Annotated in this window: 56 protein-coding genes, 1 tRNA gene and 3 pseudogenes (2 of these 60 cut by a window edge); 17 read left to right on the forward strand and 43 right to left on the reverse strand. The window is 69.5% G+C overall.

The annotated features are described in order from the left end of the window. Positions 1–204, forward strand: the end of a protein-coding gene (locus AB0E98_RS29260; protein ID WP_361708517.1) for a PTS transporter subunit EIIC. The gene continues 978 nt to the left of window position 1, outside the view; only the last 204 of its 1,182 coding nucleotides appear in the window; its start codon lies beyond the left edge, outside the window; the stop codon is at positions 202–204. Positions 205–282: 78 nt separating this feature from the next. On the opposite strand, the gene AB0E98_RS29265 is transcribed toward AB0E98_RS29260, so the two are convergent. From AB0E98_RS29265 to clpS, 8 genes are all read right to left on the reverse strand, one after another. Beyond that, positions 283–1,035, reverse strand: coding sequence for an MBL fold metallo-hydrolase (locus AB0E98_RS29265; protein ID WP_361708352.1), 753 nt, complete (start codon positions 1,033–1,035; stop codon positions 283–285). A 430-nt stretch (positions 1,036–1,465) separates the two neighbouring features. Beyond that, complete coding sequence (locus AB0E98_RS29270; RefSeq protein ID WP_126914323.1) at positions 1,466–1,585, reverse strand: transposase; 120 nt, start codon at positions 1,583–1,585, stop codon at positions 1,466–1,468. Positions 1,586–1,695: 110 nt separating this feature from the next. Beyond that, entirely contained in the window at positions 1,696–2,646 is a 951-nt protein-coding gene (locus tag AB0E98_RS29275) for a cysteine synthase (protein WP_361708356.1), read from the reverse strand. 16 nt (positions 2,647–2,662) lie between these two features. Further along, positions 2,663–2,944, reverse strand: a complete 282-nt coding sequence (locus tag AB0E98_RS29280; protein WP_361708358.1) for a MoaD/ThiS family protein — start codon at positions 2,942–2,944, stop codon at positions 2,663–2,665. A 126-nt stretch (positions 2,945–3,070) separates the two neighbouring features. Next, positions 3,071–3,493, reverse strand: coding sequence for a M67 family metallopeptidase (locus AB0E98_RS29285; protein WP_361708360.1), 423 nt, complete (start codon positions 3,491–3,493; stop codon positions 3,071–3,073). A gap of 80 nt (positions 3,494–3,573) precedes the next feature. Next, a complete protein-coding gene (locus AB0E98_RS29290) occupies positions 3,574–5,022 on the reverse strand; it encodes an amino acid permease (RefSeq protein ID WP_361708363.1) in 1,449 nt (482 codons plus the stop codon). Positions 5,023–5,344: 322 nt separating this feature from the next. Further along, positions 5,345–5,938, reverse strand: coding sequence for a DUF2017 domain-containing protein (locus AB0E98_RS29295; protein ID WP_361708366.1), 594 nt, complete (start codon positions 5,936–5,938; stop codon positions 5,345–5,347). Further along, complete coding sequence (gene clpS / locus AB0E98_RS29300; RefSeq protein ID WP_190111999.1) at positions 5,938–6,249, reverse strand: ATP-dependent Clp protease adapter ClpS; 312 nt, start codon at positions 6,247–6,249, stop codon at positions 5,938–5,940. Before clpS ends, AB0E98_RS29295 begins: the two co-directional genes overlap by 1 nt. Before the next feature lie 108 nt (positions 6,250–6,357). Between clpS and AB0E98_RS29305 the strand changes: the two genes are divergently transcribed. Both AB0E98_RS29305 and AB0E98_RS29310 read left to right on the forward strand, forming a co-directional pair. Then, entirely contained in the window at positions 6,358–7,686 is a 1,329-nt protein-coding gene (locus AB0E98_RS29305) for a nicotinate phosphoribosyltransferase (RefSeq protein WP_361708369.1), read from the forward strand. A 108-nt stretch (positions 7,687–7,794) separates the two neighbouring features. Beyond that, positions 7,795–8,388: an isochorismatase family protein gene (locus tag AB0E98_RS29310; protein WP_361708372.1), complete on the forward strand. Its 594-nt coding sequence runs from the start codon at positions 7,795–7,797 to the stop codon at positions 8,386–8,388. Positions 8,389–8,409: 21 nt separating this feature from the next. Here the strand turns inward: AB0E98_RS29310 and AB0E98_RS29315 are convergent, their stop codons facing one another. Continuing rightward, the gene (locus tag AB0E98_RS29315) at positions 8,410–8,745 is read right to left on the reverse strand and encodes a hypothetical protein (RefSeq protein WP_361708375.1); all 336 of its coding nucleotides are present in this window, start codon (positions 8,743–8,745) and stop codon (positions 8,410–8,412) included. A gap of 116 nt (positions 8,746–8,861) precedes the next feature. After that, the gene (locus AB0E98_RS29320; RefSeq protein ID WP_361708377.1) at positions 8,862–11,282 is read right to left on the reverse strand and encodes an immune inhibitor A domain-containing protein; all 2,421 of its coding nucleotides are present in this window, start codon (positions 11,280–11,282) and stop codon (positions 8,862–8,864) included. A 352-nt stretch (positions 11,283–11,634) separates the two neighbouring features. On the opposite strand from AB0E98_RS29320, the gene AB0E98_RS29325 reads away from it, so the two are divergent. Further along, positions 11,635–11,907 (forward strand): hypothetical protein, encoded by a 273-nt coding sequence (locus AB0E98_RS29325; protein WP_361708379.1) that lies wholly within the window; start codon positions 11,635–11,637, stop codon positions 11,905–11,907. Here the strand turns inward: AB0E98_RS29325 and AB0E98_RS29330 are convergent. Together AB0E98_RS29330 and AB0E98_RS29335 are read right to left on the reverse strand one after the other, a co-directional pair. Further along, complete coding sequence (locus AB0E98_RS29330) at positions 11,893–12,516, reverse strand: RDD family protein (RefSeq protein ID WP_361708382.1); 624 nt, start codon at positions 12,514–12,516, stop codon at positions 11,893–11,895. The two genes, AB0E98_RS29325 and AB0E98_RS29330, sit on opposite strands and share 15 nt — an antisense overlap. Positions 12,517–12,685: 169 nt before the next feature. Beyond that, positions 12,686–14,080, reverse strand: a complete 1,395-nt coding sequence (locus tag AB0E98_RS29335) for an RDD family protein (RefSeq protein WP_361708385.1) — start codon at positions 14,078–14,080, stop codon at positions 12,686–12,688. Positions 14,081–14,314: 234 nt separating this feature from the next. Between AB0E98_RS29335 and AB0E98_RS29340 the strand changes: the two genes are divergently transcribed. Further along, a complete protein-coding gene (locus tag AB0E98_RS29340) occupies positions 14,315–14,731 on the forward strand; it encodes an SsgA family sporulation/cell division regulator (protein WP_361708388.1) in 417 nt (138 codons plus the stop codon). Between the two features lie 85 nt (positions 14,732–14,816). Here AB0E98_RS29340 and AB0E98_RS29345 read toward each other — a convergent pair whose 3' ends face one another. Further along, complete coding sequence (locus AB0E98_RS29345; RefSeq protein ID WP_361708390.1) at positions 14,817–16,196, reverse strand: FAD-linked oxidase C-terminal domain-containing protein; 1,380 nt, start codon at positions 16,194–16,196, stop codon at positions 14,817–14,819. A gap of 83 nt (positions 16,197–16,279) precedes the next feature. Beyond that, the gene (gene hppD / locus AB0E98_RS29350) at positions 16,280–17,422 is read right to left on the reverse strand and encodes a 4-hydroxyphenylpyruvate dioxygenase (RefSeq protein ID WP_361708393.1); all 1,143 of its coding nucleotides are present in this window, start codon (positions 17,420–17,422) and stop codon (positions 16,280–16,282) included. Positions 17,423–17,546: 124 nt separating this feature from the next. On the opposite strand from hppD, the gene AB0E98_RS29355 reads away from it, so the two are divergent. After that, complete coding sequence (locus AB0E98_RS29355) at positions 17,547–18,011, forward strand: Lrp/AsnC family transcriptional regulator (protein ID WP_311611375.1); 465 nt, start codon at positions 17,547–17,549, stop codon at positions 18,009–18,011. Between the two features lie 17 nt (positions 18,012–18,028). Here the strand turns inward: AB0E98_RS29355 and AB0E98_RS29360 are convergent, their stop codons facing one another. Next, positions 18,029–18,823: a S16 family serine protease gene (locus AB0E98_RS29360; RefSeq protein WP_361708395.1), complete on the reverse strand. Its 795-nt coding sequence runs from the start codon at positions 18,821–18,823 to the stop codon at positions 18,029–18,031. 244 nt (positions 18,824–19,067) lie between these two features. Then, on the reverse strand, positions 19,068–19,709 hold the full coding sequence (locus AB0E98_RS29365; protein WP_361708397.1) for a helix-turn-helix domain-containing protein: 642 nt from the start codon (positions 19,707–19,709) through the stop codon (positions 19,068–19,070). A gap of 292 nt (positions 19,710–20,001) precedes the next feature. On the opposite strand from AB0E98_RS29365, the gene AB0E98_RS29370 reads away from it, so the two are divergent. Continuing rightward, on the forward strand, positions 20,002–21,000 hold the full coding sequence (locus AB0E98_RS29370; RefSeq protein ID WP_361708400.1) for an LAETG motif-containing sortase-dependent surface protein: 999 nt from the start codon (positions 20,002–20,004) through the stop codon (positions 20,998–21,000). 73 nt (positions 21,001–21,073) lie between these two features. On the opposite strand, the gene AB0E98_RS29375 is transcribed toward AB0E98_RS29370, so the two are convergent. Beyond that, positions 21,074–22,861 carry a DEAD/DEAH box helicase gene (locus AB0E98_RS29375; protein ID WP_361708403.1) on the reverse strand — a complete coding sequence of 596 codons (1,788 nt, stop codon included), beginning with the start codon at positions 22,859–22,861 and terminating at the stop codon, positions 21,074–21,076. Between the two features lie 164 nt (positions 22,862–23,025). After that, positions 23,026–24,438, reverse strand: a complete 1,413-nt coding sequence (locus tag AB0E98_RS29380; RefSeq protein ID WP_361708405.1) for an MFS transporter — start codon at positions 24,436–24,438, stop codon at positions 23,026–23,028. 279 nt (positions 24,439–24,717) lie between these two features. Here AB0E98_RS29380 and AB0E98_RS29385 point away from each other — a divergent pair, with 279 nt between their 5' ends. After that, entirely contained in the window at positions 24,718–25,302 is a 585-nt protein-coding gene (locus AB0E98_RS29385) for a hypothetical protein (RefSeq protein WP_361708408.1), read from the forward strand. Between the two features lie 58 nt (positions 25,303–25,360). Here the strand turns inward: AB0E98_RS29385 and AB0E98_RS29390 are convergent, their stop codons facing one another. The 3 genes from AB0E98_RS29390 to AB0E98_RS29400 form a co-directional block, all read right to left on the reverse strand. Continuing rightward, positions 25,361–26,425: a putative sulfate exporter family transporter gene (locus tag AB0E98_RS29390; RefSeq protein WP_361708410.1), complete on the reverse strand. Its 1,065-nt coding sequence runs from the start codon at positions 26,423–26,425 to the stop codon at positions 25,361–25,363. Then, complete coding sequence (locus AB0E98_RS29395; protein WP_361708413.1) at positions 26,425–26,997, reverse strand: cysteine dioxygenase family protein; 573 nt, start codon at positions 26,995–26,997, stop codon at positions 26,425–26,427. Before AB0E98_RS29395 ends, AB0E98_RS29390 begins: the two co-directional genes overlap by 1 nt. A gap of 110 nt (positions 26,998–27,107) precedes the next feature. After that, positions 27,108–28,013, reverse strand: coding sequence for a LysR family transcriptional regulator (locus AB0E98_RS29400; protein WP_361708416.1), 906 nt, complete (start codon positions 28,011–28,013; stop codon positions 27,108–27,110). 88 nt (positions 28,014–28,101) lie between these two features. Between AB0E98_RS29400 and AB0E98_RS29405 the strand changes: the two genes are divergently transcribed. From AB0E98_RS29405 to AB0E98_RS29415, 3 genes are all read left to right on the forward strand, one after another. Further along, positions 28,102–28,965: an alpha/beta hydrolase gene (locus AB0E98_RS29405; protein ID WP_361708419.1), complete on the forward strand. Its 864-nt coding sequence runs from the start codon at positions 28,102–28,104 to the stop codon at positions 28,963–28,965. Between the two features lie 136 nt (positions 28,966–29,101). After that, positions 29,102–29,173 (forward strand) — tRNA-Cys (locus AB0E98_RS29410). A 112-nt stretch (positions 29,174–29,285) separates the two neighbouring features. Further along, positions 29,286–29,645 carry a hypothetical protein gene (locus tag AB0E98_RS29415; protein WP_361708422.1) on the forward strand — a complete coding sequence of 120 codons (360 nt, stop codon included), beginning with the start codon at positions 29,286–29,288 and terminating at the stop codon, positions 29,643–29,645. Between the two features lie 31 nt (positions 29,646–29,676). Here the strand turns inward: AB0E98_RS29415 and AB0E98_RS29420 are convergent, their stop codons facing one another. From AB0E98_RS29420 to AB0E98_RS29440, 5 genes are all read right to left on the reverse strand, one after another. Further along, positions 29,677–30,996 carry a DUF1266 domain-containing protein gene (locus AB0E98_RS29420; RefSeq protein WP_361708424.1) on the reverse strand — a complete coding sequence of 440 codons (1,320 nt, stop codon included), beginning with the start codon at positions 30,994–30,996 and terminating at the stop codon, positions 29,677–29,679. Positions 30,997–31,071: 75 nt separating this feature from the next. Further along, a complete protein-coding gene (locus tag AB0E98_RS29425) occupies positions 31,072–31,416 on the reverse strand; it encodes a hypothetical protein (protein WP_361708426.1) in 345 nt (114 codons plus the stop codon). 84 nt (positions 31,417–31,500) lie between these two features. Beyond that, entirely contained in the window at positions 31,501–32,196 is a 696-nt protein-coding gene (locus AB0E98_RS29430; protein ID WP_361708429.1) for a rhomboid family intramembrane serine protease, read from the reverse strand. 94 nt (positions 32,197–32,290) lie between these two features. Further along, positions 32,291–32,536, reverse strand: a complete 246-nt coding sequence (locus tag AB0E98_RS29435; RefSeq protein ID WP_361708433.1) for a DUF6255 family natural product biosynthesis protein — start codon at positions 32,534–32,536, stop codon at positions 32,291–32,293. After that, a complete protein-coding gene (locus AB0E98_RS29440; protein WP_361708436.1) occupies positions 32,523–33,014 on the reverse strand; it encodes an ATP-binding protein in 492 nt (163 codons plus the stop codon). The genes AB0E98_RS29435 and AB0E98_RS29440 overlap by 14 nt, the downstream gene beginning before the upstream one ends. 282 nt (positions 33,015–33,296) lie before the next feature. Here AB0E98_RS29440 and AB0E98_RS29445 point away from each other — a divergent pair, with 282 nt between their 5' ends. From AB0E98_RS29445 to AB0E98_RS29460, 4 genes are all read left to right on the forward strand, one after another. Beyond that, positions 33,297–34,151, forward strand: a complete 855-nt coding sequence (locus AB0E98_RS29445; protein WP_361708439.1) for a helix-turn-helix transcriptional regulator — start codon at positions 33,297–33,299, stop codon at positions 34,149–34,151. Positions 34,152–34,164: 13 nt separating this feature from the next. Next, complete coding sequence (locus AB0E98_RS29450) at positions 34,165–34,362, forward strand: hypothetical protein (protein ID WP_361708442.1); 198 nt, start codon at positions 34,165–34,167, stop codon at positions 34,360–34,362. Positions 34,363–34,478: 116 nt separating this feature from the next. Then, entirely contained in the window at positions 34,479–34,964 is a 486-nt protein-coding gene (locus tag AB0E98_RS29455; protein WP_361708444.1) for a hypothetical protein, read from the forward strand. A 201-nt stretch (positions 34,965–35,165) separates the two neighbouring features. Then, on the forward strand, positions 35,166–35,528 hold the full coding sequence (locus AB0E98_RS29460) for a cupin domain-containing protein (protein ID WP_361708447.1): 363 nt from the start codon (positions 35,166–35,168) through the stop codon (positions 35,526–35,528). On the opposite strand, the gene AB0E98_RS29465 is transcribed toward AB0E98_RS29460, so the two are convergent. The 5 genes and pseudogenes from AB0E98_RS29465 to AB0E98_RS29485 form a co-directional block, all read right to left on the reverse strand. Beyond that, positions 35,525–36,076 carry a hypothetical protein gene (locus AB0E98_RS29465; RefSeq protein WP_361708450.1) on the reverse strand — a complete coding sequence of 184 codons (552 nt, stop codon included), beginning with the start codon at positions 36,074–36,076 and terminating at the stop codon, positions 35,525–35,527. The two genes, AB0E98_RS29460 and AB0E98_RS29465, sit on opposite strands and share 4 nt — an antisense overlap. A gap of 156 nt (positions 36,077–36,232) precedes the next feature. Continuing rightward, complete coding sequence (locus AB0E98_RS29470; protein WP_361708519.1) at positions 36,233–36,448, reverse strand: DUF6193 family natural product biosynthesis protein; 216 nt, start codon at positions 36,446–36,448, stop codon at positions 36,233–36,235. A gap of 2 nt (positions 36,449–36,450) precedes the next feature. Beyond that, positions 36,451–36,621, reverse strand: a pseudogene (locus tag AB0E98_RS29475) (DUF6193 family natural product biosynthesis protein); the annotation flags it as partial. A gap of 33 nt (positions 36,622–36,654) precedes the next feature. After that, complete coding sequence (locus tag AB0E98_RS29480; RefSeq protein WP_361708452.1) at positions 36,655–36,939, reverse strand: hypothetical protein; 285 nt, start codon at positions 36,937–36,939, stop codon at positions 36,655–36,657. Positions 36,940–37,041: 102 nt separating this feature from the next. Further along, positions 37,042–37,567, reverse strand: a pseudogene (locus tag AB0E98_RS29485) (ADP-ribosylglycohydrolase family protein). 51 nt (positions 37,568–37,618) lie between these two features. Between AB0E98_RS29485 and AB0E98_RS29490 the strand changes: the two are divergent. After that, a complete protein-coding gene (locus AB0E98_RS29490) occupies positions 37,619–38,980 on the forward strand; it encodes an IS256 family transposase (RefSeq protein WP_361708454.1) in 1,362 nt (453 codons plus the stop codon). An 84-nt stretch (positions 38,981–39,064) separates the two neighbouring features. On the opposite strand, the gene AB0E98_RS29495 is transcribed toward AB0E98_RS29490, so the two are convergent. The 10 genes and pseudogenes from AB0E98_RS29495 to mycP all read right to left on the reverse strand — a co-directional run bounded on the left by AB0E98_RS29495 (position 39,065) and on the right by mycP (position 50,075). Next, the gene (locus AB0E98_RS29495; protein WP_361708457.1) at positions 39,065–39,589 is read right to left on the reverse strand and encodes an IS630 family transposase; all 525 of its coding nucleotides are present in this window, start codon (positions 39,587–39,589) and stop codon (positions 39,065–39,067) included. A gap of 103 nt (positions 39,590–39,692) precedes the next feature. Continuing rightward, positions 39,693–40,049, reverse strand: a pseudogene (locus tag AB0E98_RS29500) (winged helix-turn-helix domain-containing protein); the annotation flags it as partial. Positions 40,050–40,146: 97 nt separating this feature from the next. Next, positions 40,147–40,551 (reverse strand): hypothetical protein, encoded by a 405-nt coding sequence (locus AB0E98_RS29505; RefSeq protein WP_361708459.1) that lies wholly within the window; start codon positions 40,549–40,551, stop codon positions 40,147–40,149. A gap of 32 nt (positions 40,552–40,583) precedes the next feature. Continuing rightward, complete coding sequence (locus tag AB0E98_RS29510) at positions 40,584–45,365, reverse strand: putative T7SS-secreted protein (protein ID WP_361708462.1); 4,782 nt, start codon at positions 45,363–45,365, stop codon at positions 40,584–40,586. After that, positions 45,365–45,964, reverse strand: a complete 600-nt coding sequence (locus AB0E98_RS29515) for a hypothetical protein (RefSeq protein WP_361708464.1) — start codon at positions 45,962–45,964, stop codon at positions 45,365–45,367. Before AB0E98_RS29515 ends, AB0E98_RS29510 begins: the two co-directional genes overlap by 1 nt. After that, positions 45,961–46,380: an SseB family protein gene (locus tag AB0E98_RS29520; RefSeq protein ID WP_361708467.1), complete on the reverse strand. Its 420-nt coding sequence runs from the start codon at positions 46,378–46,380 to the stop codon at positions 45,961–45,963. Before AB0E98_RS29520 ends, AB0E98_RS29515 begins: the two co-directional genes overlap by 4 nt. Positions 46,381–46,634: 254 nt before the next feature. Further along, on the reverse strand, positions 46,635–47,072 hold the full coding sequence (locus AB0E98_RS29525; RefSeq protein ID WP_361708470.1) for a hypothetical protein: 438 nt from the start codon (positions 47,070–47,072) through the stop codon (positions 46,635–46,637). Continuing rightward, entirely contained in the window at positions 47,072–48,379 is a 1,308-nt protein-coding gene (locus tag AB0E98_RS29530; protein ID WP_361708472.1) for an amidase domain-containing protein, read from the reverse strand. Before AB0E98_RS29530 ends, AB0E98_RS29525 begins: the two co-directional genes overlap by 1 nt. Before the next feature lie 4 nt (positions 48,380–48,383). Further along, positions 48,384–48,707: a type VII secretion target gene (locus tag AB0E98_RS29535; RefSeq protein WP_361708474.1), complete on the reverse strand. Its 324-nt coding sequence runs from the start codon at positions 48,705–48,707 to the stop codon at positions 48,384–48,386. A gap of 138 nt (positions 48,708–48,845) precedes the next feature. Beyond that, complete coding sequence (mycP, locus tag AB0E98_RS29540; protein WP_361708476.1) at positions 48,846–50,075, reverse strand: type VII secretion-associated serine protease mycosin; 1,230 nt, start codon at positions 50,073–50,075, stop codon at positions 48,846–48,848. A 1,191-nt stretch (positions 50,076–51,266) separates the two neighbouring features. On the opposite strand from mycP, the gene AB0E98_RS29545 reads away from it, so the two are divergent. Further along, the gene (locus tag AB0E98_RS29545; protein ID WP_361708478.1) at positions 51,267–51,389 is read left to right on the forward strand and encodes a hypothetical protein; all 123 of its coding nucleotides are present in this window, start codon (positions 51,267–51,269) and stop codon (positions 51,387–51,389) included. 322 nt (positions 51,390–51,711) lie between these two features. Here AB0E98_RS29545 and AB0E98_RS29550 read toward each other — a convergent pair whose 3' ends face one another. After that, entirely contained in the window at positions 51,712–52,170 is a 459-nt protein-coding gene (locus AB0E98_RS29550; protein ID WP_361708480.1) for a hypothetical protein, read from the reverse strand. 113 nt (positions 52,171–52,283) lie between these two features. Next, positions 52,284–54,248: the 3' portion of a molybdopterin cofactor-binding domain-containing protein gene (locus tag AB0E98_RS29555; RefSeq protein WP_361708483.1), read on the reverse strand. Its footprint extends 411 nt past the window's final position; the window shows 1,965 of its 2,376 coding nt (coding positions 412–2,376); the start codon falls outside the window, past its right edge; its stop codon occupies positions 52,284–52,286.

Below are 54,248 nucleotides of genomic sequence, written 5' to 3' on the forward strand. Positions count from 1 at the left end.
CATGACGGCTTCGGCTTCTCGGCCGGTCTCATCGACTACCTGCTCAACTGGAGCAAGGCCACGAACCCGCTGCTGATCATCCCGATCGGCCTCGGCTTCGCCGCGGTCTACTACGCGGTGTTCCGCTTCGCGATCACCAAGTTCAACCTCCCCACCCCGGGCCGTGAGCCCGAGGAGGAGCTCGAGGACGTCACCAAGGCGTAAGCCCGTACGCCCGGTATCGAAGCCCGAAGCCCCCGGAACCGTCAGGTGTTCCGGGGGCTTCGTCACGTCCGGGGGACGCTACAGCTCGTACACCGCCCCCGCGTGCGCCAGCTCCGCCGGGCCGTCGTAGACCGAGCGCGCGTCGCGGAGGTTGGTGAGGGGGTCCGTCCACGGCGGGACATGGGTGAGGACCAGCCGGCCGGCCCCGGCGGCGGCGGCCACCTCGCCCGCCTCCAGGCCGTTGAGGTGGAGGTCGGGGATGTCCTCCTTGCCATGGGTGAACGACGCCTCGCACAGCAGCAGGTCCACGCCCCGGGACAGCTCGTCCAGGGCCTCGCAGGGGCCGGTGTCGCCCGAGTACACCAGCGACGTGCCGTCGTGCTCGACCCGGAAGGCGTACGCCTCCACGGGGTGGCTCACCCGGGCCGTACGGATGGTCAGCGGGCCCAGGGTGAAGGTGCCCGGGTTGAAGGTCCGGAAGTCGAAGACCTCGCTCATGCAGGCCTCGTCGGGGACGTCGCCGTACGCGGTGAGCAGCCGCCGCTCGGTGTCGGCGGGGCCGTACACGGGGATGGCATCGGCCCGGCCGCCCTCGTGGCGGTAGTAGCGGGCGACGAAGTAGCCGCACATGTCGATGAAGTGATCGGGGTGGAGATGCGACAGGAGCACGGCGTCGAGGTCGTAGAGACCGATGTGGCGTTGCAGCTCGCCGAGGGCGCCATTGCCCATGTCGAGGAGGATCCGATAGCCGTCGGCCTCCACCAGATAGCTCGAGCAGGCCGATTCCGTGGACGGGAACGAGCCCGAGCATCCGACGACGGTGAGCTTCATGCGGGCCTGAACCTCCGTGGGCCGGTTACGGGGGGCCATCCGGTGCAGTCGAGGGTAAGGCGAGAGAACGGGCCGTGACTCCTCCGGGACGGTGCGTGTGGGCGGAATCACCAGGACGGACGTGGCCGGGGCGGGCCTCCGCGGCGCGGCCGGGACGCGCCGGAGCCCCGGTCGCGCTGCCGGTGGAGTGTGATCGGGGCCCTGCGGAACGAACGGACGGAGCGGAACGAACGGCCGGACGGCGTGCGGGGAAACACGCGGCGGGACGTGCGGCGGAACGGCGCGGCGGACGGGCTACAGCGGCGGCCGGTGGGCCTCGGCGCGGTCCAGGGTGTCCATGAAGCGCTGGAAGCGCTCGGCCGACTCCTTGCTCCCGGCCGTCACCGTGAACACGTCCGGCGTCATGAACGCCGCCAGCCGCTCACGCGTCTCAGGGGCGAGCGCATCCCAGGCCGCTCGATCCAGCCGTGACTGCGCCGCAGCTTCCGCACTGCCAGTTTCCATTGTTGAGTTGCCTCATGTCCGAAGATCCACATGCGGGACAGTTCATGTGCGTCTCCTAAGTGATGATGTCAGCCGATTCCCAACATCGGTAGTGCAAGTTCACCCGTGCACAGTTCTGTTTTTAATGGACCGGCGCGCTCGGACGGCGCGTTGGGACTACGCCCAGAGCTGGCCGTGGAGGGTCTCGACGGCTTCTTCCGTGGTGGCGGCGGTGTAGACGCCGGTGGACAGGTACTTCCAGCCGCCGTCGGCCACGATGAAGACGATGTCGGCCCGCTCCCCCGCCCGTACGGCCTTCCGGGCGACGCCCAGCGCGGCGTGAAGCACCGCGCCGGTGGAGATGCCCGCGAAGATGCCCTCCTCGGCGAGGAGTTCGCGAGTGCGGCGGACGGCGTCCTCGGAGCCCACGGAGAAGCGGGTGGTGAGGACGGAGGCGTCGTAGAGCTCGGGCACGAAGCCCTCGTCGAGGTTGCGCAGGCCGTAGACGAGGTCGTCGTAGCGCGGCTCGGCGGCGACGACCGACACGTCCGGCTTGTGCTCGCGCAGATAGCGGCCGACGCCCATCAGGGTGCCGGTGGTGCCGAGTCCGGCCACGAAGTGGGTGATCTCGGGGAGGTCGGCGAGAATCTCGGGGCCGGTGGTCGCGTAGTGGGCGCCGGCGTTGTCGGGGTTGCCGTACTGGTAGAGCATCACCCAGTCGGGGTGCTGCCCGGCCAGTTCCTTGGCGATGCGCACGGCCGTGTTGGAGCCCCCGGCGGCGGGCGACGGGATGATCTCGGCGCCCCACATGGCGAGCAGGGAGCGGCGCTCCTCGCTGGTGTTCTCCGGCATCACGCACACCATGCGATAGCCCTTGAGCCTGGCCGCCATGGCGAGGGAGATGCCGGTGTTGCCGGAGGTGGGTTCGAGGATGGTGCAGCCGGGGGTGAGCCGGCCGGCCTTCTCCGCCTGCTCGATCATGTGGAGGGCGGGGCGGTCCTTGACCGAGCCGGTGGGGTTGCGGTCCTCCAGCTTGGCCCAGACGCGGACGTCCTCGGCCGGGGACAGGCGCGGCAGGCGGACCAGCGGGGTGTTGCCCACCGCGGCCAGGGGGCTGTCGTAGCGCATGCGGGGCGCGCCGGGATCAGACCGCGCCGCCGGCCACGGCCGGGAGGATGGTCACGCTGTCGCCGTCGCCGAGCTCGGTGGTGATGCCGCCGAGGAAGCGGACGTCCTCGTCGTTGAGGTAGACGTTGACGAAGCGGCGGAGCTCGCCCTTTTCGTCGACGAGGCGCTCCCGGATGCCCGTGTGCCGGGTCTCGAGGTCCTGGAAGAGCTCTTCGATCGTGGCGCCGCTGCCCTCGACGACCTTCCGGCCGTCGGTGTGGGTGCGGAGGATGGTCGGGATGCGGACCTCGATGGCCATGGGGTGCTCCTGTCGGAGTGTGGAGAGGTGCCTGGTTCCAGAGGGAGAACGGTGGGCGCATCGTATCGATTCCCCGTGCGCCAGCCGTATGTTCGTCCCGGTATGCGGGATACGCGGTCTCAGCCCTCAGTACGCCGGGGCGACCTTCACGTCCTCCTCGGTGACCTCGCCGCCGACGATGCGGAACGAGCGGAACTGGAAGGGGCCGGAGCCGTCGGTGTCGGCGGTGGAGACGAGCACATAGTGGGCGCCGGGCTCGTTGGCGTAGGAGATGTCGGTGCGAGAGGGGTAGGCCTCGGTCGCGGTGTGCGAGTGATAGATGACAACCGGTTCCTCATCACGGTCGTCCATCTCGCGATAGAGCTTGAGCAGGTCGGTCGAGTCGAACTCGTAGAACGTGGGCGACCGGGCGGCGTTCAGCATGGGGATGAACCGCTCGGGCCGTCCGCTGCCCTCGGGTCCCGCGACCACGCCGCACGCCTCGTCGGGGTGGTCGGCGCGGGCGTGTTCGACGATCCGGTCGTACAGGGCCTGGGTGATGGTCAGCATGCGCGCCAGGATAAACGCGGAACAGGCCCCGTACCGAGGGCGGTACGGGGCCTGTTCATTCAGGATTTACGCGGCCGGGGCTAGGCGGCCGGCGTGTAGTCCTTGCGCTCGAACGCCTTGGGGTTGCGCTTCTTGAGCACGAGGTAGGACACCCACATGATCGCGGCCCAGCCGGGCGCGCAGTAGAGGGAGACCCGCGAGTCCTCGTCGATACCCATGAGCACGATCACCATGCCGATGAAGGCGAGGGCGAACAGGCTGGTCCAGGGGGCGCCCGGGGCCTTGAGCTCGGACTGGGGCAGCTCGCCGCGGTCCGCCTTGCGGCGGTAGCGGAGCTGGGCGACCAGGATCATGATCCAGGCCCACATACCGGAGATGGTCGCGAAGGAGACGACGTAGTCGAACGCCTTGCCCGGCCACTGGTAGTTGATCCAGACGCCGACGAGCATCAGGGCGGCGGAGAAGGTCGTGCCGCGGAACGGCAGGCCCTTCTTGGACAGCTGGCCGAAGAACTTCGGGCCCTGGCCGTTGAGGGACAGGTCGCGGAGCATGCGGCCGGTGGAGTACATACCGGAGTTGCAGGACGACAGCGCCGCGGTGAGCACCACGAAGTTGACGATTCCGGCGCCGGCGGGCAGGCCGATCTTGGCGAAGGCCGCCACGAACGGGCTGACGCCGGGCATGAACTCGGTCCAGGGGACGATCGACAGGATGATGATGAGCGCGCCCAGGTAGAAGACGGCGATGCGCCACGGCACGGTGTTGATGGCCTTGGGCAGGGTCTTCTTGGGGTCGGCGGCCTCGCCCGCCGTGACGCCGACGAGCTCGACGGCCATGAAGGCGAACATCACGATCTGGAGGGTCATCAGCGTGCCGCCGATGCCCTTGGGGAAGAAACCGCCGTGGTCCCACAGGAGGTTGAAGGAGGCGGTGTCACCGGCCTTGGAGAAGCCGAGGGTGATGACGCCGATGCCGATCAGGATCATGCCGATGATGGCGGTGACCTTGACCATCGAGAACCAGAACTCCAGCTCGCCGAAGAGCTTTACGGAGATCAGGTTGACGAAGTAGAGAATGACGGTGAAGACCAGCGCCGAGGCCCATTGTGGAATGCCCTTGTTCCAGTACTGGACATAGGCGGCCGCCGCGGTGACTTCGGTGATGCCGGTGACGACCCAGAAGAGCCAGTACGTCCAGCCGGTCACATAGCCCCAGAAGGGGCCGAGGAACTCTCGGGCGTAGTCCGAGAAGGAGCCCGAGACCGGGCGGTACATGAGCAGCTCACCGAGCGCTCGCATGATGAAGAAGATGACAAGGCCTGCGATGGCGTAGGCCAGGATGAGGCTGGGTCCGGCCTTGGATATGGCCTTGCCCGCGCCGAGGAACAGACCGGTGCCGATGGCGCCACCAATGGCGATCATCTGAATCTGTCGGTTACCGAGTCCCCGCTCGTAACCTTCGGAAGCTTCCTGTCCGCTTCCTTCTCCGTCCCGCACTGCGGTGCGGTCCGCGACCTGCTCAGAGGTCATGGTGGTGCGCCTTTCTCCATACCGATCCGGTTGCTCCGGATCGGGTACCGATCCCCCCGGATGGAGTCCTGCTAGGTGCCGACGGTCGGCCGGCTCAGCGCCCCCGCCGTGACAGGGGTGGCGTCACGGAGGCAGGTCGGCAAGAAGTATCACGTCTAAAGGCGAGATCAATGTGAGTGTTGTGGCGCATGACACAAATAAACCAGGACAAAAGCAAAGACGGCGGCTTAATTGCCGCCGCCACAGTGACGTGATCGTTATTCGGAATTGAGCGTTCGGTGAGCGAACGCCCTAAGGGTCCTCCGAATACCGGAAAGTAACTTCAGGAAGTGAGCGCCTCCACCAGCGTCTCCTGGAGTCCGCCGAGCCAGAGGTAGGCCATCACCATGGGCTTGCGCGGGTCGCCGTCCGGCAGCCGGTAGAGGGCGTCGCCCTCGTCCTCGTCGCCGATCTCCAGCCGGGACGCGATGGTCAGCCGGAGGTCGTTGAGCGCGCCCAGCCACTGCCGGCAGCCGTCGGGGTCCAGGCGCAGCACGGCGCCCCCCTCGCCGCCGGGGGTGAGCGAGTCCAGCGAGCGGACCACGCCGAGGGCGTCCTGGCGCTTGCGCTCGCGCAGGTCGTTCTCGGTGTAGCGGCGGAATTCGGCCGCGTGGGCGCGCTCCTGGCGGTCCTGCTCGGTGCCGGGGGTGCCGTAGGCGTCCGGGAAGAGGCGGGCCAGGGCGGGGTCGGACGGCGGCTCGCTGGGGCCCTCGGCGAAGAGCCGGGCCAGCGGGTCGGTGGCCTCGGGGCCGTCCGCGTCGCCGGGGCCGATCAGCTCCAGGAGCTGGACGGCCAGGCTGCGCAGGATGGAGATCTCGACCTCGTCCAGGGCGACGGCGGCCCCGCCGCCCGTGAGCGGCTCGAAGTGCCCCGCCATCAACGGTCCTGCGAGAGGGTCGCCCAGAGCCCGTAGCCGTGCATCGCCTGCACGTCGCGCTCCATCTCCTCACGGCTGCCGCTGGAGACCGTCGCACGGCCCTTGTGATGAACGTCGAGCATCAGCCGGTGCGCCTTGTCCTTGGGGTAGCCGAAGTACGCCTGGAACACGTACGTCACATAACTCATGAGGTTCACGGGGTCGTTATGGACCAGGGTCACCCAAGGGACGTCGGGTTCAGCGACAGCGAAGGGCGATTCGCCCGTCTCGGGCCGTTCGATCTCGACCGGTGCAACACTCACGCTTCCCATGCTGCCACCCCGGCCGCCCCGACGCACAAACGCCCCCCGTCAAACGCCCCCGTATGAACGGCCACCAGAAATCGTCACTCTGACGAGTACCGGGTAGCATCTGATCCCATGAACGCTGCGGACCTGAGGCTCCCGGTCGATGTCCCCTCGACGGCCCTCTTCACCGACCGGTACGAGCTCACGATGCTCCAAGGCGCGCTGCGGTCCGGTACGGCACACCGGCGCTCGGTCTTCGAGGTCTTCACCCGCAGGCTGCCCGAGGGGCGCCGCTACGGCGTCGTGGCGGGCACCGGGCGGGTCCTGGACGCCGTGGAGAACTTCCGTTTCGACAGCGGGGTGCTGGAGTTCCTCGCCGACCGGAAGATCGTCGACGAGGCCACGCTCGGCTGGCTGGCCGACTACCGCTTCCGGGGCGACATCTGGGGCTACCCCGAGGGCGAGGTCTACTTCCCGGGCTCCCCGGTGATGCGGGTGGAGGGCACCTTCGCCGAGGCGGTGCTGCTGGAGACCGTGATCCTGTCCATCCTCAACCACGACTCCGCGGTCGCCGCGGCGGCCTCGCGGATGTCGGTGGCGGCGGGCGAGCGGCCGCTGATCGAGATGGGCGCGCGGCGTACCCACGAGCTGGCGGCCGTGGCGGCCGCGCGCGCCGCCTTCGTGGGCGGCTTCACCTCGACCTCGGACCTCGCGGCCGGCTTCCGCTACAACATCCCGACGGTGGGCACCAGCGCCCACGCGTTCACCCTGCTGCACGACAGCGAGCGCGACGCCTTCCGGGCGCAGGTCGACTCCCTGGGCGAGGGCACGACGCTGCTGGTGGACACCTATGACGTGGCCGAGGCCGTCGCCATGGCCGTGGAGATCGCGGGGCCGGGCCTGGGGGCCGTCCGGATCGACTCCGGCGACCTGCTGCTGCTCGCCCACCGGGTGCGCCGGCAGCTGGACGAGCTGGGCGCCAAGGACACAAAGATCATCGTGACCAGCGACCTCGACGAGTACGCCATCGCCTCGCTGGCCGCCGCTCCCGTGGACGCCTACGGCGTGGGCACCCAGCTGGTGACCGGCAGCGGTCACCCGACGTGTTCGATGGTCTACAAGCTGGTCGCCCGGGCGGACGAGGACGGCGCGGACGCGCCGCTGCGGCCGGTGGCGAAGAAGTCCATGGGCGGCAAGGCGTCCGTCGGCGGCCGCAAGTGGGCCGCGCGCCGCCCCGACGCGTGCGGGGTGGCGGAGGCCGAGGTCGTGGGCACCGGCGAGGTGCCGGCGGAGCTGGTGGACCGGCAGCTGCTCGTACAGCTCGTCCGGGGCGGGCAGGTGGTCGCCCGGGAGCCGCTGAGCGCGGCGCGTGACCGTCACGCGCAGGCGCGCGCGGCGCTTCCGATGTCGGCGACGCAGCTGTCGCGCGGTGAGCCGGTGCTGCCCACGGAATACCTCTGACCGGGCGCCCGAGTGCCCCTCCCATTACGGAACAGGACTCACTACCCTCGGTCACGTAAGGCTGATCCGCACAGCCGGCCGAGGGTTCTCGACAGAAGGATCCGCACCATGACCCGTGCACTGATCATCGTCGACGTGCAGAACGACTTCTGCGAGGGCGGCAGCCTCGCGGTGGCCGGCGGCGCCGACGTGGCCGCGGCCATAACGGACCTGGTGGGCGAAGCCCCCGCCGGGTACGCGCACGTGGTCGCCTCGCGCGATATGCACATCGACCCGGGATCCCACTTCTCGGACCGCCCGGACTTCGTCGACTCCTGGCCGCGGCACTGCGTGGCCGGCACCGAGGGCAGCGGCTTCCACCCCAATCTGGCGCCCGCCCTCGCCTCGGGCGCGGTCCAGGCGGTCTTCGACAAGGGCGCCTACGAGGCGGGCTACAGCGCCTTCCAGGGCGCCGACGAGAACGGCGCGGGGCTGGCGGACTGGCTGCGGGGGCGCGGGGTCACCGAGGTGGACGTGGTCGGCATAGCCACGGACTACTGCGTACGGGCGACCGCGCTGGACGCCCGGCGGGAGGGGTTCGCCACGCGCGTGCTGCTGGATCTGACGGCGGGGGTCTCCCGGGAGACGACGGACCGCGCCCTGGAGGACTTCCAGGAGGCGGGCGTGGAGCTGAGCGGCAAGCCGGTGGTCCAGGGCGGGTAGCCGCCCCGGACCGGTGGTCCGCTAGCAGCCTGACGGGCCGGCTCCGGCCCGTACCAGCCGTGCGATCGGGTGCCAGGACTCCGTGTCGTCGTGGACGACCGGCTGCCAGACCATCCCGTCGGGGTGGTGGAGCACGGCCGTGATCTCGTCGGGGGTGGGCGGCTCCGTGTTGCCGCGCAGATAGACGGCCCGCAGCCCGAGGTTGCGGAGCCGGGTGAGCGCCCGCTGGCGGTTGACCGCGTGGACCAGCACCCGGACCCGGGTGTCCGGTGGGGCCGCGCCGCCGGGCGGGGCGGTCAGGGACAGGGCGACGACCACACTGCCGTCGGGAAGCCTGGCGTATCCACCGCCTGCCATCAGCCTCTCGTCTCCCTTGGGACCAAGGGCGTCAATAAGACCATCATGAAAGGCATTCTCAAGCCGGACGGCCGCCGTCCGCCAGGGGACGACGGCCGCCGGTGGCTACCGCGGGGTCACTTGCCGGCCGGGCCGACCTGGAGCGTCATCGAGGAGCCGTTGAGGGCCTCGGTGAGGATGCGGATCCGGGTGTTGGTGTCCGTGATCTTCACACCGCCGGTGGGGTTCGCCGGGTCGAAGTAGGTGTTCTTGTGGTCGTCGAACACCGGGACGCCCAGCTTGCCCTTGACGCGGGTGGCGACACCGTTGTTGTGGGCGGTGAAGCCGTCGGTCGGGTACCAGCTGAAGGTCGAGTCGTAGGCCTGGAAGCGGTTCTTCATCAGCGAACCGTCCGCCCACTTCTCGGCCTTGGGGTGGGCGTCGACGGGCAGGATGCGGCCGGTGCCCGGGTGGACGCCGACGTTGTTGTCCGCCTGCGAGGTGTCCCACTGCCAGATCAGCAGGCCGTTCTGGTACGGGTAGTGCTCGACCCAGCCCGGCTTGGTGTTCTTCCAGCCGAAGTTGTACGGGCCGACCTTGAGGGTGCGGTCGTACGACACGTACTGGCGGTTCTCGGCGATGTAGTACTGCGGGTAGTCCTTGCTGAAGGACGCGCCGATGCGCGAGAAGCCCTTCGACGTCCAGCCGTTGTCGCCGTTCTCGGCGCCGTCGGCGAAGACGTTCGCGCCGTCGGCGGTCAGGCTGATGGCGTCGGCGGTGAAGCCCTTGCCGGCGGTGCCGCCGTCGGTGGCGTAGCGGAAGCGCAGGTCGATCTTCTTGCCCGCGTAGGCGTCGAGCGGGAAGGACAGCTTCTTGTACGCGCCGGAGACCCCGGTCAGGGCCGGCTTGTCGCCACCGTCACGGGTGATCGTCTTGCCGTCGGCCGTGCCGTCGACGGGCGTCCAGTTGGCACCGCCGTCCGTGGACACCTCGGTGTAGAGGTAGTCGTAGTTCTCCTCGATGTCCCACCAGCCGGACAGGTCCAGGGTGGCCTTGGACTTGCCGGTGAGGTCCACCGGGCGGGAGAGGGTGTTCTTCAGGTCGTCGCCCTGGCCGCTCCACCACTGGGTGGCGCCCTCGGCGGGCTTCACCACGTCGGTGGTGACCTTCTTGTCGGGGAGGCCGACGACGAGCGCCTGCTTGTCCTTGGTGTTGTACTCGGCGACGCCCAGCTTGTGGGTCGACTTCGTCGCGGCCTTGGCCTTGTCGTAGTTGAGCCAGCCCAGCTGGAGCTTGTCCCAGGCGCTCATGTCGCCGGGCATGTCGCCGATGGTGTCCTTGCCCTCGCCGAGCCAGGAGCCCGAGGACATCAGGGACCAGTAGGCGACGGAGGACTCACCGGTGCCGGTGGTGTCGTACTCGTCGGGGAGGCCCAGGTCGTGGCCGTACTCGTGGGCGAAGACACCGAGGCCGCCGTTCTCGGGCTGCATGGTGTAGTCGCCGACCCAGATGCCGGTGTCGCCGATCTGGGTGCCGCCCGCCTTGTTGTCCGCGGGGCCGGTCTTGCCCGCGTCGGAGCCGTAGGCGTACCAACGGTGGGCCCAGATGGCGTCCTTGCCCTGCGCGCCGCCGCCCGCGGACTCGTCCTCGCCGGCGTGGACGATCTGGAAGTGGTCGATGTAACCGTCGGGCTCGTTGAAGTTGCCGTTGTGGTTGTAGTCGTTGCGGTCCCACTGGTCGTACTGGGCGAGGGTCGCCTTGATGTCGGCGTCGCTGCGACCGGCGGCCTTCTGGTCCTTGACCCACTGGTTGACGGCGTCGCGGATCAGGTCCCAGGCGCTGGGGCAGTTGGTGGAGCCGCAGTAGTTGGAACCGTAACGGGCCTCGTTCCACGGGACGCGGACCCAGTCGGTGACCTTGCCGTCGACCGAGTAACGGCCGGACGACTGCTTCTCGTAGTACTTCGCCAGGGACTCCTTGTCCTTGTCCTTCGAGAAGTACAGGTCCTGGAAGTACTGGCGGTTGTAGTCCTTCTGCCAGGCCGTGCTGTTGTCCTTCGCACGGTCCGGCTTGGCTATGGTGTTGTGCGCCGGGCCGGGCGTGCCGCCGTACTTCTTGACGGGCGGCTTGGGGCCGTCGGGCCCGTCCGGGTCGTACATGGTCGTGTCGTCGACCTTGTCGCCGAAGTCGACCAGGATCGTAAATATCTTGTCGGTCTTCTCACGGCCGAGCTCGACGTACTTGCCCTTGCCCAGCTGGACGACCTTGGAGGCGCCGCGCTGCTCCGGCTTGGCGTCACCGGCGACGACCTGCTCCACCGCCGCCTTGCGCTGGGCTTCCTGCTTCTTGCTGAACGGGCCCTTGAGGTCGTGCTCCACACCGGGCTTGACCTGCGCCGGGTCCTGGCGCTGGACATGGGTGGGGCCCTGGTCCGCGCTCGACGGGTTGGTCACGCCCGCCGCCTGCGCGACACCCGCCGCCAGGGTGCCCGTACCGAGCGCCGCGACCACGACGGCCGCCGCGGCGGATCGGACGACCCTCCGATGGCTGATCTTCACTTGTGAATGTCCTCCCCAGTAAGAACTGTGGAGGTATTTGACCTGAGTGACGCAAGAAAAGACAGATCTTGACCGTGGCGAGCAGAGCAAGTACGTTATCCGGCCTTTAAGTTGCGGATAACGGGCGTCAATGGGCGAGACCGGGCGCGCTCGACTCACTTGACGACATGCCAAACGCCCCCGTGCGCCCCTTTCGCTCCGGGCACCGTGGGTTAGGTCACGCTTACCGCCAGTTCCCCCAGGGCAGAGAGCACCGTAGAGTCGAAGTGCGGTACGTACCAACGGCACGTACCGCCAGACTCCGGCCCCCTATATCCCCCCGCATATCGATGCCTTGAGGACGGATACCGCCATGCCGCGTCCGACTCCTGCACAGATCGCCTACGGATCGGCCACCGTAGTCTTCTCCAGCGCCGCGCTCCTGCTACTGACCCCCACCGGGTCGACACTGATGCTCGGCGCACTGGCCCTTGCCGCGCTCGTCCTCGGCTGTGCCGTGGCCGTCACCGTCCCGGCCCGGTCCCGCCGGGAACGCCAAGCGGCGGGCGCCGCCGCCCGGTTGCCCGAGCAGCGCACGCCCGCGCACGCCGGTTCCGCCGTGGGGGAGCACTCACTCCACGGTTGAGACCACCACGGTCCTGGCCGCCTTGTCGTGGACGCACTGGTGGTACGGCTGGTCCCAGGTGCACCACAACACGTTCACCAGCCAGAAGACGAAGCCGCAGCACGGCACGATCTCGGGCAGGGAGTAGACCGCGGCACGCGTCCACCCCGGCCGCCCTTCCGGGATCGCGCCGTTCTCCAGCATCGCGACCCGGATCTTCATCAGCATCTTGCCCACCGTCTGACCACGCGTGGTCAGCATCAGGCCCTCGTACACGAAGTAGACGACCGCGATGATGATGGACAGGCTGGTGGACCGCGCCTGGTCGTTCCAGGGGTCGAAGTTCCGCGTCGAGAGCGAGAAGATCACGCTGATCGGGATGCTCACGATCAGCCCGTCGACGATGCGGGCGACGAGCCGCTTGAAGCGGTTCGCGAGCGGGGGCATGCCGGCGAGCGGATCGGGCGCGCCGTACGGGCTGCCGCCCGGGGGGCCGCCGTACGGGCCGCCACCCAGGCCTCCGTACGGTCCGCCACCGGGATACGGGCCGCCCGGGGGCGGACCGGGGTACGGCCCCGGGCCTCCGGGGGGCGGTTCCTGCGGCGAGGGCGGCGGCTGATCGGTGCTCATGGCCCGAGTAGAACCCAGGGGTCGGGCGACTGCATCCGCCACTGTGCCGTTCGGGGGGGAGCTTTGCCCCTGTCCCGCCCTTTCACCGTCTCCCGAGGGCTCCGCCCCCGGACCACCGGTCCTCAAACGCCGGACGGGCTGATCTCAGCCCGTCCGGCGGGGTTGGGGCCTACTCCCCCGCCGACGCCACAAACGTGCGCGCCACCTTGTCATGCCAGCACTGCCGCCACGGCCGGTCGAAGAGGCACCACGCCACGTTCAGCAATCCGACGGCCACCACGCCGAGCCCCCCGTACACCAGCCACCGCCGCACCGCCGCCCCCGTCGACGCCGTGTCGTGCGACTCGATGTCCAGCACCCGCACCCCGAACAGCTTCTTGCCCAGCGTGCGTCCCCACTTCGCGGTGGGCAGCGCTTCGTACAGCAGCCCGGCGACCAGCAGCACGCCCAGCACGATCGCCAGGTACGTGCCCGTCGTGCCGTCGAGGAGCCAGACCGTCACCGTCCGGCCGGTCTGCCGCGCCTGCTCCACCTTCCCGTCGATGTGCTCGACGGACTTCGCCCACAGCGGCACCGCGACAGCGCTGACCACTCCGCCCAGTACGGCGGAGTCCAGCAGCCGGGCGGCGAGCCTGCGGCCGAGGGCTGCGGGGCGGCCCTGCGCCTGGGCCGCGCGCAGGAACGGGTCGTCCTTGGGCGGCTTCCGCCACGCCGCGGCCGGCCCGTTCGGCTCGGCGACCGCACCGCCGGGCACGGCCTGCGGCCCCTGCTGGGCGAGCTGGTGCACCTGCTGGGCCCAGCCCACCGGCTGCTGCCGCTCCACGGGAACGGGCGCGGACTCCGGGCGCCGGGCGGGCAGGGCGGACCCCTGGGACCCGGCCGGGGCGACCGGGACCGGAGCCACGGGGGCCACCGGAGCGACCTCCCTGGCGCGCTGGGCGGGCCACGCCTGACGGGCGACCGGCGCGTCCGCCGGCAGCGGCGCGGGCGCCCCGCCGGGCGCCGCTCCATGGGGCTTGGGCCGCAGGTCCAAGGTGCCCTGGCCGGCTACGGGACGCTGCGGGGCCACCGGCTCCACCGCCGGCAGCTCGGGCAGCCGCGGGTCACGCGCCTGGGGCAGCGCGGCGGGACCGGAAGCGGCGACAGCGGCGCCACCGCCCCAGGAGACCCGCTGGTCCTGGCGGCCGTCCGCCTGCGCCTGCCATGCCCCACCGCCCACCGGCCCGGGCTCCGGCTCCTCGTCCAGGAACACCGGCCCCGTCTCGTCCGCCGGCCGCCCCGCCACCGCCCGCTGCGCGACCGGCTCGGCGGACGCTGCGGACACAGGCGAAACAGGCGAAACAGGCGTCATGGGCGTCATGGGCGGGACCGGCGCGGGAGGCCGCGCGGCGGCCGCCGACGGCGGCGGCGCGGGCATCGGCTCGCCCGCGGCGGGCGCCGGCCGGCTCGTACCGGGCACCCAGGCGGCACCGCTCCAGTAACGGATGTAGCCCGGAATTGACGGGTCCGGATAAAAGCCCTGAGGGGGGCTGCCGTCGGCGGATCCCGAGATAGGTGCGCTCATGGTCTCCGGTGTCCCGTATCTGCTCGGCCGTACGTAAGGGGTGGTCACCAGGTCTACCAGAACGCCCCTTCCTCTGTGACCGCCACGGGGCCGGTCCACTCACACGTGCGACCGAGGCATGGCCGCGCCGCCCGGCACGAAAATCTTGAAACTGTTCGCCGAAACCGCGTAATGAAACCCGTCCGGCGCACTCTCTCCGCCCGTAACCGATCCCGAGCAGAGAGGGGTGCGCCCATGCACACCGAGGTGGTACGAGACCTGGAGACCGACCTGGTGCTGTCGCCGGAACACAGTGTTCCGGTGCCGGCCCGGCTGACCTACCGGACGGAGGACCCCTACGCCGTCCAGCTCAGCTTCCACGTCACCTCGCCACGCCCCGTGACCTGGACCTTCTCCAGGGATCTACTGATCGAGGGGGTGTTCCGGACAGCCGGTGAGGGTGATGTGCGGATCTTCCCCGGCAAGGTCGGCGGACGGTCCGTGGTCTGTCTGGCGCTGTCCTCGCCGGAGGGCCGGGCTCTGGTGTCGGTGCCGGTGAAGGAGGTGTCGGGCTGGCTGGAGCGGACGTTGCGGCTCGTGGCACCGGGCCTGGAGGGCGAGTGGCTGGCCCTCGACGAGGCCCTGGAGGAGCTGCGGACGTCCGGTGCGTAGGACGGAAGGCACCGTTCGGGGAGGGCAGGGCGCGGGCGGGCTACCCGATGGAGTGACCGCCGCGCCGGCCCCCGGGCCCATGAGGTCACGCCGGCGGGTCGAGGACCTTGCCGGGGTTGAGCAGCCCGAGCGGGTCGAAGACGGCCTTGATGCCGTGCTGGAGCTCCATCGCCACCGGCCCGGCCTCCCTGGCCAGCCAGTCCTTCTTCAGCAGGCCCACTCCGTGCTCGCCGGTGATGGTGCCGCCCAGCTCCAGCCCCAGGGCCATGATGGCGTCGAAGGAGGCCCGGGCGCGGCGTGTCTCGTCGGGGTCGGCGGGGTCGAAGCAGACGACGGGGTGGGTGTTGCCGTCGCCCGCGTGGGCGACGACGCCGATGGTCAGGCCGTGTTCGCGGGCGATGGCGGTGGTGCCGTCCAGCATCTCGGCGAGCCGGGAGCGCGGTACGCACACGTCGTCGATCATCGTGGCGGGACGCAGCCGCTCGAGCGCGGGCAGGGACATCCGGCGGGCCTGCAGCAGCAGTTCGGACTCGGCGGCGTCCTCGGCGGGGACGGCCTCGGTGGCCCCGGCGGCGCGGCACAGCCCGGCGACGGCGGCCAGGTCCGCGGCGGGGTCGGGGGTGTCGAAGGCGGCGAGCAGCAGGGCCTCGGTGGTCTCCGGGAGGCCCATGCGGGCCATGGAGTTGACGGCCCGTACGGTCGTGCCGTCCATCAGCTCCAGCAGGGACGGCGCGTGTCCGCGCGCCATGATGTTCCGTACGGCCTCGCAGGCCGCGGCGACGGAGGGGAACTCGGCGGCGAGCGCCAGTTGCGCGGGCGGCGCGGGCTTGAGCGCCAGGACGGCCCGTACGACGATGCCGAGGCTGCCCTCGGAGCCGACGAAGAGACGGGTGAGGTCGTAGCCGGCGACGCCCTTGGCGGTGCGCCGGCCGGTGGTGAGCAGCCGTCCGTCGGCGAGGACGACGTCCAGGCCGAGGACGTATTCGGCGGTGACGCCGTACTTCACGCAGCACAGCCCGCCGGAGGCGGTGCCGATGTTGCCGCCGATGGTGCACTGTTCCCAGCTGGAGGGGTCCGGCGGGTAGTACAGGCCGTGTTCGGCGACGGCGCGGGAGAGGGTGGCGTTCACGACGCCGGGTTCGACGACGGCGATCCGGTCGACCGGGTCGATCTCCAGGACGCGGTCCATCTTGACGAGCGAGAGGACGACGCAGCCGTCGGTGGCGTTGGCCGCGCCGGACAGTCCCGTGCGGGCGCCCTGTGGAACGACGGGGACCCGGAGAGCGGTCGCGGTGCGCATGACGTGCTGGACCTGCTCGACGGTGCGTGGCAGGACGACCACGGCGGGCGTCCCGGCGGCGCAGAAGCTCGCCATGTCGTTGGCGTAGGACGTCACCACGTCCGGGTCGGTGATGACCGCCTCGGTGGGCAGCGCTTCGCTCAGGAGCTCGATCAGATCGCCCATGCCCCCACCCTGCCACCGTGCGGTGGCAGGGGGAAGATCGCCGCTGCGGTCCGGATCGCTCCGGTGGCGCTCGGAGATGACGCTCAGAGATTGCCGCGCTTCTCCTGCTCGCGCTCGATCGCCTCGAAGAGGGCCTTGAAGTTGCCCTTGCCGAAGCCCATGGAGCCGTGCCGCTCGATCATCTCGAAGAAGACCGTGGGGCGGTCCTGGACCGGCTTGGTGAAGATCTGGAGCAGATAGCCGTCCTCGTCGCGGTCGGCGAGGATCTTCAGCTCGCGGAGGGTGTCGATGGGCACCCGGGTCTCGCCGACCCACTCGCCGAGGGTGTCGTAATAGGAGTCGGGGGTGTCCAGGAACTGGACGCCCGCCTCCCGCATGGCCCGTACGGTGGCGACGATGTCGTTGGTGGCCAGCGCGATGTGCTGGACGCCGGGGCCGTTGTAGAACTCCAGGTACTCGTCGATCTGGGACTTCTTCTTGGCGATGGCCGGCTCGTTGAGCGGGAACTTCACCTTGCGGGTGCCGTCCGCGACGACCTTCGACATGAGCGCGGAGTACTCGGTGGCGATGTCGTCGCCCACGAACTCCTTCATGTTGGTGAAGCCCATGACGTTGTTGTAGAAGCTCACCCACTGGTCCATCTTGCCGAGCTCGACGTTGCCCACACAGTGGTCGATGGCCTGGAAGCGGCGGGGGGCGGGTTCGACGACGGGCTCGGCGGCGACGTAGCCGGGCAGGTACGGGCCGGTGTAGGCGGAGCGGTCGACGAGCGTGTGGCGCGTCTTGCCGTAGGTGGCGATGGCGGCGAGGACGACGGTGCCGTGCTCGTCCTTGAGCTCGTACGGCTCCTGGAGCCCGGTGGCGCCGTGCTCGATGGCGTAGGCGTAGGCCGCCCGCGCGTCGGGCACCTCGATGGCGAGGTCCACGACACCGTCGCCGTGCTCGGCGACGTGGTCGGCGAGGAAACGGCCGTGCTCGGTGCTCGCCTTGATCACGGTGGTGAAGACGAACCGGGCGCTGCCGGACTCCAGGACGTAGGCGGCGGTCTCGCGGTTGCCGTTCTCCGGTCCGGAGTAGGCGACTCGCTTCATACCGAAGGCGGTGGAGTAGTAGTGGGCGGCCTGCTTGGCGTTGCCGACGGCGAAGACGACCGCGTCCATCCCCTTGACCGGGAAGGGGTCTGCCTGCCGTGCGGTGTGCGGGGTGTGATCCGTGGTCTGAGTCATGGGCGAAGAGTCTCTCCGAACCACAAGGTGCGCAATAGTTTGCGATTTCACTGGGCATTATGCATAGAGGAGGTCGAGAAGCCCCGGACGTTCTGTGCATGATGACCACGAAGGGAGCAACAGGGTGATCGATCGTTTGGACGGGCGGCTGATCGAGCTGCTCGCGGGGGAGCCGCGGATCGGGGTGCTGGAGGCCTCGCGGCGGCTGGGCGTGGCGCGCGGCACGGTGCAGGCACGGCTGGACCGGCTCCAGTCGCAGGGGGTGATCAGGGGCTTCGGCCCGGACGTGGACCCGGCGGCGCTGGGCTATCCGGTGACGGCGTTCGCGACACTGGAGATCAAGCAGGGGCAGGGCGCGGACATCCGGACGCATCTGGCGTCGGTCCCCGAGGTGCTGGAGCTCCACACCACGACCGGGCACGGGGACATGCTGTGCCGGCTGGTGGCCCGGTCGAACGCGGACCTCCAGCGGGTGATCGACCGGGTGGTGGGCTTCGAGGGGATCGTCCGGGCGTCCACGGCGATCGTCATGGAGAACCCGGTGCCGCTGAGGATCATCCCGCTGGTGCAGCAGGCGTCGGAGGACTGACCGCGCGGCTTTTCGCCTTACGCCGGGCAGGAGGGCACGCTGCCCCCGTCCTTCAGCGCCTTCAGGGAGGTGACGGCGTCGGTCAGCGTGGTGACCGGGATCAGCCGCATGCCCTTGGGCAGCTCGGCCCCCGCGTCGGAGCACTCGTCCTTCGGCACCAGGAAGACGGTGGCGCCGTCGCGCCCGGCGGCCTGGGTCTTGAGGGAGACGCCGCCGACCGCTCCGACGGTGCCGTCCGGGGTGATGGTGCCGGTGCCCGCGATGGACCGCCCGCCCGTCAGGTCACCGCCCCGGCCGTCCCCGTCGATCTTGTCGATGATGCCCAGGGTGAAGAGCAGCCCGGCGCTCGGCCCGCCGACGTCGGCGAGGCTCAGCTCCACCTTCACGTCCTTGGGCGAACGGTGGAGATAGCGCAGGGCGGCCTCGGCCGCCGCGTCCTGGGACTTCTTCATCTCCGCGACGTTGTGCTGCTCGATCTCCTGGTCGGACTGTCCCGCGGGGTAGACCGCGTCGCGCGGCATCACGGCCCGGTCCGTACGGAACCAGCTGTCGACCACGTCCCCCAGACCGATCTCGGTGTCCGGCCCGGTGGCCTCGATGGTGGTCATGCGCAGCTGCCCACTCGTGCCGCGGGTCGCGACACCGGAGATCGTGATGACGGGCTTGTCCTTGTGCAGCCCGAGGACGTTCGCGGTCGTGGAACCCGGCTGGGCGATGACGAACGGCAGGGGGACGAGCGCGGCCACGGCGATCAGGGCGACGACGGGTGCGGCGCAGACGGCGAGGACGCGGGTCCGGGTGGGGGCTGGCATGCTGCGAATCTAATTCACGGGTGGGGTGTGCGCGGCATCCGGGGCGGCGCGGCTCGCCATGGTGGGGGTCGGGGGCGGGGCGGGGGTCGGGAGCGGGGCGGGGCGGACGGGCCCTTACGGGGCTGAGCTCTTCGCGGTGCCTGCCATCACATGACGCGAGCCCCGCACGGGCTCCAGCGGCGAAGAGCTCTTTACGCCCCTGCCAGGGCCCATCCACCCCGCCCCACCCCCTCACGCCGGTGGGCTACCGCAGCGCGTCGGCCACCTCCTTCGCGGCCTCCATCACCCGCGGCCCGACCCTCGCGGGCACGGAGTCGGCGAGCATCACCACTCCCACGCTCCCCTCCAGCCCGGACACCCCGAGCAGCGGCGCCGCCGCCCCGCTCGCCCCGGCCTCCAACTCGCCATGGGTGAGCGCGTACCCGGGATTGTCGACCTCGCCGCGGCGGGCGGCGAGGATGGCCCGTCCGGCCGCGCCGCGGTCCAGGGGGTGGCGGAATCCGGCGCGGTAGGCGACGTGGTAGTCGGTCCAGGTCGGCTCGACGACGGCGACCGCGAGCGCCTCGGCGCCGTCGACGAGGGTGAGATGGGCGGTGGCTCCCAGATCCTCGGCGAGCGAGCGCAGGGCGGGCAGGGCCGCTTCCCGCACGAGCGGGTGCACCTGCCGCCCGAGCCTCAGCACCCCGAGGCCCACCCTCGCCCGGCCGCCTATGTCCCGGCGGACGAGCGCGTGCTGCTCCAGGGTGGCCAGGAGCCGGTAGACGACGGTCCGGTTGACGCCGAGCTTGGTGGACAGCTCGGTGACGGTCAGTCCGTGGTCGGTGTCGGCGAGCAGTTTGAGGACCTTCAGTCCCCTGTCGAGCGTCTGCGAAGTCTCCGCGGTCACGACGCCCCTCCTCCGATGAGTGGCGGCTCCCTTCGCGGTGGGGTCGCGGCGCCGGTCCCGTTCCGGCAGCGCGCGAGGAGAGGCCGCCGGCGGCTTGTCGTATGGTCCGGCTGCGCTCCGCGGCGGCGCTGCCACGGGGCGTGTGCGTGACCGGCACGGTAGCGCCGCCGGTCCGCTCAGCGGAAGAGTCTGCCCACAATCCGGGCACCACACAGGGGAATTGCGCAATCCGCTTTGTGGACAGGGCAATCCAGGGGGGCTATTGGCATTGCGGGGCTTTAGTGTGATCGCCATGCAGATTTCCCGAATAGCCACGATCGTGGCGGCCGGTGTCATCACCCCGGCCCTCTTCCTGGCCACACCCGCCGTCGCGGAGGAGTTGCCGGCCACGGCGGGACAGACGACCGGGCAGACGACGGTCGAGCAGCCGGGCACGAACCCGGCGCCGAAGGCCGACATCGCCGACAAGGGCGGTACCACAGAGTTCCGCAACCCGGTGAAGGTGGAGGGGCTCAAGCCCCTCCAGGCGGGCAGTGGCAAGTGGCTGGTGTTCGACATGTCGTTCGACAACAAGAGCGACAAGGACGCGGCCTTCGTGCCTTACGTCAGCTACATCCCCGAGAAGCCCGATATGAATAAGGCCGAAGACTACGCACTGGAGCTGGAGTACCGGACGGGCTCGAACGGCGAGTGGCTGTCGACGCGCAACAGCCTGAAGCCGACCCACAGCGTGGACGGGACTTCCTTCAGCATCAACGGCCTTCTCGGCAAGGACGACAAGCCCTTGATGGTGGAGAAGGGCTCGAAGGCGTCGTTCGAGCTGCGGCTGCGCTTCGGCAAGCAGACCCCGGCCCACGACGCCTATTTCCGCGTGACGGACAGGACGCTGGACTCGCCCAAGACGCCCGCTTGGTCCCAGCAGAAGTTCTCTGTGAAGGCCGCCAAGGTCACCCCGGAGCCGAGCAAGAGCGCGACCACCTCCGCTTCTCCGAGCGCGACCGAGTCCGGTAAGGCGACCGCCAGCCCCAAGCCCTCCACGAGCGCCAGCGCGAGCGCCTCCGCCTCGGCGAGCCCGAGCGCCTCGTCCTCGTCCTCCGCCGCAGGCGCGGCCTCCGGTTCCGGCTCGGGCTCGTACTCCGGCGGCACCTCCGCCACCGGCAGTCGCACCGAGCTCGCCGCGACCGGCTCCGACCCGGCCACCCCGTGGATCGCCGCGGGCGGCGCCGTGGCGATCGTCGCGGGCGCCGGCCTGGTCGTCGCGACCCGCCGCCGCGCGGGCGCGCGCGGCTGACCGTACGCGCCGACGCGCCGGGCAGGCCGGGCCACCCGGCCCGCCCGGCGCAACCGTCACCGGAAGACCAGCGTCAGCGAAGCCGCGTAGCCCACTCCCGCACCTTGGTGATGCGCTCCGTGAGCTGCCCCGCCGTGGCCTCCGCGCTCGGCGGGCCGCCGCACACGCGGCGCAGTTCCGTGTGGATCACACCGTGCGGCTTGCCGCTCTGGTGGACGTACGCACCCACGAGCGTGTTGAGCTGCTTGCGGAGCTCCAGGAGCTCCTTGTGCGTGACGACCGGCCGCCGCTCGGCGGGGATTTCGAGCAGGTCCGCCTGCTCGTCCGGCTTCCGGCGGCTGTGCGCGATCTGCCGGGCCTGACGCTTCTGGAGCAGCAGTTGCACCTGCTCCGGCTCCAGCAGTCCGGGGATGCCGAGGTAGTCCTGCTCCTCCTCGCTGCCGGGGTGGGCCTGCATGCCGAACTCGGCACCGTCGTAGAGCACGCGGTCGAAGACCGCGTCGGACTCCAGCGCCTCGAAGGGCAGCTGGTCCTGCTCGCCGGTGTCCTCGTCCTGCTCCTTGTTCGCCTCGTCCATCTCCTTCTCGGACTCGGCGTAGGGGTCCTCCTCGCCCTCCTTCTTGGGCTTGTCGAGGACGTGGTCGCGCTCGACCTCCATCTCGTTGGCGAAGGTCAGCAGCGTCGGGATGGTCGGGACGAAGACGGACGCTGTCTCGCCGCGCCGGCGCGACCGCACGAAGCGGCCGACGGCCTGGGCGAAGAACAGCGGCGTGGAGATCGTCGTGGCATACACGCCGACCGCCAGGCGGGGCACGTCCACGCCCTCCGACACCATGCGGACGGCGACCATCCAGCGGTCCTCGGACGCCGAGAAGTCGTCGATGCGCTGGGAGGCTCCGCTGTCGTCGGACAGCACGAGCGTCGCGCCCTCGCCGGTGATCTCGCGGATCAGCTTGGCGTAGGCGCGCGCCGACTCCTGGTCGGAGGCGATCACCAGCGCGCCCGCGTCGGGGATGGACTTGCGGACCTCGGTCAGCCGCCGGTCGGCGGCGCGCAGCACGTTCGGCATCCAGTCGCCGCGCGGGTCCAGGGCGGTGCGCCAGGCCTGCGAGACCGCGTCCTTGGTCATGGGCTCGCCGAGCCGGGCCGCCAGCTCGTCGCCCGCCTTGGTGCGCCAGCGCATGTTGCCGCTGTAGGAGAGGAAGATCACCGGGCGGACGACGCCGTCGCCGAGCGCGTTGCCGTAGCCGTAGGTGTAGTCGGCGGAGGAGCGGCGGATGCCGTCGTTGCCCTCTTCGTAGGTGACGAAGGGGATGGGGTTGGTGTCGGACCTGAAGGGCGTGCCGGTGAGGCAGAGGCGGCGGGTGGCCGGCTCGAAGGCCTCCAGGCAGGCGTCGCCCCAGGAGCGGGAGTCACCGGCGTGGTGGATCTCGTCGAGGATGACGAGCGTCTTGCGCTGCTCGGAGCGGTTGCGGTGCAGCATGGGGCGGACGCCCACACCGGCGTAGGTGACGGCGACGCCGTGGTACTCGCGGCCCAGCGGACCGGCGCTGTACTCGGGATCGAGCTTGATGCCTATCCGGGCGGCGGCCTCGGCCCACTGTTTCTTCAGGTGTTCGGTCGGCGCGACGACGGTCACCTGCTGGACGACGTGGTGGTGCAGCAGCCACGAGGCCAGGGTCAGGGCGAAGGTGGTCTTTCCGGCGCCCGGGGTGGCGACGGCGAGGAAGTCGCGGGGCTGCGTCTGGATGTACCTCTCCATGGCGCCCTGCTGCCAGGCGCGCAGCTTGTTGGCGGTACCCCAGGGCGCCCGGCCGGGGAAGGCGGGTGAGAGATGGTGATTCGCGGTGGTGGTAGTCACGGTCTCCGTCGGCGGGGTCGGCGGTCGGCAACCGCGCAAGCCTACCCGCGTCGACGGGTCGGGCCGGGGGTCACGGGCCGGGTCCACCCGGGGGTGGGACGGACGTCACAGACGGGCTGATCTTCAGCCCGTCCGGCCTTCGAGGGGATCGGCCGCCGCAGGGCCTACCCCCGCGCCTTCAGCCGCGTCGTCACCCACGCCCCCGCCAGCGCCGCCACCGCGGAGAGCGCGAAGACCGCGACGAACGCCCCCGCCGGCGCGGCCGTACCGTGCGCGGACACGGACGAGGACTCCCCGCCGGCTGTGGCGAAGAGCACCCCCGCCAGCCCCACCAGCACCACGCTCCCCAGTGCGTCCGACACCTGGAGCGAGGACGCGTTCGTGCCCTCCTCCCCCGGCCGCGACAGCCGGAGCGTGAGCACGCCCACGCTGGAGATCGTCAGCCCCATCCCGTATCCGACGAGGAGCCAGCAGACGGCCACCAGCCACACCGGCACCGCGTCGATCAGCACCAGCGGCACCACCGCCACGGCGAGCGCCTGGACCGCCATGCCCAGGCCCATCAGCCGCTCGCGGTGGGGTTCCAGGCGGGCGCGGCTCAGGGTGTACGAGCCGAGGGCCCAGGTCAGCCCGCCGCCGGTGAGCGACAGCCCGGCGAGCGTGGCCGACAGCCCGCGCTCGGTGACGAGCATCAGCGGGACGAAGGTCTCGGCGGCCAGGAAGGAGCCCTGCGCGAGGCCGCGCAGCAGCACGACGGAGGGCAGCCCGCGCCCGGCCAGGAAGGTACGGGTGGGCAGCAGCCGGCGTACGCACGGCACGAGGAGGGCGAGCCCGGCGACCGCGGGGAGGAGGGAGAACGGGCGGAGGTCCTGCCCGGCGTACTGGAGCAGTCCGGCCCCGGCTGCGACGCCGAGCGCGAGGAGGATCCGGCGCCGGTTCATCGTGTCCGCGTTCTTCCCCGGCGGCAGCGCGCGCAGCGCGGGGAGCATCACGGCGAGCGGCAGCAGTATCAGCACGGGGATGGCCAGGAACACCCAGCGCCAGCCGAGCGTCTCGGTCACCGTTCCCGCCACCAGCGGCCCCACGATCACGGGGACCACCCAGGCGGCGGAGAAGGACGCGATCACGGCGGGCCGCAGCCGTTCCGGGTAGGCCCGCCCCACGACCACGTACAGGGCGACGATCACGAGCCCGGAGCCGATGCCCTGCATGCCGCGCGCGGCCACGAACATCCACATCTCCTGCGCCGCGCCCGCGCCCACCAGCCCGGCGCCGAAGGCGGCGATGCCGGTGAAGAGGGGCACGAGGGGGCCGGCGCGGTCGCACCACTCCCCCGACAGCGCCATCGCGAACAGGCTCGCGGTGAAGAAGGCGGAGAAGGCGAAGGCGTACAGCCCGATGCCGTCAAGCGCGCGGGCCGCGACGGGCATCGCCGTATTCACGGCGCTGGCCTCGAAGGCGATCAGTGAGACGACGGAGACGATGCCGAGGGTGAGGGCGCGGTAGCGGCGTCCGAGAACGCCTTCCACCGTGTCCGTCGCGGCCTGGGTGGCGGATATGGAATCGGCGGAGGTCATGGCCTTCAGAGTAAGTGGCGAAAGCCGGTTTGACCCCTGTCGTGCGGAGGAGATCGACTCGGCCTTGAGGCCTAGTCGCACGGTCGGTCGGGACTCGGCCACGAGTCGGACACGGGTCCGTCGTGATTCGGTCGCAGTTTGATCATGGCCATGCAAATGGTCGACTTTCCGCCATGTTCATGCCCATAGGCTTCCGGCCGGTTCACACGTTCAACCAGTTCGACCAGTTCAACCAGTTCGACCCGGCGATCGGCGCCGGGCAGCACCAGGGGGATCCCTATGTCCATTCGGCATGTCGTCGCGGCCGCGCTGGTCGTCTCCGGCGCACTCGCACTCACCGCCTGCGGCCCCACCGACGACGGCGGGAAGAACGACGACAAGGGCTCGGCGGCCGGTGCGGCCCCGTCACAGAAGCCCACCGACGGCAAGGGCAAGGACAAAAGCGGTTACAAGGACCCGTGCGCGCCGCTGCCCAAGGGCCACAAGCTCATCAAGGTGACCGGCGTCGAAGGCGCGATGAACAACATCGTCGCGCAGGACGCCAAGGTGTCCTGCAACACGAAGATGGACGAAGGCGCCTTCTACCGTGCCGAGGGCGCGACGAACACGTACGCCTTCGACAACGAGAACGCGAAGGTGACCGTCCTCGGCCAGAACGGCCCCGAGGTCCGCCCGGCGCGGCCGACCGACAAGGTCCTCTCCGGGATCGGCCACGTCAAGGAGTGCGCGGACCCGAACCACCAGCAGTACGACAACCAGAGCAAGGCCGACCACAAGGAGTGGTGCACCGGCCAGAACTACTACAACGTGACGCTCGGCCCGGGCAACAAGATCACCGAGATGGTCGAGGTCTCCGGCTCGTGACGCGGCGTGGGGCCCGGCACCGACCGGGCCCCACGGCATAAACCCCACACCGCACTCCTCACATAGTGAGCAGCACGCCCCCGTACGACACCCCCGCGACGACCACCCACGAGCACAGCCCCAGCGCCGCGACCCGGCCGCCCGTCCGTACGAGCGAGGGCAGGTGCACCGCGCTGCCCAGCCCGAAGAGGGCGGCGGCGAGCAGCAGCTCCTGCGCGTGCGCCGCCGCGTCCAGCGCGCCGCCGGGCAGCCACCCTGTGGTACGGACGGCCACCATGGCGAGGAAGCCGAGGACGAAGAGGGGAACGAGCGCGGGCCGCTTGCCCGTGGCACCAGTGGCACCGGACGCGGGTATCCGCCTCCGCTGCCGTACGGACACCGCCACCGCCGCGACCAGCGGCGCCAGCAGCGCCACCCGCATCAGCTTGACCAGCACGGCCTCGCCGAGGGCGGCGGGCCCGGCGGTCTGCGCGGTCGCCACCACCTGCCCGACGTCGTGGACGCTCGCGCCCACCCACCGTCCGAACTCCGCGTCGCCGAGCCCCAGCGGGTGGTGGAGCAGGGGCAGTACGGCGATGGCGAGGGTGCCGCACAGCGTCACCAGCGCCACGGACGTCGCGACGTCTTCCTCGTCGCTGCCCGACACCTCGCTGACGGCGCCGATCGCGGAGGCCCCGCAGATGGAGTAGCCGGTGGCGATCAGCAGCGGCTGGTCGCCGCGCAGCCCGAGCCGACGGCCGAGCCACAGCGTCCCGAAGAAGGTCGCGGCGACCACCGCGACCACCATCGCGACGGTGGCCCAGCCCAGCCCGAGCACGTCGTCGAGGCTCAGCTTGAGCCCCAGCAGCACGATGCCGACGCGCATCAGCCGCTTCCCCGCCGCCGTCAGCCCCGGCTTGCCGACGCCCCGCACCCGGGCCCGCACGCCGGGCAGATGGGCGGCGGCGATGCCGAGGACGACGGCGGCGGTGAGCATGGGGACGGCGGGTACGAGCCGGTGCGTACCCCAGGCGAGGGCCACGCCGGCGGCGGCCATGGCCAGCCCGGGCAGCTTGCCCGGCGTGGCCTTCGCCCGGGGCGCGGACGTCGGCCGGGTGGAGGTCTGTGAATCGACGACCGCCATCAGAACTCGTCGGCGGGCAGGTCGTACACGCGCCGCACGCTGGAGCCGAGGCGGGAGACGTCGGCGCCGTAGACGTGCAGGGAGATGGCGACGGTCGAACAGGCGTTGCGCACCCGGTGGATGTCGCCGGGCGGCGCGAAGCCGCAGACGTCGCCCTGCCGGTTGACCACGTCCTCGGTGGCGATCAGGCGCGCGGTCGGGACGTCGGGGACGAGGCGGTAGCGGCGCTCGCTCTCGGCGCCCTGGTGGACGCCGGTGACGCACCAGGAGACGTGGTCGTGGATGGCGGTCCGCTGGCCGGGCATCCAGACGAGCGCGACGACGGAGAAGCTGCCGTCGGCCTCGGCGTGGAGGATGTGCTGGCGGTAGCGGTCGGGGTCGCCCTCGCACTGCTCGGGGGTGAGCAGGTCCGGGGCGCCGAGGTGGGCGGCGAGGCGCTCGCCGACGAGGTAGGCCGTCGCGTCGGGCGCCAGGCCGCGGCCGACGGTCTCACGGATCTCGTCGACGAGCCGGCCGAGGCGCGGGGTCGTCGCTGCCGTCGTTGTCGTCGGGGGTGCGGTGGGGGTGGTCATGGGTGCAGCGTCGGGGCGCCCGATCCATCACGTCCAACGACAGTTCTTTACGAGACTGCCAACACCCGCTTATGGATGCTTACGGATGCGCGGGCACCCGGAACGGGAACTCAGCACCCGACCCGCCGCGCCGCGACGGCCTTGAGCTCGTCGAGGACGAGCGCCGTTGCCGGAATGCGCAGGTGCTCGCGGAGGACATAGGCGGAGACGTACCGCCGGCAGGCCGGGTCGAGGGCCCGTCCGGTGATCTTGTCGTGCCGGAGGAAGGACAACACCAGCCCCGGCATCATCGCCACCCCCAGCCCCTCGGCGACGAGCGACTGCACGACGAGGTTGTCGTCCGTTGTGAACGCGATGTCGGGAGCGAAGCCCTGCTCGGCGCACTCGTGGAGGAAATTGGTGCGGCAGCGCAGACAGCCGGCGATCCAGCGCTCCTCCGCCAGGTCGGCGAGTTTGACGGCGCGGCGGCGGGCCAGCGGGTGGCCTATCGGCAGCAGCGCCATCAGCTGGTCCTCGAACAGCGGTATCTCGACGAGCTCGTCGGGGACCTGTTCGTGCAGGCCGGGGTAGGTGAAGGCGAGGGTGATGTCGCACTCGCCGCGCACCAGCCGGCGCAGCGAGTCCGGCGGCTCGCCCTCCTGGAGCTCGACCCGCACCCCCGGATGGTCGGCCGCCAGCCGGGCCAGCGCCTCGGGTATGAGGGTGGCCCCCGCGCTGGGGAAGGCGCACACCCGTACCCGCCCGGCGCGCAGCCGCGTCAGGGAGCTCATTTGCCGTTGCGCAGCGGTCAGGCTGTCGAGAATGACCTCCGCGTGCCGCGCGAGGGCCTCGCCCGCCTCGGTCAGCCGCATCCTCCGCCCGACCCGGGTGAACAGCGGCGTTCCGACGGCACGTTCGAGGGCCTTCATCTGCTGGGTGATCGCAGGCTGCGTATACCCCAGGGCCCTGGCGGCAGCCGAGTAGGACCCCGCGGTGACGACCGCGTGGAAGGTCTTGATGTGCCGGGAGTCGAACACGCCGGAATCATAAGCGGAATTTGGGATAGGGGGACGGGGACGGGTGGCTCGCTTCTGGATCACTGACCATTTCCGGCATGGTGGACTTATGACTCGTTACACCTCATACGACTCGGTGGAGCCGGCCTACCGGGTCCTCGGCGAGGGCGCCGGCCCGCCCGTCGTCTGTCTGGCCGGCGGCCCCGGCCGCGACGCCGCGTACCTCGGCGACCTCGGCGGACTGGACGCCCACCACACCCTCGTCGTCCCCGACAGTCGCGGTACGGGCGCCTCCCCGCCCTCCCCCGACGTGGCCGGCTACGCCTTCCCCGCCCTCGCCGAGGACGTCGAGGCGCTCCGCGTCCACCTGGGCCTGGAACGCTTCGCCCTCCTCGCCCACGACGCCGCCTGCGCCACGGCCCAGGCCTACGCCGCCGCGCACGGGGAACACCTGACCCACCTCGTCCTGGTCACGCCCGGCTCCCGCCTCCAGGGCGAACTCCCCACGGACGCCGAGGAGATCTTCGAGTCCCGCAGCACCGAGGACTGGTGGGTCGACGCCTACGTGGCCGTCCACTCCCTGCGCGAGGCCGGCGACCTCGCCGAGGTCCGCTCCCTCCTCCGCCGCGCCGCCCCCATGGCCTACGGCCGCTGGGACGCCGAGCAACGCGCCCACGCCGCCACGGAGCCCGACCAGCTCAACCCCGTCCCGCGCGCCGCCTTCTGGCAGGGCGTCGACGAACCGTTGCGCCTGGCCCTGCTCCACGGCCTGCGCGAGGTCCGCTGCCCGGCGCTGGTCGTGACGGGCGACCTGGACGCCGTCACGGGCATGCGCGCGGGCGAACTCGTCGCCGCCTCCTTCCCGAGGGGTGTGGTCCGCCCGCTGCACGGGGTGGGTCACTATCCGTGGGTCGACGAGCCGGAGATGTTCCGTCCGCTGGTGGAGGAGTTCCTGCGGGGAGTGAGCGCGTGAGGGCGTACGGTCGTCCACGGTTCGCGGACATGACTGGCGCATGTCCGCCATATGACAGTGGCCTCCGCACCATTGAAGCGGGGCCGGGGTGAACGTATGGTCGTAGCCGTCGGGGAGGTGCACGAGACTCCCATCCGGCCGTGTGCCCGAGTGGCTTAGGGGCTCGCCTGCAAAGCGAGTTACGCTGGTTCGATTCCAGTCACGGCCTCTTCAGGTCTTGAAATAGGTACCGCTACTCAGGCCGTACTCAGACCGTACTCAGGCCGCTTTGGGTGTGCGAGCACTCCCGGGCGGGGCCCTTCGGCGTGTGTGATCGTCGCATGACGACCGAACAGCTTCCGTACCGCGTGCCTGCCCCCGTTCCTGTGCGGGCCGAGAACCGTTCCATGACCGTCCTGGCGGCGATCCTGTGGACGATCACGGTCATGGCCGTCGGGCTGTGCCTGGTGGTGGTGCTGATGATCGCCGTCTGGGGCGCGGCGGCGGAACACCCGGCCGAGGCCGGGAGCTTCCTCCTCCAGGTCGCGGGAGTCCTGGCGCTGGCGGCAGCCGTCCTGACGGCCGTCTGGTACGCCCTGAAGCTCCTCCGCCTCGGCCCGGCCACCCGCTGGGCCATCACCGGAGCCCTGGCCTGCCCGGGCCCGGTGGCACTGGCGCTGTACGTCTACCTGGGGCGATGAGGAGACCGCCCACCCGGCCCGGGGACCCGGCTCAGCGCCCCCAGGGGATGTTCAGCCAGGGGCTGGCGGGGTCGGTGGTGAGCACGCGGTGCGCGGCGAGCGCGTCCTCGTACCACTTGCCGAACTTCTCCTCGTCGAAGTGCAGACAGCGCGCGAGGACGTACCCGGCGGAGAACTCCTCCCACGAACCGTAGGCGCCCTTGGCCGCGATCCCGGCGCGCAGCACCGCCTCCTCGGCCTCGTGCAGGGTGCAGTACCGCGCGGCCAGCCCCCAGCGGGCCATCCCGGCGGCGCGCCCGTAGTCCCATGCCGCCGCCGTCCGCACGTACGCGCCCTCCGCCAGCAGACCGTCCGCGCGGAAGCGGGCCTCGTAGCGGGCGATCCGCCCGATCAGCTGGTGGATCTCCGCGATGTACCCCTCGACCTCGTCGTCCGGCAGGGCCTCCCCCCGGGTCACCCCCTCCAGCGTGATCCGCACCTCCCCCGCCTGCTCGGCCCTGCGCCGCAGGACGCGCTCGGCCGCCCGGCGCCAGTGCTCGACGTCGACGAGCCCGGGGAAGTCCATCGCCATGGCACGGCGGACGCCGAGGGCGAACTCCCACGAGCCGCTGACCATGTCGGCGTCCAACAGCCCCTCCTGGGCGTTCCGCCAGCCCTCCCGGTCGGTGACCCCCCACCACTCCTTGAGCCGGTCCTTCTCGTGGAAATAGCCGCCGCCGTGGTAGGCCATGGCGTTCCACAGCTCGCCGTTGTCGACGAAGAGCAGCGAGGTAAGGGCCAGCCCGTGCGCGAGCGGCCCGTGCAGGGGCCCGCCCGTGTGGAGGGCGCGCAGCCGGCCGTGCCGGTCCGGGCAGCCACAGGAGGACGTACGGACGCGCTCGGCGTGCCGCTGCCAGATCTCCCGCCCCGCCGGGTTCGCCGGGAGGGCCGCCTCGCAGGGGCTGCCGGGGTTCACCACCAGGTACGGCGGGTCGCCGGGCTCCCACACGCGGGCGTACCAGCCCAAGGAGTACCCACAGAAGACGGGGTCCTCGGCGGGCGCGGGCAGCATCCCCTCGGTGAAGACCGCGAGGCAGGGGGTGCCGGTCTGCGGGTTCCAGTAGGGGGCGAAGGGCACGGTGCGGGTCTCGGCGTCGGCGTTCGCCCGGGGGACGGCGAGGAAGAGCCTCGTCTCGGCCAGCACATGGAAGTACGCGTCCCAGTCGCCGCGCACCCGCGCCTCGTACAGCTTCTGCTCGACGTCGCTCGGCGCCTGCCACGGCACGTCGGCCGCCCGCGGCACGGCCCCCGCCGGCGGCGCCCAGCCCACGGGCCGCTGCCCTGCCGTGCCTGTCGTGTTCCACAACCCCATGGCCTGACCCTATCGAGCACTGTTCGAGTGACTTCGGGGTCACCCGGGAAGTCACTCAAGGAGTCACCCGGCGAGTCACCCGGCGATCGCGGACACCACAGCCCACGCGGCGACCAGCATCCCCATCGCGAGGGCGTAGACCCCCTTCGCCCTGCCTCCCTGGGCCGCCAGCCCGTAGGTGCCGAGCACGGCGGCGACGGGCGCGGTGACCATCGGTATGTAGGCGACGGCGTTCTGCCCGGCGACGGTGCAGATGGCGCGGGTGTCCCCGTCGAAGCAGCCGTCACTGGCCATGACGTTGAGGGGGAGGAGAAGGAACGTGAACGCGGCGAAGACCCACAGCGCGACCCCGCCGAGGTACTTCATCACGAGGAGGGTGGGGTCGCTGCCGGGGTCGATGTCAGTCGTGTTCATTGCCATGCGGCCGACGCTATGGCGGGCGGGGTGGCGGGCGTATCCGTAGCGGTACTCAGGTGTACTGCCACATACTCAGGCACGAAGTGCCTAGAGCACCCCGAGGTCACGCAGCTCCTTGTGCAGCTCGGCACGGGGACCGCCGGGAGTCGGCTCGCCGTTCGTCTTCGGCTTTCTCGGCGCACTCGGCTCCTTCGCCCGCCGGTCGCGGAAGACCCAGGCACCCACGATGCCGCCGATGAGCCCGCCGAGGTGCCCGAGCCGGCTGACGCCGGGCGTACCGGGGAGGACCCCGGTGAAGGTGTAGGCGAAGGAGGCGGCCATGACCACGCCGACCAGGCTGTCGATGAGATGCCGGTCGAAGAAGCCACGCACCACGACGTACCCGAAGTACCCGAAGACCAGCCCGCTGGCCCCGACCGTCCCGACGCCGGGCCGCTCGAGGAACCAGATCGTCAGCCCGCTGACGAAGGCCACCAGCAACGTCAGCCCGAAGAAGCGGGCCACCCCGCGATAGGCGGCGAGGAAGCCGAACACGAACAGCGGCCCGGAGTTGGCCTCGATGTGCGCCCAGCTCCAGTGCAGCAACGGCGCGGCGAGGATGTCGGGCAGCCGCCCCGGCTCGCCGGAGATCACCGCATAGCCCTTGGACAGCCCGTAGTCGCCGGCCCAGTTCGCCAGCTGCACCACCCAGACGAGGGCCAGGAACCCGAACATCACGAAGAACGCCCTGCGCGCTTCCGCGACCATCCACTCAGCGCTGACCGGCGCCGCTGCCCTGCTCATCCCACTCCACTCATCGCGGGGAGCCACGCCCCCGTGTGTGCGTACCCTACGAAACGATGACGCATCCGGCACGCGGCGGCTGACGGCGACCGCCTCACGACCGGCACGCGAGGACGTACACGCGTCGCCGCCGGGACCACCACCTCCCCCGGCTCATCAGCTCGGCCACGCACCGGGCCGCCGCACGGTCGGCGGCCCGGGGATCACGCGGGGTCGATACGACGCGGTGCGGCAGGCCGGGCGGCCGCAGGGCCCCGTAGTCGGCGAACCGCCGCACTCCGCACGTCCGGCAGCGCCGCCCGACACCACAAAGGCCCGTCCTCGCTTCACAGCCCGGCATAGCGCTCCGCCGCCTCTCGCGGGAGTACGGCCCACAGCCTGCAGCCGGCGAGCGGGCTCTCCGCCGCCGCGAGCCCGACGAGTCCGCCGCACTCGTCGACGACGGCCTCCAGCATGGCCAAGGCCTCCCGCCGGTACGCCCGGCACGCCTTGCCGGCCTCGACGGCGTGCTCCTGATGCTCATCGAACACGGTCAGCCGCAGCACGCCGAAGCGCCAGCGGACGGCGAGGCTGACATCACGGCCCGGGGTGAACGTATAGGCGTTCCCGAGCAGTTCGGACGCGGCCAGGGCCCCGAGCTCGGCGAGGCCGTCGAGGCCGTGCTCGGTCAGCAGGCGTTGGACGACGGTGCGGGCCATGCCGAGACAGTAGGAACCTCCGGGGAGGCCCAGGGAGTAGTTGAGATTCGCGCGGGTGGGGGTGAGCGGTGGTGCGGGTGGACGGGATTCGGGCAGGCAGGAGCGATGAGGAGCACTCATGCGCGGACTCCAAGCACGTTCGAATGGTGGGGAGTTCGAGTACTTCGTGACTCGCAACGCGTACGGCGACCGGTGGCCCGCCTCCCTGGGCGCGAGCACACCTCACCCCAGGGAAGGCGGGCATGCTCGCGCGGTGCTCTTCCGGCGCCACGGCGTGTGAGTCAAGCGATACCGACGGTAGCGCATCGAGCGTGGGACCTTCTCTCGGAATCAGGGAACCGTTCCCCATGTAGATCCGCCGCCTCGACGCGGGCACACTGTGGCCGTACGGAAAGAGGTGACATGCCGCCAACCAGCCCACCCACCGTTCGACAACGCCGACTTGGCGCCGAGCTGCGCAAGCTCAGAGAGGCAGCAGGGATCTCGACACAGGAGGCCTCAGCTCTCCTCGGCGTCAACCGCACACGCGTCCCCAACATCGAGGCAGGACGCTTCAGGACCAGCCCGGACCGCGTTCGCGCGCTCGCAGGGCACTACGGCTGCACGGACACGGCCCTGATCGACGCCTTGGCCGCCATCGCTCAGGAGCGCAACAACCAGTGGTGGGAGTCCTATCGGGCGATCCTCCTTCCGGCATTCTTGGACGTGACCGAACTCGAGCACCACGCGATCGCCATGCGGGTGTTCGTCATGGTGCACATCCCTGGACTGCTCCAGACGGCCGAACACGCCCGCGCGGTCTTCGAGGGCTCGGACTTCTCCTACCCGCCGGACGAGCTTGAGGTACGAACCCTTCACCGCATGCGACGGCAAGAAATCCTCACCCTTCGCCGGAACCCACCGCAATTCACCGCGATCATTCACGAGGCGGCACTGCACATCCAGTTCGGCGGCCCGAAGGTCGCCCGGGACCAGCTCAACCACCTCCTTGCCATGAGCGAGCGCGACCACATCGTCATCCGCGTTATCCCTTTCGAAGCCCATAGCTTCTCAGGCCCCGGCCAGCCGATTCTCTATGCCGAAGGTCCGGTCCCACAGCTGGACACGGTTCAGCTCGACGGATATCACGGCTCCACCTTTATCGACTCGCATGAGAGTCTGGCAAGTTACGGGAATCTGCTCGCCAAAATGGAGCACCTGAGCCTGTCCGAGGACAAGACACGCGCCCTCATCCACAACATCTCCCAACAGCTGTGAAGGCGAGCACAAGATGAGCGAGACCCAATGGCAGGAACCAATCTGCGGCGCAGGCGGCGGCAACACCTGCCTCCAGATAGGCCACACCGCCGCCGGCACCCCCGTCCTCCGCGAGACGACACAGCCCACCGAACTGATCACCACAACCCACCAGGGCCTCCGCAACCTGATCGAGGCAGCAAAACGGGGCGATCTAGACCATCTCCTCTAGGCCTGTAGGGTGCACGCCAGGCATTGAACCGAGGGGAATCGCATGAGTCACGGGGAACTCTGCTTCGTGCGCACAGCACGCACGTCGCGCCCGGGCACCGGGGCGGGGATCTAGCGATGGGCCTCCGGGACAGATTGCTGGGCACCACGTACCCCGAGAACGATGTCGTACCGCGTTCAGCCGCGGAGGTACGGGAATCGCTGCTCGCGATCGACGGTACGGACACGCCGTACCGCATACGCAAGGCCAACCCTTCCGAAAAGGCCGACGTGGTGGCGGAATGGTGGATCCCGCCTCGTTCGTCGACCCGTGAGCAGGTGGATCGCAGACTCAGGATCCGGATGCGTCTGGATCCGCACGGGCGCGAGGTGCGGATTCTCCAGGAACAGTGGACTTCCACCAGGCAGGGGCTGTCCAGGTCGCACGGGTACAGCCGCGGATGGGGGTTCGCGGTCGAACGGGAATGGGCCTACGAGCGGGGGCCCGACGGCCGCCGACGCAAGGTCGAGACATACCGACTGGACACGCGTGACATGAGGAACACCCTGCGGAAGGTGGTCCTCAGCGCAGGGTGGACCTGGCGCGGGGTATTCAGGCTGTGACCGGGCGGGCACGTTCCCACCACTCCTCGAACTCGTCACGACCGACCTCCTGACTGACCGGCTCAGGGTCGAAGAGGTCGACTACCGGCGGCTGACGAGGCAGCGTCCCCATCACCCACCCGCCCTGCACGGCTCGCCCTTCCCCACCCCCACGGCTACGTTCGAAACGGCTAGCCGATCAGTAACGGACGGGAGCACTCCATGGCCGGTCTCGAGCACAAGAGCTTTGACGCGCCAGAGGAAATCCGCCCTTTCCAGGGGAACAAAGGGCGAATGGAGCTGGTGACCATGAGCGTCGGCTCGGTCGGCCGGGCGACATTCGAACCGGGCTGGCGCTGGTCCGATCACGTCAAGCCGATCGCGGGAACCGACAGCTGCCAGGCCTCCCACGCGGCCTACGTCATCTCGGGCCGCATGCATGTCGTCATGGACGACGGCGAAGAGGCGGAGTTCGGCCCGGGCGACTGCATGATCTGCCCACCGGGCCACGACGCCTGGGTCCTCGGCGACACCCCCTGCGTCATGGTCGACTGGCAGGGCGCCACGAACTACGCCAAGGGCTAGCGGGCTACGCCAAGACTCCGTCGCATGGCGCGACGCATCTCGTTCAGCTGATCCCAAGCCCCATTGATCTGAGCGCGGGCCTGCTCCAGGGACTCCCCCTCCCGTCGCGGCGGCATCCCGCCGTCGAGACGCTTGAGGACCCCGTACACCCGGCTGAGCCCGAGGTTGACTTCGTGGGCGGCGGCGAGCACGTCGTCCGGCACACGCATCTGCGCCTCGGAGTGCCGCGCGCGATGCTCGCGCCGCGCGTCGTCCAGGCGCGACCGCAGCTCGTCGCTGACGCGGCCGGCTCGGAGTGCGTACCAGAAGTTGTTCAACTCGGAGTGGTAGTCGAGAGAGGCGGTGTTCAGCGTGACGTAGCAGGCCCGAAGAGCTTCGGCCGTCGCACGCTCCCCCTCGTACCGCCGCTCGTCCACGCGCTGCCGTTCCGCGTGCTCCAGCTCCTTGGCCTTGGCCTTCTCCGCGAGCCGCTGCGTCATGAGCCCCGACGCGAGCGTGCCGAGGATGCCCAGAAACGCGATCACCAACGGGGCCACGGTGCTGCCCATCGGGAAACCCTCCTCTTCCCCGCCGCGAGTATGGCGGTACAACACTGCCGGAAACCTGAGGCCTCATCGGCCGCCTGAACTGGCGTCTGTCAGGGTGCAACCATGCCCGCCGTCCGGCTACGTCCCAAGGACACTCCCTAAGGCTCGGCCCGGCAGTCACCGGTGACTCGGCGACTCGTACGCGGCCAGCTCTTCCGAAGTACCGACGAAAGCAGGCCCACAGTTGGCGGGCAGCCGCTCGACGACCATCGCAACCGCCTGCTCAGCGCTGGTGGCCATCCCGACCCTCTCCGATCGCGAGGGTCCCAAGACGTGGTACCCCCGACGTGCAGCCGCCCGGCGGCCGAAGGCCAGATGTACGGAGCATCCCATGTCCACCGCTGCTCGGTGCACCGACTGAAGTGCAGCTCCCACATACCTGTCCACGGATACAGCTGGCGCAACCGAGGCTCGGCATACGCCGCAGCCACGAGCTCCTCACTTACATCCTCACTCAACAGCTTCTGCCAGGCCGCTTCCACGGCCCCTGCACCCGCATCCCTCATCGCCTTCTCGACCACGACTTCCCGGCCCCCGGATCACAATTCGTACGGAAACAGTTCGAGGCCAGAGACGACGAACTTCAGCCAGTCCCCATAAGCGACCTCTCCTGCGCCGTCCGGCATCTCAACCATAAGAACGTCCGCCTGGATTCTCAGCGTGACAACGGAGTCGTCATCGATCCGCTCCACGACTCCAGTGATGGAAAGGCCGGCCCCATCAGCATCTTCGATACCCCACCCCGGCGACGGGACAAGACCCCACGACCGCACCACATCGGGAACTTCGAACTCGACGTCATATGCCTTGGTCTCCGGTGGCAACGCCCCTCGCCACACGCCTCGACCGACTCCCACCGGCGATGAGAAACAGACAACGGTCCCACTCTCCGCGTCCAGGACCCTGGAGATCTCGACACGGACCGGCTAATCCCGCCCCTTCGCCGACGCGGCCCTGCCAGACCGTTTCAGCCGACGAGCGAGGTCGACAACGTCCCGCAGGCGCAGTACACGATCGCTGCCCCCGGGCAGAGACACATGCAAGGGACCCGTCCAGCGCACGGGAATCGCGTCGAGCCCATAGACCGCCCCAGCGAGACCTCCAGTGACCGCAGCGACGGTGTCCGTATCACCACCGAGGTCAACGGCCGCGCATATGGCCTCCTCGTAGGAGCCAGTGGTGCGCAAGGCCCAGATAGCCGAAGCGAGACAAGGCCAGACGGCGCCGTTGAACTCGGTGGCATCGTCGGGATGCCAGCCGGGCGCGAGAACCATGGCGTTCCGCTCACGATACTCAGGATGAACGTGCGCGACAGTATCCACCACCACACATCCCTCCCCCGCACCCAGGAAACGGAAAACGTGAGGAAAACGCTGCCGGAAGCCCGAACTCAAAGGGAACCCCGAGCGCATCCCCCACAGCCGACCCGACGACTGCCCCCACGGACCGCATCTATGGGAGTGTCATGAATTAGGTGGGTTCCTTCCTCGAAGGAGTCATCTGGTGGGTACGACGACGAGTCACACGATGGGGATGGCCAGCGGTGTGTCGCTTGCCAGGGCTGATGGGACTGTTGAGGGTTCTGGTGTGAAGTCGATGCCGGTATCCGAGAATGGCCTGTCGGTCGAATTGCTGGAGGAATTGTCCGCGCTCGCGGCGGAGAAGACTGCGGCTGGCGGTCTCCGTTTGATGGGCGAGGGCGGGATTCTTCCGGAGCTGGCTCAGCATTTGATGCAGGCCGCGCTCGAGGCCGAGATGGACCTGCATCTGGCTGATGAATCGGTCAGGGTCGGCGGGCGCGGGTCGCGGTCGGGTGGCAACACGCGTAACGGATACCGGGCGAAGAAGGTGATGACCGAGGTCGGTCCGGTGGTCGTGAACGTGCCACGGGACCGGCTCGGCACTTTCCGTCCAGGCCTGCTGCCGAAATACGCCCGGCGGACCGGCGCCCTCGATGAAATGGTGCTGTCCTTGACCGGTAAAGGGCTGACGTCCGGGGAGATCGTCGCTCATCTTGCCGAGGTCTACGGGATGACCACGTCGAAGGAAACGGTCTCCACGATCACGGACAAGGCGCTGGAATCGATGGCGGAATGGCGTACCCGGCCTCTCGATTCAGTGTATCCAGTGGTGTTTATCGACGCGATCCACGTGCGGATCCGGGACGGACAGGTCGCCAACCGGCCGGTCTACGTGGCGATCGCGGTCACCGCGGACGGATACCGGGAGATCCTGGGGCTGTGGACCGGGCAGGGCGGCGAGGGCGCCAAGTACTGGCAGACCGTACTGACGGAGATCCGAAACCGCGGCGTCAGGGACGTTCTCATGCTGGTCTGCGACGGCCTGACCGCGCTGCCTGAGGCTGTCGGCACGATCTGGCCCCAAACTGTCGTCCAGACATGTGTGGTTCACCTGATCCGCAACAGCATGCGTTACGCATCACGGCGGGATGCGGCCGAGATCGCCCGGGACCTCAAGCCGGTCTACACGGCCGTCGACGAAACCCAGGCCCGGAGCCGGCTCACCGAGTTCAGCGAGAAATGGGACAGCAGGTATCCCTCGATCACCGGTATCTGGGAACGGGCCTGGAACGAGTTCGTTCCTTTCCTGTCCCTGCCACCCGCAATCCGTCAGGTGGTCTACACGACCAACGCGATCGAGAGCCTCAACGCACGCTACCGGCGGGCAGCACAAGCCTGCGGACATTTCCCGAACGAGACCGCGGCCCTCAAACGGCTCTACCTCGCCACTCTCGCTCTCGATCCCACCGGCCGGGGCCGTCAGCGCTGGAGTAACCGCTGGAAGGCCGCCCTGAACGAATTCGACGTCCTCTTCGACGGCCGTCTTACCGCCAATCAGGCATAGGCCGCACAGCCCAAGAAAGAACACGTAGACCAAACAGACGAACCACACCTAATTCGTGATAGACCCTCAAAAACTCAAAGGGTTCTATTCGAGGGTGTAGCGGACGTGTGGGCCGCCGAAGTAGCTGCGGATGATGTGTGGTTGGCGCTGGCGGCGGTGGAAGAACCTGCGGGTTTCGGCGGCGAGCCGGCCCTGGTCGCGGGCCCGGCTGTGGTGGGGCAGGCTCCGCTTGAGGTCGGCGTTGACGAGTTCGTCGGGGTTGAGCTCGGGCGCGTACCCGGGCAGGAAGTGCAGTTCGACCCGGTCGGGGTGGGTGGCGAGCCAGTCGCGGACCTTGCGGGAGCGGTGGGCGGAGTGGCCGTCCAGGACGAGGTGGACCTTGCGCTGGATGTGGCCGGCGAGCCGGTCCAGGAAGCGGCACATCACCGTCGCGTCGAAGGTCTCGGTAAACACCATGAAGTGCATGCGGCCCTTCGTGCTGATCGCGGACATCGCGTTCACCGAGAACCGGTTGCCGGTGCGGCGCACGACGGGGGTGCGCCCCTTCTCGCCCCAGGTGCGGCCGGTGATGTGGTCGGAACGGACGCCGACCTGGTCGGCGAAGAGCACCTCGGCGCCCTCGGCCCGGGCCTTCGCCCCGGATCGCCGGCCATGTCTCCTCCCGCCAGACGCGCACCGCCTCCCCGTCCTGTTCCACGGCCCGCTTGTCCGGGCGCTGGAAGGACAGGCCCCAGCGGCGGAGGTACTTGCCCACCCCTTGCCCGGTCAGGCATACCCGGTACAGCTTCGTGATCAGCGCCCCCACCTGGCCACGCGTCCACAACTGCCCCGAAAGCCCCAGCTCACAGGGCTGGTGGTCGAGGATCGCCTGCCGCAGCGCGGCCTGCTCGGCCCCGGAAAGGACCTGATGCTCACCGACCCGCTTGCCCCGCGGGCGCACGGAAAGGGCCTCCCGGCCTCCCGACACCCACTTCGCCCACCAGCTGTCCACGGCCTTGAGCGAGACCTTGAACATCACCGCGACATCCTCACGGCGGTGCCCTGCGGCCAACGCGGCCACCGCCCGCATCCGCAACGCTTCCTGCGCCGACGGCGACAAGTGCCGCGCGTCCCCCACCAGATCACTCACACAGCGATCAACGACTCAGAACCCCAGCCGTTTCGGATCAATAGTCCCCCGCCGCCAACGCCTCCCCAGTCTGGGCCAAAAAGTCCAGGATGCTTTCCATATCCGCCGTCGCTGCAGCACAGAACGGCTGATCGGAAAGCGTGATCGACGCGACTACATCAGAAAAGCCGGGCCTTCCCGTTTCAGCCACACCTGCAAACAGGCGCGACGGAGCAAGGACCCAGTTCTTCCCAGAGGTATCGAGCATCCACTCGACCCTACCGGAGGCTTCCTTGATTGCATTTTCAAGAAGATCCTGAAGCTCCTTGCGAGGCGATTGAAACCGCCAAGCAATAAACGGAGCCTGCAGGTACCCCTCCAGGGGATGCCTACCCATTGACACTTTCATCCAGCCAACAGGGTCATAAGCTCGCAGGATCTCCAGGATCCGCTCAGTCGCCATGGCCGATTTCACCCCTCCCCACCAAGACAGCATCACCAAAGGGGGCCACTGTAACCTCCTTCGTTCGTCAATATTTTTTTCCCTGGATTTATGAGCCGCAACGCCCTTTTATAGTCACCCAGCGGAACAGGGCTCTCACCGAAGGCGGGATCATATACGTATCGACCATCCGTGTAAACGTCATGGTACCGATATTCTTCGATGATCGCTCCACCGGATTCAGGGACTCTGATCACCGGGTCCGAGTGACTGGTGAAGTTTATAATCTTCCCCTCCCCTCCGGAGTCCTTCAAAATCCATTCGGCTATCTCGGAGCAGTCGAGATTTCCGCCCAAGGGTATATTGTTCATTATTTCGACAGCACCCTGATTGGGTGGATGGTCAGGATTGGGGCCGCGCATGTCAAACGGACCCCTCTGGGGTGCGTTTTGGCCACATTCAGGCGCCAGTCCAAGAGAGTCGGTCCCTGTCAGCGGATTGCGTACATAGGCCACCGGATTGGGCGCCGCCGCCAGTCCCAAAGGATCCGCCGACGCGTAGCGCGCCGTCTCCGGGTCGTAGTAGCGGTGGAAGTTGTAGTGGAGGCCCGTCTCCGGGTCGTAGTACTGACCCGGGAATCGCAACGGCGTATACGCCGTGCTGTCCGAGGCCCAGGTCGTCGTGCCCCAGAGGGTGGTGCGCGTGCGCCAGGCAATGTCGCCCGATTCGTCCACCAACTCGCTCGGTGTGCCGACCAGGTCGGTGACGATCGCGAAGAAGCGGCTGTCGATCTCGGCCTGTGAGGCGTCCGCCGCCGAGATGCGCTCCGTCTGGGCGACCGGGCGGAGGCCGTCGTGGTCCCAGGTCAGCGTGACCGGGTTCGGGAGATCGGACGAGACCGTCGTCTGTTCGGTGAGTGTCGGGCCGTCCCAGGTGAAGTCGGCCTGTTCCAGCACGCCGCCCGACTCGTCGAGGCGCTGCTTCGCTATGCGGCGGCCCAGCGGGTCGTACAGGTAGCGCCACCGCGCCCCGTCCGGTGTGATCACCGACCGCAGGCGGTCCTCCGCGTCCCACTCGTACCGCCAGGTGTCCGGCTTCCGCGACAGCCGGACCTTCTGACGCAGGACGACGCGCCCCTGTTCGTCGTGCTCGTAGCGGATGCCGCCCGCGCGGGTGATGCGCGTACCCGTGTACGTACGCGGGCCCTGGGCGTCCGTGCCCGGGTGGTCGGACGGCCATGCGGCATCCGTCTGGTTGCCGGCGTCGTCGTAGGCGTACCGTTCCTGCCAGCCGGGGGCCGTGACGGTCGTGACCCGGCCGACCGTGTCCAGTTCGAAGGTACGGTCGTCGACGGCCGTCAGGTGGCCGTCCCGACGGTAGGTGTAATTCCGGCGCAGATGTTCTTCGGTCCCTGCCAGCGTCTGGGACGTCAGGCGGCCCGCCGCGTCCCACTCGTGCGTCAGCGTGACGCCCTCGCCGAAGTGCCGTGCGATCTCGCGGCCCGCTGCGTCGTGCTCGATGTCGAAGACATGGCCCGACGCCGTCAGCGACGTACGCCGCCCGGCCGCGTCGTACGCCCACGTGCTGACGGCCCCGCCCGGCGTGACCCGACGCGTCCGCCGGCCCAGCAGGTCGTAGGCGAAGGTCAGCGTCCGGCCGTTCATCGTCTCGGACTTGACGCGGCCCAGCCGGTCGCGGCTGTACGTCAGCGTCGCGTCGGGGCCGACCGCCTCCAGCAGCCGTCCCGCCGCGTCATGCGCGTACGTCGTGACAACACCATCCGCGTCCTTCGCCACCACCCGACCGAGAACATCGTGGTCGTAAGCGATGGTCTGCCCCAGCGCGTTCGTCCGGGACGTGAGCCGGCCCGCCGGGTCGTGCGCGTACGTCAGGGTCCGGCCGTCGAAGTCGGTCTCGACGGTCAGTCGGCCCGCCGGGTCGTAGGAGTACGACCACTCCAGTCCCTGCGGATTCGTGACCCGGGTCAGCTGAAGCAGCGGGTCGTGCGTGAACTCGTAGCGGACGCCGTCCGGGCCGGTCTGCGCGGCGAGCTTGTCGAAGTGCGTGTACTCGTACGTGGTGACGTTGCCCAACGCGTCCGTGTGCGCGGTGCTGTTGCCCTCCCCGTCATACGTCCACGACTGCTCGGCGCCGTCCGGGTCGACGCGACGGAGGAGCCGACCCTCCACGGACCACTGCATACGCGTCATCGCACCGAGCGGATCGATGACGGCCGTCACGCGGCCGAAGCCGTCGCGGCGATAGCTGGTCACTCCGTCGAGCGGATCGACGACCTCCGTCACCAGTCCGGACGCGTCGCACCGCACGCGCGAGGTGTTGCCCAGCGCGTCGGTGACGGACGCCGGATGGCCGGCTTCGTCGTAGGTGTATTGGGTGACCGCGCCGGCCGGGTCCGTGGCCGAGGTGCGGTTGCCCGAGCCGTCGTAGGTGTGGTGCCAGGCGGAGCCGTCGAAGGCCGTGACCGTTTCCGGGAGCCCGAGTGCGTTGTACGTGGCCGTGGCCTCGCGTCCGTCCGGACGGACGACGGTGGTGAGCCGCCCGTCGACGTCGTAGCGGTACTCGGTCGTTCGGCCCAGGGGGTCGGTGCGGGACAGCAGATGGTTCCGGCGGTCCCACCGCATGAGGGTGGTGGCGCCGAGCGGATCGGTCTGGGCGACGGGCTGAAGCGCGTCGTTGAAGACGTGGTGCCAGGTGTGGCCGAGCGCGTTGGTCAGCGTCGTCGTCCGCAGACCGGATTCCGGGTCGGGCTCGCCGTATTCGATGCCGACCCGCATATGGCCCGCGGCGCCACCCTCGAAGACGCAGCGGTCCTGGTCGTCGTAGGTGTAGCTGTAGTGACTGCCGTTCCGGTCGGTCCAGGAGGTGACGCGGCCCCGCTCGTCGTATCCGAAGCGCAAGGGCTTGCCGGATGAGTTGACGATGTCGGTGAGGTCGCCGTCGGTGTAGCCGTAGCGGATCATTTCCGCGTTCGATCCGTCGGCGGCGGCGCCTACGAGATGGAGGGCGGTGATACGGCCGGACTCCGTGGTGACGGCGATGCGCTGACCCGCGCTGTGCGCGATCGCGGTCGGGGTGCCGTCGGCCTCGTACTCGAAGGTGATCCAGTGACCGTTGCGGTCGGATATCTGCTCCAGCAGCGCGAGCCCGTCGTCGTACGGAGCGAAGTACGACGTCCGTCCGCTGATCGGATCGGTGATGGCGTACCCGCCGTCGTCCGTGCGGCTCAGCGGCCGGCGCGGGCCGTGGGTCGGGAGCGTCGGAACGCCGGGCACGGGGTGGGGATAGGACAGCAGCATGCCGTCCTCGCAGACGAAGACGACGCCCTCGGAGTCGATCTCCAGACGCTGATCCGCCGTGCTCGCCCAGGACGGGCCCAGCCAGCGGCCTACCTGGTAGCCGGATCGCACATGGCGGACGAACGACAGCGGCAGCGCTCCCGGCAGCAGTACATCGGTCTGCGGCAGGAACATCTTGCCCGTGGCGAGGTCGACGGGGTCGGTCTCCCCGGACTCGACGGCATTCTTCGGCCGCGCAGGTTCCTGCGGGTTGTCGTTGACGTGCGTCCGCGCCGCGTTCTGCTCGGCGCTCTCGGCCGCTTCCTGCCCGGCGCGCGAACCCGCCCGCGCGCCCGCGCTCTCGGCGCCTGCCGCTCCCGCGCGCTCCGCCGCACTCGCCGCGCCCCGCTCGGCCGCCGCGATCGCCGTACGTTCGGCCGCCGCGGCGCCCGCGCTGCCGCCGCCCGTGGCGACGGCCAGCCCTACGTTGCCGAGGAAACGGCCGCCGGACTCGTAGGGGTCCTTGCCCCAGCCCTCGCCGACCAGAGTGGCGGGCAGGCGCTCGGGGTGGGAGGCGAGGGAGAGCATGCCGGCGGCGGTGTTGGAGACGGTGCTCAGGTAGTCGGCGGGGTGGGTGACGTTGTAGATGTCGAGGGGGTTGAGGCCGCGGGCGAGCTTCATCGCGTCCGTACCGGACCGGAGGACACCGCCCTCGAAGTGCATGAGCTCCATCGCCCCGCCGTCCTTGAGGTCGAGGGCGTTGGCCTTCATGCGGTTGGTGAAGCTGGGCTTCTCCGGGGCGTGCGAGACGGCCGACGCGATCTTCGTCTGGGCCTCGGCGGCGGCCGTGTTGCGCTGCTTGCGGGCCTCGGAGAGGAGGCGCTGAGCCTCCTTCATGTCCGCGTCGCCGGGGTTTCCGGGGTCGACGGGCTTGGGGCCGGGCTCCTGGCGGTTGTCGATTTTCGCGTTATAGGCGTGGACCTTGGCTTTGTAGTCGTCGAAGGCCTTCTTGTTGGTTTCCTGGCCCCTCTTCCAGAGCCGGATCGCCTCCTTGGCCTGGTTCTGCGCCCAGGTGACGGTGTGGGCGTACGAGTCGAGGACGCCGGCCGCCGCCTCGAAGGCGTCGGCGGCCTCGGCCCACTTCTTCGGCTGCTCGACGAACTTCGTGGTGAAGGCGTCGGCGCCCTCGCCCTTCCAGTCGGTGGCACGGACCTGCTGGAGGGCGGAGTGAGTGGCGTTGAAGGAGGAGTGGAGGCTGCGCAGGTGCTTTGCCGTGGCCTCGATCCGCTTGGGCTCGCCGTGGACGAGATCCTTCGGATTCTCGGACTGGCCCAGCTGGTGCTCGCCGACCTCGGCGCCGAGGCTGGAGGCGATCGCCTCACCAGCGTGATCGACCTTGCGGGCCGCGCCGTGCAGGCCGACCTTGTCCAGGCCCTCGGCGGCGATCTCGGCGCCCTTGTGGATGGCCTTACCGGCCGCCTTCTCGGCCTGGCCGAGTTTCTTCTCGCCCCACTCGCCAAGACTGTCGAACGCGTTCATCAGTAGTCCTCGATCTTGCTGACCGTCCGGACCGCCACGCCGAGCGGGCCCGGCCCGCCGGTCTTGGCGCTGTCCATGAGGTCCTTGCCGGTCTTCGACCAGGCGTCCTTGGCGCCCTCGCCGGCCTTGGCGAAGGAACCGAGGCTGTAGTCGGCGTCGCGGGTCTGAGTGAACGCGTTGTCGGACAGCACCTCACTGACTGACTTTTCCTTCACCTGATCCTCGGTCAGATGCGGATTTCCCATGGCTGCGTTGGCGACGACCTTGAAGGTGTCCGCTATGTACCGGTCGCGCTCGTGGTAGTAACCGGCCGCGAGCCCCACGCGCTCCGCGAACTGGTCGGCGTCCTGGATGAGCGCGCGTACGCCCCAGTCCCAGCGCTCGCAGAAGCCCTTGAGCGAGGCGGTCAGACCGCCGTGCCCGAGCTCCATCCCGGAGAGCGCGAGGTCGTCGAAGCCCCGGCCCACGGAGGCTCCGCCCGCGGTGCCGATGTCCTTGAGCTCGCCGATCGCCGCGTTGATGCCCTTGGCGACGTTGTCGAGCGCCGCTTGGCTCGCCTGTATGCCGCCGGCGCCTCCGCCCCCACCTCCGCTGCTCATGGTGCTGCCGCCTCCCTCTCGTCAGGTCCGCTAGATCCGTCAGGCTCGACGGAGAAACGATTCTTCGGCGCATCCAGCGCCACATCATCCGGCACGATGCCATGTACGGGCGGGAACATGACGGGGCGTTCGCCGGCGATGTCCAGGGCGACTCCGGCGGGGGCACCGATGGCCGGGACGACCACGTCGAGGAGGCGCGCGCCGAGTACGGAGCGGTACTCCCATTCCTCGTCCTCGGCGATTCCCCGCGCCACGGCGAACCGTGCGAGCGCGGCCATGTCCGTGAAGCCGCAGATCCAGCGGATGCCGTGCATCCCCACGGACCAGAGCCCGCCGCTCTGGTCGAGCGGCACGAGCACGGCGGTGCGGCGGAACTCGCCGACGAGGGCGGCCGGATGTACCGCCTCGTCGTACATCGCGGCGATTTCTTTGGCGAGTCGGCTGGAATCGGCGGAGGCGGGTGCGGAGGGCGTCTGTGACTCGGTCCCTGGGGCGGGGAGCGGGGCATGGGTCATCGGATGGCCTCGGGGAGGAGGGGACGGTTTCGGAACGTAAGGGCTCAGCCTAGCCAGGCAACGGTGGCTGCCCAACGGCGATTTCCCTGTGCCACATGCGGGCGATCAGGCCCCCAGCCTCGCGGCCTGTGCTCACCATGAAGACTGCTGGGGCGCTATCCGCAATCGCCCAGCAACACGCCCGACCCTGCGGCGGAGTACGCCTCGTACAGCATGATCAGCTCCATCGGTATCGCCAGGAGATTGGGCCATACGCAGACGAAGGCCACGAGCCCCGGCCACCGCCGCCAGAGCGGGACATTGTCCCGACGGTGGATCCGTTTACCCACCATCACGCAGGCGACCACGGCTACCACTCCAAGGGCCACGCCCAGCCATGCGGCGGCGTATTCCGTCACGGGAAAGGGCATGTGCCGGCATGCGCGCTGTTGCCGCCAGGACCAGTCATTCTCGATATCCTGTGCCTGCAAGGAACTGACAACGCCGGCAACGGTCATGACGGGCACCAGCAGCGCCCCAATCGCCATGCCGGGCGTGATCGGGTGCTTCTGCGGGGTGGCCTCGAACGTATCGGAAGCGGGGGGAGTGGCCATCAGTACCAATTCGGTTTCGGTCGGACAATGCGGATGCGCTGTTCCCCGTTGTTCCTGTCGGCAACATGCAGCCGACTGTCAAGGCTCACGTTCTGAAACGAGCTGGTGTGCTGGGCCAGTTTGATGTCGCCATCAGGTGTGACTGAGGTGACCACGGCGGCGTGGTGGGTCTCCCCCTGGGCCGTCTTAGTACCCGAAGCCACCTGCTCGTAGAAGATGACGTCACCGGGGCGCGCTTCCGACCTGGGGATCTCCTCGCCGCCGTTGTGCAGCAGGAAGTTTTGCAGGCCTTCGGCTCGTGCCCATGAATCGGAGTGGAAGAGCTTCTTGTCCACCCAGTCGAACCCGGAGCCGTCCTTCTCTCGGCCCCACGTGTTGTCCCCGTGGAGACCCCACCAGGAGTCGAGCTTTTCCTCCATACCGCCAGCTTCCAGAGCCGACGAAACGAAATTAGTGCAGTTGCCCTGGTCCTCTCCGTAGTCCAGGTCGTCCTTCTTGTTCCAGTGGTCCAGCGCGTACCGCACCATCTCGACCCGGTCGATCTTGCCATCGCGTCCCCGGAGCTCCTCATAAGCATCCTCTGGCAGGCCACCGAGGTCATGAAGGGTCACGGGGTCGGCCCGCATCAATGCCTTCTGCTGGTCCGGCTTCAGCCCGTCCCACCAGGCGCGGACGAGGTGGGGGTCCTTGCCGACCGGAATGCTCCCCCTGAGGATGTCGAATTCGACGTTGGAGGCGTCGACCTCGAGCTCGTTGTGTGCCTTGCTGGTGTTGGCCACGTCGACGGTCTTCGCCAGCTTGGCCAGCTCGGCGGACGCTTTCTCGTCGGCCTGTGCGGCCTGGCGCAACGATTCTTCTATCAGGCCGTCGATCTCGGATATGTGCGCCGACTCCTTCGCGTAGGCGTCGCGCACGTCCTGTGGAACGTTGGGGCCCGTGGGGGCGGCGCCGGTATAGGCGCCGACGGCACGGCCGTCCTGGATGCGGAGCCCGTACTCGTTCGCGAGCTCGGTCGCGTGGAACAGTGTGCGCTGGGCCCATTCCATGGAGTAGGCCAGGCCGTCCAGCACCATGGCCACGCCCTTGGTGATGTCGCCACCGGCCTCCAGACGGTTGGCGATGTCCTCCAGGCGCTTGCCCGCCTTCCTGCCTGTGGCGTCTGCCCAGTGCTCGTCGAGCGGCTTCTTGCCCTGCGCCCGGATGTCCTCGGCGGCGGACTCGGAACGCCGGGAGAGCGCGACCCAGTCGTCGGCCGCCTTCTTCCATTGGTCGACGCGGCAGCTGTACAGGTCGTGATACGAGACCACCGGTTCAGTTCCTCCCGAATTCCGAGAGCCCGTGCTGGAGACGGGAGAAGCCGTCCTTCGCCTGAAGGTCGGTGGTGTCGTAGGCGTTGGCCGAACCATGGAGGTTCTCCGCCAGGGTGGTCATCTGCTTGGCCAGGTCGACCATGTGATTCTCCCAGGCGGTGGCGCATTGCTTCAGGGCTGCGGCGGAGGTCCAGCCGTGGTGGCCGTCGGCGGCCGTGTCGCTTGAATCGAGAGATCGGCGGAGGTTGTCCAGCGCGGTGTCGACCGCCGCATGAGCCCCGCCGGCTCCCTGCCGCACGTAGTCCGTCTTGATATTTATGTCCATCGACTTCCCCCTGGGAGACGCGAGCAGCCTAGTCGGCGTCGAGAAATGGCAGCAGCTCAGACGGGTTGGGGCCCGATTGTGGTGGCCCTGTTGTCTGCCTGACCGAGCGGGTGGTTGGGCACCTGGAACCAGGACCGTCTACTTGGGCTGCGTCCTGCGGCGGCGTTTGAGCAGGACGGATGCGCCGGAGGCGAGGATTACCGCTGCGGCGACGCCCACGGCCAGTACGTTGCGCTGGGAGAGCAGGCTGCTGCCGTCCTTCTTGGGCTCGGCTGCTTGCCGGTGCGCTGCGTCCTCGCCGCTGCTCGCGGTGCCGGCGACCGGGGACTTCGCTGCCGCGAGCTCGGGGAGGGGGCTGACGTCGGCGGGGCCGGGATCGCCGGGGCTCTGGAGGGCGATCCGGGGGCGGACCACGCCGTAGCCGATGGAGTCGCTGCGCTTCTCACCGGTCTTGGGGCCGCCGGCGGTGTTGATGAGGACGCGGAGGACCTGGTTGGCGGTCCAGTCGGGGTGGGCGGACCAGAGGAGGGCGGCGGAGGCGGAGGTTAGGGCGGTGGCGTCGCTGGTGCCGTGGCTTCGGCAGAGGCCGGTGCCGCCCTTGCAGGTGGCGACAATGTTGTCGCCTGGGGCGGCGAGGTCGACCTGGGGGCCGTGCTGCGACTCTGCGGTCGCCTTGATGTCCTGATCGACGGCGGCTACGCCCACCACGCCCGGGTACGCGGCAGGGTATTCGGGCAGGTTGCCCTTGTTTCCGGTGTTACCTGCGGCGGCGAAGACCAGTTTCCCCTTGGAGACGGCGTATTTCACCGCTTGTGCTTGCTCGTCGTCCCCATAGGGCCCGCCCATCGAGATATTGATGATCTTGGCATTAGAGTCGGCCGCATACCGGATCGCTGACGCCATGGCAGCACCGGGCAGCACCTTCAGGTCAGGCACCTTGCCATTGTCGACACGCAGAGGGAGGATTCTTACTCCAGGCGCAAGGCCAAAGGTTCCTGCCCCTCCATTGCCCGCGATGAGGACAGCCATCCCCGTTCCGTGGCCGTCATAATCCGAGTGAGCATCGCCTTCAAGTCCTGTGAAGTCCTTGCCAAGGAGGACCTGGCCTTGCAGGTCCGGCAACTCCGCATCCACCCCACTGTCGATAACCGCCACGGTTACGCCAGCTCCCGTGCCCTTCTGCCACATTTCTTCGGCTCGCATAGCATCCAGATACCACTGCTGCGAACGGGCCGTTTCGGCATACGCCAGTTGAGGGGCATAGAAAGTGGAGAGGACGACGGCGGAGCAAACAACGATCCTGCGCCTACCGTTCCTGGAACCTTCACCGGAACACATGTCCGCCCCCTCGCCTCTTGAGTAGTTCATTCGATGACCGGCGGGACAACACGTCGATTATCCTGCGACCAGGTTTCTTCATCTTCGACCAGGTAGTCGGGGCGCCGCCCGCCCCGCTGCCGTGACGTGTTGCCTCCTCCTGCGCTGTTGGGTCCATAGAGACCATGCCCTGACAAGCCGCCTTGTGCCGCCGTACTACCGCCTACCGATGCGCGGCCGCGGACCAAGCCGCTTCCACCTGGTGTGAATTCCCTGCCTGCACTGGGAGCCTGAGCACGGGACCCGCCGACGATCCCTCCAGGCTCGGTGGCCAAGCGTCGCCCGGTCGCCATACCTGGCCTACCACCGACCGCCCCACTTGGACCGCCAAGAGCGGGTCCGGCGCCAAGCGGCAACCGTCCTTGACCTTCCGTGCCAATGACCGTGCCGCGCGGTACTTGGCCAGCCGGACGCTCCTGGCCGGGAGAGGTAGGTCGCCCGCCTACAACGCCAGGTTCAGCGACACGGGGTACTGCCATACCAGGTCGCGCTACGTCCACTCCTTGCCCCATGGGCATGGCCGGGCGCGTGGACGGAGAGACACGGCCACTACCGGTTGGCCCCAGAGGGGTGGTCATAGGTGGCGGGGCAATCGGCATGGATGGCGAGGCGCCAGCATTCTGACCCCGAAGATGCCCGCCTTCATGGCCTGTGGGCGTGGTGGGAGGGGTTGTCGGGAGCAGGGCGGCACCATCAATGGCAGTACCCGCGCTGTCCCGTTCGGGTAGGACTGCGCCATGGCGCTCAAGAAGCACAGGGGCGTCCATCCCTCGGCTACTTATACGAGGCAAGGACGCGTCGTAGCGATTCTCCCGAGTGGCTTGGGGCGCCGAGCTCGCTGCCACGCTGGCCACAGGGCCGTTCGCTGCGCCTAGGGATCCTTGCCGACTGCCACCTGGCCGCGCAATGTACTCGACATCAGGACGCCGTCCCTCATTGGGGAGCATTTTCCTCGGCATCGGCCGAAACGTAGGCCGCTCCGCCGTCGACATCTGATGTGCCGACCACGAATACGACTGTGCCAGCTTCCGCATCAGCTGGGCCGCCTCCGCGCGGTCCGCGTCCAGTTGTCGTTGGGCCGCGTAGGCCTGGGCCTGCGAAGGCCCGGAAGGAGCAGCACCCGGCAAGCCGCTGCCCTGGCCCGAGAGCGGGGGCGGTGCGACGGCGCCCACCTGTGTCGGGTTGGCGCTTCGGAACGCGGCCAGGACGGTTTTCGAGTCCGCCGAGACCTCCGGCATCGACGACTTGACCAAGGACAGGGTCTGCGCCGCCTCGATCATCCACGAGCCCGTGCGGTGGCTGTAGTCGCCCAGGCGGAGGGTCGCGTTGGCCATGTCGGCGCCCCATTCGCGGAAGGCGTCGCCGCCCTGGCCCTCCCAGTCGACCTTGGGCATGTCGGCCTTGAGGTCCTCGCCGAGCTTTTTGATGGCGACGGCCGCGACCATCAGCTTGACGCCCAGGTTCTGGGTACCCGCCGGGTCCGCCTGTTCGATCATGGCGCGCAGTTGCTCGTGCGACATCGACTCGAAGTCCGATGTCGTGAACAGGCCGCTACTGGGATGCCGGATCAAAGGGGACGGGGTCGAGGGGGAGCAGGTCGAAGGCGTCAGGTTCATCGGCGTCGTCATCAGATCCGTCCTTCGTCGCTGCCGCCCTGCGGGCGGGGCGCGGGCGCGGGCGCGGGTGCGGGTGTGGCGCCCGGGGCCGGGTTGGGGTTCGGGTCGTGGGCCGGTACGTAGAGCTCTCTCGTCCGGGCCTGGATCGCCCACATGCGGTCGCGGAGGTCCGCGTCGACGTTCGCGTAGCCGATCTTGGCCGCGTGGACCGCCGTGCCCAGGGCCTCGATCTGGTCGTTCAGGAGCTGGGACAGCGCCTTCAGTTGCGCGTGGACCTCGTTGTACGAGCTGTAGAGGGAGTCGACCTCCGCGAAGCCCACGCCCAGCTGCGCGGGCACCAAGTGGTTGTCCGCCATATGGTGCGGAGCGGCCGCCGAACCCTGGAGATAGGTCAGGAGTTCATCGACCCTGCCCTTGAAGGACTCCAGCGACTCCAGCCCTGCCCGCATCGCCCCGTCGCCCGCACCCACGGTCCCCGCCCCACCCTCGTGTCATCCCCGTCAGTTCCATCAGTTCAATGTGCATGGAACACAAGAGCCTTAAGACTACTGACAGGCACCGACACTCACCTGAGTACATGTACTCAGCCGTTGACCGCCGCCGCCGTCTGGGGCCTGATCGGGAGGCGGTTGACCGGGCGGCCCGTGGCCGCGCGGACCGCGCCGGCCACTGCCGCCGGGGAGGTGACGACCGGGGCCGCGCTGATCGCCTTCGCGCCGAAGGGGGCCACGACGTCGCGTTCCTCGACGAGTTTGACGATGTGGATGTCCGGCGCGTCCAGTGCCGTCGAGAGGGCGTACGACATCAGGTCGGGGCGGCGGACCTGGCCGGCGCTGGTGCGGAGGTTCTCCGTCAGCGCGGCGCCCATGCCCTGGATGGCGCCTGCCTCAAGGCGGGCCCTCGCCTGGGCCGGGTTCAGGACGCGGCCCACGTCCTGGGCCAAGGCCAGCTCGACCACGCGGACCGAGCCCAGCTCGACGTCCACGTCCACCACGGCCCGTACCGCGCAGAAGGCCATGCCGACGAAGGCGTCGCCCTGGCCGGATTCGTCCAGGGGTTCCGTCGGGTGGGGGCGGCACTGGGCGGTGGCCCAGAGTTCCTTGCCGTCGAGGGCCTCGGCCACCGTCGTGCTCAGGACGCCGTCGTACGACGTGATCTTGCCGTCGGCGATGGTCAGCAGCTCCGTCGACATGCCGAACTGGTGGGCGAGCGGCTGGAGCAGCTGGGTGCGGACCATGCGTGCCGCGCGTTCCACCGCGCCGCCCGAGACCCAGGTGTGGCGGCCGTGCGCGGCCGGGCCGCAGGGCGGCTGGTCGGTGTCGACCGGGGCGACGTGGACCTCCTCGATGCCCAGGACGTCCTGGACGATCTGCCGCGCCAGCGTGGCGAAGCCCTGGCCGGTCTCCACGGCGGCGCAGATGACCGTGGCCACCGAGCCGGAGACCTTCACCGTGGCCGTGGACACCTCGTCGGCGCCCTCCGCGCCCAGCATGTGGACCATGCCCACGCCGTAGCCGACGCCGCGACGCACCGCGCCCGGTTCGCCCGCGCCGTCGGGGCCGCCGGGCAGGAGCCAGTCGTCCTCGGAGCCGTCGGGGTCGTCCTTCGGCAAGCCCGGCAGCGGGTAGTCGCGGACGGCGCGCAGGAGTTCGGCGACGGGGGCCGGGCAGGTGACGGTCTGGCCGGTGGGCAGGACGTCGCCCGTGGCCATCACGTTGCGCATGCGCAGTTCCGCCGGGTCCAGGCCGAGCTGCGCCGCGAGCTTGTCCATCTGGCCCTCGTACGCGGCGCACACCTGCATGGCGCCCTCGCCGCGGACGTGCCCGGAGGGCGGGTTGTTGGTGCGGACGACCCAGCCCTCGACGAAGGCGTGCGGGACGACGTACGGGCCGCAGGCGAAGGCCACGGCCGCCGCCAGCGCGTCCGAGGAGGAGTCGGCGTAGGCGCCGCCGTCCATCAGGACCTGGGCCTCGACCTTGACCAGCTTGCCCTCGGCGTCCGCGTGGTGGCGGTAGCGCAGCAGGGTGGGGTGGCGGTGGGGGTGGCTGAGGAAGGACTCCTCGCGCGTCGCCACCAGTTTGACCGGGTGGCCCGTGCGCAGGGCGAGCAGTCCCAGGGCGAGCTGGACGCCCGGGTCCTCGCGGTCGCCCATGGCGCCGGGGACGCCCGTGACGACGACCTTGACGCGGTCGTGCTCCAGGCCGAGGCAGGCGGCGACGAGGTCGCGGTCGGCGTGGGGGTCGGTGGAGGCGGTGTAGATCTCGACGCCGCCGTCGGGGCGCGGCACGGCCAGCGCGGCCTCGGCGCCGATGGGGGCGGGGTCCTGGCGGCCGATCCGGTACAGGCCCTCGACCACGACCTCGCCGACCGCTTCCGGGTCGCCGAAGCGCAGCGGGATGTGGCGGACCAGATTGCCGTCGGGGTGCAGCGGCTCGGCGGCGAACGCCTGCTCGGGGTCGGTGACCGGGTCGAGCGGCTCGTACTCCACCACGATGGCCGCGGCGGCGAGCCGGGCCGTGTCCGGGTGGTCGGCGGCGACGGCGGCGAT

The organism is Streptomyces sp. NPDC037389 (assembly GCF_040636475.1).
Classification (GTDB): domain Bacteria; phylum Actinomycetota; class Actinomycetes; order Streptomycetales; family Streptomycetaceae; genus Streptomyces; species Streptomyces hesseae.

What these genes read in the sequence shown, in the direction of transcription:
- AB0E98_RS29380 (WP_361708405.1), bottom strand. Translation starts at nt 24,438, where the DNA reads ATGACCTCCGCCGATTCCATATCCGCCACCCAGGCCGCGACGGACACG.
- AB0E98_RS29390 (WP_361708410.1), bottom strand. Translation starts at nt 26,425, where the DNA reads ATGGCGGTCGTCGATTCACAGACCTCCACCCGGCCGACGTCCGCGCCC.
- AB0E98_RS29290 (WP_361708363.1), bottom strand. Translation starts at nt 5,022, where the DNA reads ATGACCTCTGAGCAGGTCGCGGACCGCACCGCAGTGCGGGACGGAGAA.
- AB0E98_RS29305 (WP_361708369.1), top strand. Translation starts at nt 6,358, where the DNA reads ATGAACGCTGCGGACCTGAGGCTCCCGGTCGATGTCCCCTCGACGGCC.
- AB0E98_RS29270 (WP_126914323.1), bottom strand. Translation starts at nt 1,585, where the DNA reads ATGAACTGTCCCGCATGTGGATCTTCGGACATGAGGCAACTCAACAAT.
- AB0E98_RS29435 (WP_361708433.1), bottom strand. Translation starts at nt 32,536, where the DNA reads ATGCCGGGCTGTGAAGCGAGGACGGGCCTTTGTGGTGTCGGGCGGCGC.
- AB0E98_RS29440 (WP_361708436.1), bottom strand. Translation starts at nt 33,014, where the DNA reads ATGAGTGCTCCTCATCGCTCCTGCCTGCCCGAATCCCGTCCACCCGCA.
- AB0E98_RS29445 (WP_361708439.1), top strand. Translation starts at nt 33,297, where the DNA reads ATGCCGCCAACCAGCCCACCCACCGTTCGACAACGCCGACTTGGCGCC.
- AB0E98_RS29420 (WP_361708424.1), bottom strand. Translation starts at nt 30,996, where the DNA reads ATGGGGTTGTGGAACACGACAGGCACGGCAGGGCAGCGGCCCGTGGGC.
- AB0E98_RS29405 (WP_361708419.1), top strand. Translation starts at nt 28,102, where the DNA reads ATGACTCGTTACACCTCATACGACTCGGTGGAGCCGGCCTACCGGGTC.
- AB0E98_RS29325 (WP_361708379.1), top strand. Translation starts at nt 11,635, where the DNA reads ATGCCGCGTCCGACTCCTGCACAGATCGCCTACGGATCGGCCACCGTA.
- AB0E98_RS29535 (WP_361708474.1), bottom strand. Translation starts at nt 48,707, where the DNA reads ATGGACATAAATATCAAGACGGACTACGTGCGGCAGGGAGCCGGCGGG.
- AB0E98_RS29310 (WP_361708372.1), top strand. Translation starts at nt 7,795, where the DNA reads ATGACCCGTGCACTGATCATCGTCGACGTGCAGAACGACTTCTGCGAG.
- AB0E98_RS29335 (WP_361708385.1), bottom strand. Translation starts at nt 14,080, where the DNA reads ATGAGCGCACCTATCTCGGGATCCGCCGACGGCAGCCCCCCTCAGGGC.
- AB0E98_RS29465 (WP_361708450.1), bottom strand. Translation starts at nt 36,076, where the DNA reads ATGGGCAGCACCGTGGCCCCGTTGGTGATCGCGTTTCTGGGCATCCTC.
- hppD (WP_361708393.1), bottom strand. Translation starts at nt 17,422, where the DNA reads ATGACTCAGACCACGGATCACACCCCGCACACCGCACGGCAGGCAGAC.
- AB0E98_RS29315 (WP_361708375.1), bottom strand. Translation starts at nt 8,745, where the DNA reads ATGGCAGGCGGTGGATACGCCAGGCTTCCCGACGGCAGTGTGGTCGTC.
- AB0E98_RS29430 (WP_361708429.1), bottom strand. Translation starts at nt 32,196, where the DNA reads ATGAGCAGGGCAGCGGCGCCGGTCAGCGCTGAGTGGATGGTCGCGGAA.
- AB0E98_RS29425 (WP_361708426.1), bottom strand. Translation starts at nt 31,416, where the DNA reads ATGGCAATGAACACGACTGACATCGACCCCGGCAGCGACCCCACCCTC.
- AB0E98_RS29505 (WP_361708459.1), bottom strand. Translation starts at nt 40,551, where the DNA reads ATGGCGACTGAGCGGATCCTGGAGATCCTGCGAGCTTATGACCCTGTT.
- AB0E98_RS29515 (WP_361708464.1), bottom strand. Translation starts at nt 45,964, where the DNA reads ATGAGCAGCGGAGGTGGGGGCGGAGGCGCCGGCGGCATACAGGCGAGC.
- AB0E98_RS29340 (WP_361708388.1), top strand. Translation starts at nt 14,315, where the DNA reads ATGCACACCGAGGTGGTACGAGACCTGGAGACCGACCTGGTGCTGTCG.
- AB0E98_RS29275 (WP_361708356.1), bottom strand. Translation starts at nt 2,646, where the DNA reads ATGCGCTACGACAGCCCCCTGGCCGCGGTGGGCAACACCCCGCTGGTC.
- AB0E98_RS29285 (WP_361708360.1), bottom strand. Translation starts at nt 3,493, where the DNA reads ATGCTGACCATCACCCAGGCCCTGTACGACCGGATCGTCGAACACGCC.
- AB0E98_RS29330 (WP_361708382.1), bottom strand. Translation starts at nt 12,516, where the DNA reads ATGAGCACCGATCAGCCGCCGCCCTCGCCGCAGGAACCGCCCCCCGGA.
- AB0E98_RS29345 (WP_361708390.1), bottom strand. Translation starts at nt 16,196, where the DNA reads ATGGGCGATCTGATCGAGCTCCTGAGCGAAGCGCTGCCCACCGAGGCG.
- mycP (WP_361708476.1), bottom strand. Translation starts at nt 50,075, where the DNA reads ATGAACTACTCAAGAGGCGAGGGGGCGGACATGTGTTCCGGTGAAGGT.
- AB0E98_RS29395 (WP_361708413.1), bottom strand. Translation starts at nt 26,997, where the DNA reads ATGACCACCCCCACCGCACCCCCGACGACAACGACGGCAGCGACGACC.
- AB0E98_RS29525 (WP_361708470.1), bottom strand. Translation starts at nt 47,072, where the DNA reads ATGGCCACTCCCCCCGCTTCCGATACGTTCGAGGCCACCCCGCAGAAG.
- clpS (WP_190111999.1), bottom strand. Translation starts at nt 6,249, where the DNA reads ATGGGAAGCGTGAGTGTTGCACCGGTCGAGATCGAACGGCCCGAGACG.
- AB0E98_RS29415 (WP_361708422.1), top strand. Translation starts at nt 29,286, where the DNA reads ATGACGACCGAACAGCTTCCGTACCGCGTGCCTGCCCCCGTTCCTGTG.
- AB0E98_RS29520 (WP_361708467.1), bottom strand. Translation starts at nt 46,380, where the DNA reads ATGTACGACGAGGCGGTACATCCGGCCGCCCTCGTCGGCGAGTTCCGC.
- AB0E98_RS29470 (WP_361708519.1), bottom strand. Translation starts at nt 36,448, where the DNA reads ATGGGATGCTCCGTACATCTGGCCTTCGGCCGCCGGGCGGCTGCACGT.
- AB0E98_RS29265 (WP_361708352.1), bottom strand. Translation starts at nt 1,035, where the DNA reads ATGAAGCTCACCGTCGTCGGATGCTCGGGCTCGTTCCCGTCCACGGAA.
- AB0E98_RS29360 (WP_361708395.1), bottom strand. Translation starts at nt 18,823, where the DNA reads ATGCCAGCCCCCACCCGGACCCGCGTCCTCGCCGTCTGCGCCGCACCC.
- AB0E98_RS29385 (WP_361708408.1), top strand. Translation starts at nt 24,718, where the DNA reads ATGTCCATTCGGCATGTCGTCGCGGCCGCGCTGGTCGTCTCCGGCGCA.
- AB0E98_RS29510 (WP_361708462.1), bottom strand. Translation starts at nt 45,365, where the DNA reads ATGAACGCGTTCGACAGTCTTGGCGAGTGGGGCGAGAAGAAACTCGGC.
- AB0E98_RS29280 (WP_361708358.1), bottom strand. Translation starts at nt 2,944, where the DNA reads ATGGCCATCGAGGTCCGCATCCCGACCATCCTCCGCACCCACACCGAC.
- AB0E98_RS29455 (WP_361708444.1), top strand. Translation starts at nt 34,479, where the DNA reads ATGGGCCTCCGGGACAGATTGCTGGGCACCACGTACCCCGAGAACGAT.
- AB0E98_RS29460 (WP_361708447.1), top strand. Translation starts at nt 35,166, where the DNA reads ATGGCCGGTCTCGAGCACAAGAGCTTTGACGCGCCAGAGGAAATCCGC.
- AB0E98_RS29370 (WP_361708400.1), top strand. Translation starts at nt 20,002, where the DNA reads ATGCAGATTTCCCGAATAGCCACGATCGTGGCGGCCGGTGTCATCACC.
- AB0E98_RS29450 (WP_361708442.1), top strand. Translation starts at nt 34,165, where the DNA reads ATGAGCGAGACCCAATGGCAGGAACCAATCTGCGGCGCAGGCGGCGGC.
- AB0E98_RS29295 (WP_361708366.1), bottom strand. Translation starts at nt 5,938, where the DNA reads ATGGCGGGGCACTTCGAGCCGCTCACGGGCGGCGGGGCCGCCGTCGCC.